44 protein-coding genes and 1 tRNA gene (1 of these 45 running past the window's edge) are annotated in these 57,671 nt (G+C 68.1%); 32 read left to right on the top strand and 13 right to left on the bottom strand.

Annotation, left to right across the window (positions count from 1 at the left end):
* Positions 1–1,323: 1,323 nt before the first annotated feature.
* From rpsB to lpxB, 14 genes are all read left to right on the top strand, one after another.
* Positions 1,324–2,121 (top strand): 30S ribosomal protein S2, encoded by a 798-nt coding sequence (rpsB, locus tag TSB10GB4_RS07010; RefSeq protein ID WP_186395144.1) that lies wholly within the window; start codon positions 1,324–1,326, stop codon positions 2,119–2,121.
* A 156-nt stretch (positions 2,122–2,277) separates the two neighbouring features.
* Entirely contained in the window at positions 2,278–3,201 is a 924-nt protein-coding gene (tsf, locus tag TSB10GB4_RS07015; protein ID WP_186395145.1) for a translation elongation factor Ts, read from the top strand.
* A 120-nt stretch (positions 3,202–3,321) separates the two neighbouring features.
* Complete coding sequence (gene pyrH, locus TSB10GB4_RS07020; protein ID WP_186395146.1) at positions 3,322–4,041, top strand: UMP kinase; 720 nt, start codon at positions 3,322–3,324, stop codon at positions 4,039–4,041.
* 140 nt (positions 4,042–4,181) lie between these two features.
* Positions 4,182–4,745 carry a ribosome recycling factor gene (gene frr, locus TSB10GB4_RS07025; protein ID WP_186387969.1) on the top strand — a complete coding sequence of 188 codons (564 nt, stop codon included), beginning with the start codon at positions 4,182–4,184 and terminating at the stop codon, positions 4,743–4,745.
* A gap of 41 nt (positions 4,746–4,786) precedes the next feature.
* Positions 4,787–5,557 (top strand): isoprenyl transferase, encoded by a 771-nt coding sequence (locus TSB10GB4_RS07030; RefSeq protein WP_186395147.1) that lies wholly within the window; start codon positions 4,787–4,789, stop codon positions 5,555–5,557.
* Between the two features lie 41 nt (positions 5,558–5,598).
* On the top strand, positions 5,599–6,417 hold the full coding sequence (locus TSB10GB4_RS07035; RefSeq protein WP_244570840.1) for a phosphatidate cytidylyltransferase: 819 nt from the start codon (positions 5,599–5,601) through the stop codon (positions 6,415–6,417).
* Positions 6,418–6,442: 25 nt separating this feature from the next.
* On the top strand, positions 6,443–7,723 hold the full coding sequence (gene dxr, locus TSB10GB4_RS07040; RefSeq protein ID WP_208984544.1) for a 1-deoxy-D-xylulose-5-phosphate reductoisomerase: 1,281 nt from the start codon (positions 6,443–6,445) through the stop codon (positions 7,721–7,723).
* A 1-nt stretch (position 7,724) separates the two neighbouring features.
* A complete protein-coding gene (rseP, locus tag TSB10GB4_RS07045) occupies positions 7,725–8,861 on the top strand; it encodes an RIP metalloprotease RseP (RefSeq protein ID WP_186395149.1) in 1,137 nt (378 codons plus the stop codon).
* 193 nt (positions 8,862–9,054) lie between these two features.
* Positions 9,055–11,415, top strand: coding sequence for an outer membrane protein assembly factor BamA (gene bamA, locus TSB10GB4_RS07050; RefSeq protein WP_186395150.1), 2,361 nt, complete (start codon positions 9,055–9,057; stop codon positions 11,413–11,415).
* Positions 11,416–11,498: 83 nt separating this feature from the next.
* A complete protein-coding gene (gene lpxD, locus TSB10GB4_RS07055; RefSeq protein WP_186395151.1) occupies positions 11,499–12,557 on the top strand; it encodes a UDP-3-O-(3-hydroxymyristoyl)glucosamine N-acyltransferase in 1,059 nt (352 codons plus the stop codon).
* A 37-nt stretch (positions 12,558–12,594) separates the two neighbouring features.
* Positions 12,595–13,059 (top strand): 3-hydroxyacyl-ACP dehydratase FabZ, encoded by a 465-nt coding sequence (gene fabZ / locus TSB10GB4_RS07060; protein ID WP_186387975.1) that lies wholly within the window; start codon positions 12,595–12,597, stop codon positions 13,057–13,059.
* 7 nt (positions 13,060–13,066) lie between these two features.
* Entirely contained in the window at positions 13,067–13,876 is an 810-nt protein-coding gene (gene lpxA / locus TSB10GB4_RS07065; protein ID WP_186395152.1) for an acyl-ACP--UDP-N-acetylglucosamine O-acyltransferase, read from the top strand.
* A 24-nt stretch (positions 13,877–13,900) separates the two neighbouring features.
* Positions 13,901–14,782: an LpxI family protein gene (locus TSB10GB4_RS07070; RefSeq protein ID WP_186395153.1), complete on the top strand. Its 882-nt coding sequence runs from the start codon at positions 13,901–13,903 to the stop codon at positions 14,780–14,782.
* Positions 14,779–15,981: a lipid-A-disaccharide synthase gene (gene lpxB, locus TSB10GB4_RS07075; RefSeq protein WP_186395154.1), complete on the top strand. Its 1,203-nt coding sequence runs from the start codon at positions 14,779–14,781 to the stop codon at positions 15,979–15,981. The genes TSB10GB4_RS07070 and lpxB overlap by 4 nt, the downstream gene beginning before the upstream one ends.
* Before the next feature lie 793 nt (positions 15,982–16,774).
* Here the strand turns inward: lpxB and gltA are convergent.
* Both gltA and gltX read right to left on the bottom strand, forming a co-directional pair.
* Positions 16,775–18,067, bottom strand: coding sequence for a citrate synthase (gene gltA, locus TSB10GB4_RS07080; protein ID WP_186387979.1), 1,293 nt, complete (start codon positions 18,065–18,067; stop codon positions 16,775–16,777).
* A 253-nt stretch (positions 18,068–18,320) separates the two neighbouring features.
* The gene (gltX, locus tag TSB10GB4_RS07085) at positions 18,321–19,751 is read right to left on the bottom strand and encodes a glutamate--tRNA ligase (RefSeq protein WP_186395155.1); all 1,431 of its coding nucleotides are present in this window, start codon (positions 19,749–19,751) and stop codon (positions 18,321–18,323) included.
* Between the two features lie 210 nt (positions 19,752–19,961).
* Between gltX and TSB10GB4_RS07090 the strand changes: the two genes are divergently transcribed.
* On the top strand, positions 19,962–22,856 hold the full coding sequence (locus TSB10GB4_RS07090) for a ComEC/Rec2 family competence protein (RefSeq protein ID WP_186395156.1): 2,895 nt from the start codon (positions 19,962–19,964) through the stop codon (positions 22,854–22,856).
* Between the two features lie 154 nt (positions 22,857–23,010).
* Here TSB10GB4_RS07090 and lexA read toward each other — a convergent pair whose 3' ends face one another.
* The 6 genes from lexA to TSB10GB4_RS07120 form a co-directional block, all read right to left on the bottom strand.
* A complete protein-coding gene (gene lexA, locus TSB10GB4_RS07095) occupies positions 23,011–23,727 on the bottom strand; it encodes a transcriptional repressor LexA (protein ID WP_186395157.1) in 717 nt (238 codons plus the stop codon).
* Positions 23,728–24,167: 440 nt separating this feature from the next.
* Entirely contained in the window at positions 24,168–25,382 is a 1,215-nt protein-coding gene (gene glp, locus TSB10GB4_RS07100; protein ID WP_186395196.1) for a gephyrin-like molybdotransferase Glp, read from the bottom strand.
* A gap of 33 nt (positions 25,383–25,415) precedes the next feature.
* Positions 25,416–25,949 (bottom strand): cyclic pyranopterin monophosphate synthase MoaC, encoded by a 534-nt coding sequence (gene moaC / locus TSB10GB4_RS07105; RefSeq protein WP_186395158.1) that lies wholly within the window; start codon positions 25,947–25,949, stop codon positions 25,416–25,418.
* 3 nt (positions 25,950–25,952) lie between these two features.
* The gene (gene trpC, locus TSB10GB4_RS07110; RefSeq protein ID WP_186395159.1) at positions 25,953–26,762 is read right to left on the bottom strand and encodes an indole-3-glycerol phosphate synthase TrpC; all 810 of its coding nucleotides are present in this window, start codon (positions 26,760–26,762) and stop codon (positions 25,953–25,955) included.
* Entirely contained in the window at positions 26,755–27,783 is a 1,029-nt protein-coding gene (gene trpD, locus TSB10GB4_RS07115; RefSeq protein WP_186395160.1) for an anthranilate phosphoribosyltransferase, read from the bottom strand. Before trpD ends, trpC begins: the two co-directional genes overlap by 8 nt.
* A 58-nt stretch (positions 27,784–27,841) precedes the next feature.
* On the bottom strand, positions 27,842–29,731 hold the full coding sequence (locus TSB10GB4_RS07120; protein WP_186395161.1) for a peptidylprolyl isomerase: 1,890 nt from the start codon (positions 29,729–29,731) through the stop codon (positions 27,842–27,844).
* A gap of 245 nt (positions 29,732–29,976) precedes the next feature.
* On the opposite strand from TSB10GB4_RS07120, the gene tpiA reads away from it, so the two are divergent.
* The 9 genes from tpiA (at position 29,977) to TSB10GB4_RS07165 (ending at position 40,316) form a co-directional block, all read left to right on the top strand.
* Positions 29,977–30,735 (top strand): triose-phosphate isomerase, encoded by a 759-nt coding sequence (tpiA, locus tag TSB10GB4_RS07125; protein ID WP_186395162.1) that lies wholly within the window; start codon positions 29,977–29,979, stop codon positions 30,733–30,735.
* A gap of 121 nt (positions 30,736–30,856) precedes the next feature.
* A complete protein-coding gene (gene secG / locus TSB10GB4_RS07130) occupies positions 30,857–31,225 on the top strand; it encodes a preprotein translocase subunit SecG (RefSeq protein ID WP_186387988.1) in 369 nt (122 codons plus the stop codon).
* A gap of 120 nt (positions 31,226–31,345) precedes the next feature.
* The gene (locus tag TSB10GB4_RS07135) at positions 31,346–32,974 is read left to right on the top strand and encodes a CTP synthase (RefSeq protein ID WP_186395163.1); all 1,629 of its coding nucleotides are present in this window, start codon (positions 31,346–31,348) and stop codon (positions 32,972–32,974) included.
* A gap of 64 nt (positions 32,975–33,038) precedes the next feature.
* Positions 33,039–33,905 carry a VOC family protein gene (locus TSB10GB4_RS07140; protein ID WP_186395164.1) on the top strand — a complete coding sequence of 289 codons (867 nt, stop codon included), beginning with the start codon at positions 33,039–33,041 and terminating at the stop codon, positions 33,903–33,905.
* A 329-nt stretch (positions 33,906–34,234) separates the two neighbouring features.
* Positions 34,235–35,236: an efflux RND transporter periplasmic adaptor subunit gene (locus tag TSB10GB4_RS07145; protein WP_186395165.1), complete on the top strand. Its 1,002-nt coding sequence runs from the start codon at positions 34,235–34,237 to the stop codon at positions 35,234–35,236.
* A gap of 4 nt (positions 35,237–35,240) precedes the next feature.
* Positions 35,241–38,390 carry an efflux RND transporter permease subunit gene (locus tag TSB10GB4_RS07150; RefSeq protein WP_186395166.1) on the top strand — a complete coding sequence of 1,050 codons (3,150 nt, stop codon included), beginning with the start codon at positions 35,241–35,243 and terminating at the stop codon, positions 38,388–38,390.
* A gap of 107 nt (positions 38,391–38,497) precedes the next feature.
* Positions 38,498–38,573, top strand: a tRNA-Lys gene (locus TSB10GB4_RS07155).
* Positions 38,574–38,939: 366 nt separating this feature from the next.
* On the top strand, positions 38,940–39,236 hold the full coding sequence (locus TSB10GB4_RS07160; RefSeq protein WP_186387993.1) for a hypothetical protein: 297 nt from the start codon (positions 38,940–38,942) through the stop codon (positions 39,234–39,236).
* Positions 39,237–39,578: 342 nt separating this feature from the next.
* Positions 39,579–40,316, top strand: coding sequence for a cytochrome c biogenesis CcdA family protein (locus TSB10GB4_RS07165; RefSeq protein WP_186395167.1), 738 nt, complete (start codon positions 39,579–39,581; stop codon positions 40,314–40,316).
* 55 nt (positions 40,317–40,371) lie between these two features.
* Here the strand turns inward: TSB10GB4_RS07165 and TSB10GB4_RS07170 are convergent, their stop codons facing one another.
* Both TSB10GB4_RS07170 and TSB10GB4_RS07175 read right to left on the bottom strand, forming a co-directional pair.
* Positions 40,372–41,352 carry a DMT family transporter gene (locus tag TSB10GB4_RS07170; protein ID WP_186395168.1) on the bottom strand — a complete coding sequence of 327 codons (981 nt, stop codon included), beginning with the start codon at positions 41,350–41,352 and terminating at the stop codon, positions 40,372–40,374.
* A gap of 58 nt (positions 41,353–41,410) precedes the next feature.
* On the bottom strand, positions 41,411–42,457 hold the full coding sequence (locus TSB10GB4_RS07175) for an SPOR domain-containing protein (RefSeq protein ID WP_186395169.1): 1,047 nt from the start codon (positions 42,455–42,457) through the stop codon (positions 41,411–41,413).
* Positions 42,458–42,725: 268 nt separating this feature from the next.
* On the opposite strand from TSB10GB4_RS07175, the gene glmS reads away from it, so the two are divergent.
* A complete protein-coding gene (gene glmS, locus TSB10GB4_RS07180) occupies positions 42,726–44,552 on the top strand; it encodes a glutamine--fructose-6-phosphate transaminase (isomerizing) (protein ID WP_186395170.1) in 1,827 nt (608 codons plus the stop codon).
* Positions 44,553–44,645: 93 nt separating this feature from the next.
* Here glmS and TSB10GB4_RS07185 read toward each other — a convergent pair whose 3' ends face one another.
* Positions 44,646–46,226 (bottom strand): peptidoglycan-binding protein, encoded by a 1,581-nt coding sequence (locus TSB10GB4_RS07185; protein ID WP_186395171.1) that lies wholly within the window; start codon positions 46,224–46,226, stop codon positions 44,646–44,648.
* A 204-nt stretch (positions 46,227–46,430) separates the two neighbouring features.
* Positions 46,431–46,874 carry a YbaN family protein gene (locus tag TSB10GB4_RS07190; protein WP_371328869.1) on the bottom strand — a complete coding sequence of 148 codons (444 nt, stop codon included), beginning with the start codon at positions 46,872–46,874 and terminating at the stop codon, positions 46,431–46,433.
* Positions 46,875–46,992: 118 nt separating this feature from the next.
* Between TSB10GB4_RS07190 and TSB10GB4_RS07195 the strand changes: the two genes are divergently transcribed.
* Positions 46,993–47,736 (top strand): DUF502 domain-containing protein, encoded by a 744-nt coding sequence (locus tag TSB10GB4_RS07195; RefSeq protein WP_371328870.1) that lies wholly within the window; start codon positions 46,993–46,995, stop codon positions 47,734–47,736.
* Between the two features lie 20 nt (positions 47,737–47,756).
* Here TSB10GB4_RS07195 and recG read toward each other — a convergent pair whose 3' ends face one another.
* Complete coding sequence (gene recG, locus TSB10GB4_RS07200; RefSeq protein ID WP_186395172.1) at positions 47,757–49,865, bottom strand: ATP-dependent DNA helicase RecG; 2,109 nt, start codon at positions 49,863–49,865, stop codon at positions 47,757–47,759.
* A 200-nt stretch (positions 49,866–50,065) separates the two neighbouring features.
* Here recG and TSB10GB4_RS07205 point away from each other — a divergent pair, with 200 nt between their 5' ends.
* The 6 genes from TSB10GB4_RS07205 to TSB10GB4_RS07230 all read left to right on the top strand — a co-directional run.
* Positions 50,066–50,362, top strand: coding sequence for a succinate dehydrogenase assembly factor 2 (locus tag TSB10GB4_RS07205; protein WP_186388000.1), 297 nt, complete (start codon positions 50,066–50,068; stop codon positions 50,360–50,362).
* 16 nt (positions 50,363–50,378) lie between these two features.
* Positions 50,379–53,912, top strand: a complete 3,534-nt coding sequence (gene mfd, locus TSB10GB4_RS07210; protein ID WP_186395173.1) for a transcription-repair coupling factor — start codon at positions 50,379–50,381, stop codon at positions 53,910–53,912.
* A gap of 86 nt (positions 53,913–53,998) precedes the next feature.
* Positions 53,999–54,337 (top strand): septum formation initiator family protein, encoded by a 339-nt coding sequence (locus TSB10GB4_RS07215; RefSeq protein WP_244293078.1) that lies wholly within the window; start codon positions 53,999–54,001, stop codon positions 54,335–54,337.
* Positions 54,338–54,532: 195 nt separating this feature from the next.
* Entirely contained in the window at positions 54,533–55,585 is a 1,053-nt protein-coding gene (gene pdhA / locus TSB10GB4_RS07220) for a pyruvate dehydrogenase (acetyl-transferring) E1 component subunit alpha (RefSeq protein ID WP_186388002.1), read from the top strand.
* A 15-nt stretch (positions 55,586–55,600) separates the two neighbouring features.
* Positions 55,601–56,986, top strand: a complete 1,386-nt coding sequence (locus TSB10GB4_RS07225; protein WP_186388003.1) for a pyruvate dehydrogenase complex E1 component subunit beta — start codon at positions 55,601–55,603, stop codon at positions 56,984–56,986.
* Between the two features lie 15 nt (positions 56,987–57,001).
* A protein-coding gene (locus TSB10GB4_RS07230) for a pyruvate dehydrogenase complex dihydrolipoamide acetyltransferase (protein WP_186395174.1) crosses the window boundary here: on the top strand, positions 57,002–57,671 show its start. 704 nt of this gene lie beyond the right edge of the window; the window shows 670 of its 1,374 coding nt (coding positions 1–670); its start codon is at positions 57,002–57,004; its stop codon lies off the right edge, out of view.

Here is a 57,671-nt window from a genome sequence, read left to right on the forward strand (position 1 = left end):
AAGGGTCAGCTTCGACACGTCGATGCCGACGACGTGGGACGGGGCATGTTCCAGAAAGGCCATGGCAGTGGTATCCTGATCGTGCTTCGGATTGTTCGCGGGCGTGGTGTCGGCCAGAGGCCCCATCAACTCTCCAAGCGGGAAAAGGAAGCGGCAGGGACCCTGATGACGACGGGCGAAAGCCCAACCCCGGTCCGGTCGCCTGCCACTGGTCTCCCGGCGGTTCAGGCCGGGAGACCGCCCAAACTCTACCACCTCTTCAGACGAACAACCCCGGACGAGCATCGCGAGATCCGGTGCCCATTGGCTGCCAGAGCGGCGGCGGGATCCGTCAACTCCTCCCCGCGTCATCCCGCACGCAAGCCCCTCCTTCGTCATCCCGCACGAAGCGCAGCGGAGATGCGGGATCGGCGAGCCGAGGGCGTATGAGGTGCGCTCCGGAAAAATGCCACGACCGTCGTGGCTCGCCGGTCCCGGCTCGGCGCTTCGCGCCGTCCGGGAAGACGCCGAGGAGGGGAGGGAGCCATCGTCGGTCCACAGCCGGGAGGAGGCTCCCCGCCCGCCTCATGCCTGCCGGGGTTGCCAATGGATCCCGGCTCTGCGCTGACGCGCGGCCGGGATTGACTCCTGAGAGGGAGGCGCCACCTCGCCCCACCCTCGGGGGCGGCCCTACAGTGTCCCCTGCCGTCATCCCACCCACCGCCGTCACACCGGGCAAGGCGCAGCCGCGACCCGGTGCCCATTGGCTGCCAGAGCGGTTGCGGGAGCCCGTCAACTCCTCCCCGCGTCATCCCGCACGAAGCGCAGCCGGAGATCCGGGATCGGCGAGCCGAGAGCTTCTCGGCCGCGCTCCCGAACGACACCACAAGCGCCCTGCCTCCCCGGTCCCGGCTCGGCGCTCACGCGCCGTCCGGGAAGACGCCGAGGAGGGGAGGGAGCCATCGTCGGTCCACAGCCGGGAGGGGGCTACCCGCCCGCCTCATGCCTGCCGGGGGTGCCAATGGATCCCGGCTCTGCGCTGACGCGCGGCCGGGATGACGCCTGAGAAAGGGTCACGCCCACCCATCCTCTCCCGACCCCACCCGGCGCGACTCACCTGCCTCCGGAACAGGGCAACAGCCTCCCGCCAACCGCATCTTCCCGCCGCACGCGAGGCAAAAGGCCGGCCGGCGGGGCTTGTGTTGCGGCGCGCGGGCCAGTATAAGGCGCGCATTCCACACGCAGGGTCGGTTTTCGTCACGGACGGGGTCCATCCGGTGTCGGTGCGTGAGCACTGTCACACCCTGCGGAGGTACAACCGGAAAATCAAGGAGTTGCACGGCCATGGCCCTGCCCGATTTCACGATGCGCCAGCTTTTGGAAGCCGGTGTCCACTTCGGCCACCAGAAGCACCGCTGGAACCCCAAGATGGGGAACTACATTTTCGGCGTGCGCAACAACATCCACATCCTGGATCTCGCCCAGACCGTGCCGCTGCTGCACCAGGCGCTGAAGACCGTGTCCGACACGGTTGCCGCCGGTGGCCGCGTGCTGCTGGTCGGCACCAAGCGCCAGGCGCAGGAGTCGGTCGCCGACGCTGCCCGCCGCTCGGCCCAGTACCATGTCAACGCCCGCTGGCTCGGCGGCATGCTGACCAACTGGAAGACCATCTCCCAGTCGATCCAGCGCCTGCGCAAGCTTGAGGAGACCCTCGGCAATCCGAGCGGCCTGACCAAGAAGGAGCGGCTGTTCATGGACCGCGAGCGCGAGAAGCTCGAGCGGAACCTGGGTGGCATCAAGGACATGGGCGGCCTGCCGGACCTGCTGTTCGTCATCGACACCAATCGCGAGGCGATTGCCATCCAGGAGGCCAAGCGCCTCGGCATTCCGGTCGCCGCGATCATCGACAGCAACTGCGATCCGGAGGGCATCGACTTCCCGGTTCCGGGCAATGACGACGCCGGCCGCGCCATCACCCTCTATTGCGACCTGATCGCGCGCGCTGCCATCGACGGCATCTCCCGCGCCCAGGGTGGCATGGGCATTGATGTCGGCGCCGCCGAGGAAGCTCCGGTCGAGCCGGTCCTCGAGGCTGTCGAGGCCGCCGCGCCCGCCGAGGCGGTCGAGGAAGCCCAGGCCTGACAGAGGTTGCGCGCCGGCGGCGATTGACCGCCGGCCGTCACGGTGCCCGGCGGGGCCGTCCCGCCGGCTGCCGCCCTTTCGGCGGCATCTGTCATCATTCTTAAGCATGGCCTCGGCTACAGGTGCCGGGGTGACAACCCGTCAACGAGGCAATCTATGAGCATTTCCGCTGCGATGGTGAAGGAGCTCCGCGAAAAGACCGGCGCGGGCATGATGGACTGCAAGGCAGCCCTCACCGAGACCAACGGCGACATGGAAGCGGCCATCGACTGGCTGCGGACCAAGGGCCTGGCGAAGGCCGCCAAGAAGGCCGGGCGCGTTGCCGCCGAAGGCCTGGTCGGCGTCGCCGCCGAGGGCACCAAGGCCGCCGTCGTCGAGCTGAATTCCGAGACCGATTTCGTCGCCCGCAACGATGCGTTCCAGGCGCTGGTTTCCGGCACCGCCAAGGCGGCGCTGGCGGTCGGCGGCGATGTCGAGGCGCTCGGCAGCGCGACCTTCCCGGGGACGTCGGTATCCGTGTCCGATTCGATCAAGGACGCCATCGCGACCATCGGCGAGAACATGTCGCTGCGCCGCGTCGCCGTGCTGTCGGTGCCGGCCGGCGTCGTCGCCACCTATGTCCACAGCGCGATTGCCGACAGCCTCGGCAAGATCGGCGTGCTGGTGGCGCTTGAGTCCGAGGCCGATGCCGCCGAGCTCAACGCCTTCGGCCGCAAGATCGCGATGCATGTGGCGGCGACCAATCCGCTGTCGCTGAGCGTCGAGGATCTCGATCCGGAGGTCGTGGAGCGCGAGCGCCAGATCTTTGCCGAGCAGGCGCGCGAGTCGGGCAAGCCGGAGAACATCATCGAGAAGATGGTCGAGGGCCGCCTGCGCAAGTTCTACGAGGAAGTCACCCTCGTGAAGCAGGCCTTCGTGATCGATCCGGACAAGACCGTCGAGCAGGCCGTCGAGGCCTGCGCCAAGGAGCTGGGCAAGCCGGTGAAGCTGGTCGGCTTCGTGCGCTATGCGCTCGGCGAGGGCATCGAGAAAGAAGAGACCGATTTCGCCGCGGAAGTCGCGGCGGCCGTCGGCAGCTAAGTTCAAGGGGCGCCGGTCATTCCGGCGCCCTTCCTCTATGCGCGCAAGCCGGTCCGTCCGATCGGCTTGCGTTTTCGTGTGCAGTCAAGACACACTGCCCAGATCACGGCGAGACGAACAATGACGGGAAAACTCCGCTGGCGGCGCGTGCTGGTCAAGCTTTCGGGCGAGGCGCTGATGGGCTCGCAGGACTTCGGCATCGATCCTGAGACGGTCGGCCGGGTGGCGAAGGAAATCGCCGAGGCGGTGTCGCTCGGCGCCCAGGTCGGCGTCGTCGTCGGCGGTGGCAATATCTTCCGCGGCGTCGCCATCGCCGCCAAGGGCGGCAACCGGGTCACCGGCGACCACATGGGCATGCTGGCGACGGTGATGAACTCGCTGACGCTGGCCGACGCGCTCAGGCGTCTCGGCGTTCCCGCGCGCGTCCTGTCCGCCGTGCCGGTGCCCTCGATCTGCGAGACCTTCACCCAGCGCGGCGCCGAGCGCTACATGGAGGACGGCGACGTCATCGTCTTTGCCGGCGGCACGGGCAATCCGTTCTTCACCACCGACAGCGGCGCGGCCTTGCGCGCGGCGGAGATGCGCTGCGATGCCTTCCTGAAGGGCACCAGCGTCGACGGCGTCTATTCCGACGACCCGAAGAAGGTGCCGGATGCCGAGCGTTACGACACGCTCACCCCCGGCGAGGTGCTGGGCCGCGACCTCAAGGTGATGGACGCGACCGCCATCGCGCTGGCGCGCGACAATGCCATTCCGGTCATCGTCTTCTCGATTCGCACCCCCGGCGCCCTGGTCGAGGTGATGAACGGCTCCGGCCGCTATACGGTGATCTCCGACTAGGAGAGCCGCCGGACGGCGCGGCGTCCCTGCAAAAGCGGCTGTAAGGCCTTGCCTTTGCGGCCACCGTCATGGAAATAAGACGCGACGGTTTCGCGCCCTGAGGATCCTTCCGGGGCGCCGCTTCAATAAGTGAGGACAAGATGGCGGACCAGGGTATCGATTTTGGCGACCTCGAGCGGCGGATGAGCGGCGCGCTTGGCGTGCTGAAGACGGATCTCGCCGGCCTTCGCACCGGCCGCGCCTCGTCCAGCATGATGGATCCGATCACGGTGAACGCCTACGGCTCCGAAATGCCGATCAACCAGGTGGCGACGGTGAGCGTGCCCGAGCCGCGCATGATTTCCGTGCAGGTGTGGGACAAGTCGATGGTCGGCGCCGTGGAGCGCGCCATCCGCGAATCCAATCTCGGCCTCAACCCGGTGGTCGACGGCACGACGCTGCGCCTGCCGATCCCGGAGCTCAACGAGGAGCGCCGCAAGGATCTCATCAAGATCGCCCACAAATACGCCGAGCAGTCCAAGGTCGCCGTGCGCCATGTGCGCCGCGACGGCATGGACACGCTGAAGAAGCTGGAGAAGGACGGCGCGATCAGCGAGGACGACAGCCGCGTCCACGCCGACAAGGTGCAGAAGATGACCGACGAGATGATCGCCGAGATCGACTCGATGCTGGCCAAGAAGGAACAAGAAATCTCCCAGATCTGATCCGAAGATCGCGGCCCGATCGAAGAGGCGGGGAGCAGGACATGACGGTGACGGCGGGCCTTGACATGGCCGCCCCGGCCGAGCCCGGGGACGGCAGCGCTGTGCCTCGGCATGTCGCCGTGATCATGGACGGCAACGGCCGCTGGGCGGTGGCGCGCGGCCTGCCGCGCACCGAGGGGCACCGGGCCGGTGTCTCCGCCCTGCGGCGGATCGTCCGCCATGCCGCCGCGCGCGGCGTCGAGGTGCTGACGATCTTTTCCTTTTCTTCGGAGAACTGGAGCCGTCCGGCGGCCGAGGTCGGCTTCCTGATGTCGCTGCTGGAGCGCTTCGTGCGGCGCGACCTTGCCGAGATCCACCGCCAGAACGTGCGGGTGCGGATGATCGGCGAGCGCAGCGGTCTGGAGCCCTCGATCCTGTCGCTGATCGAGGAGGGCGAGGCGCTGACCCGCGACAACACCGGCATGGTCCTCGTCGTCGCCTTCAATTACGGCGCCCGCAACGAGATGGTGCGCGCCATGCGCGCCCTTGCCGAGGACGTCGCTGCCGGCCGTATCGCGCCGCAGGCCATCGACGAGGCGGCAATCGCCGCGCGGCTCGACACGGCGGATCTGCCGGACCCGGACCTTCTCATCCGCACCAGCGGCGAGCAGCGGCTCTCCAACTTCCTGCTGTGGCAGTGCGCCTATAGCGAGTTCTACTTCCCCGACCTGCATTGGCCGGACTTCGACGAGGCGGCCTTCGACCGCGCGATCGAGGCCTATGCCGCCCGCGACCGCCGGTTCGGCGGTCTCTCGGCGAAAGTCGCCAGATGACCAAGGGGGCCGCGGGGGGAGGCAGGCCCAGGCCGACGGAATTGAAGCTGCGGGTCGTCTCGGCCCTGCTGCTGGCCCCGGCGGTGCTGGTGGTCACCTGGTTCGGCGGCTGGGCCTTTGCCGCCGGCGCGGCGCTGTGTTCGGCGATCCTCCTGCAGGAATGGACGGTGATCGTCGGCGCCACCCGGCTGCGCGCCACCGTCGCGCTGGCAGCGCTCGGCACCGGCGCCATGCTGCTGGCGGCGGCGCTCGGTCTTGTGCCGCTGGCCGTCGGCCTTGCCTTCGCGGTTGCCGCGCTGCTCTGGGTCTGGGGGCAGGTGTCGGGCATCGCTGCGATCGGCTGGATGGGGACCGGCGTCCTCTATGCCGGGCTGACCGGCGTCGTGCTGATCGCCTTCCGGCTCGGCACGGACGGGGTGATCATGATCCTCTTCCTGTTCGCCGTCGTATGGTCGACCGATATCGCCGCCTATTTCGCCGGACGGCGGATCGGCGGGCCGAAGCTCTGGGTGCGGGTGTCGCCGAAGAAGACCTGGAGCGGGGCGCTCGGCGGGCTTGCCGCCGCCCTCGTGGTGGGGGCGCTGACGGCGGCGCTGGTCGGGCGGGCGCCGGCGGCGCTGTGGATCGTCTCGGCCGGCATCCTTTCGGTGTTCTCGCAAGCCGGCGACCTCTTGGAATCCGCCCTGAAGCGGCATTTCGGCGTGAAGGATTCCGGCCATCTCATTCCCGGCCATGGCGGGGTGATGGACCGGGTCGACGGCCTGACCGGGGCCGGGGTGCTCGGCTATCTGGTGGCGGCGGCGGTGGCCGGCTCGCTGGCCGATCCGGTCGGCGCGGTGATCGCGCTGCAGGGGTATTGATGTCTTGAAGACAGGCGCGGATAGCATCGCGACGACCGGGGCCGGGCCGCAGGCGGGTTTGCCGCCCCTGCGCCTCACCGTGCTCGGCGCGACCGGCTCCATCGGCGGCTCGACGCTCGACCTCGTCTCGCGCAATCGCGAGCGCTTCCATGTCGTCGCGCTCACCGCCAACGACCGGGCCGAGGATCTGGCGCGCGCCGCCATCGCGGTCGGTGCCGAGCATGCGGTGGTTGCCGATCCCGCCGCCTATCAGCGGCTGAAGGACGCACTCGCCGGCAGCGGCATCACCGCGGCGGCCGGGCCGCAGGCGGTGCGCGAGGCGGCGGCGCGGCCGGCCGACATGGTGATCGCGGCCATTGTCGGGGCGGCGGGGCTGGAGCCGACGATTGCGGCGGCGGCTCGCGGCACCACCATCGCCCTTGCCAACAAGGAGTGCCTGGTCTGCGCCGGCGATCTGTTCATGGCGGTCGCGCGCGGGGCCTCCGCCACCATCCTGCCGGTCGATTCCGAGCACAATGCCGTGTTCCAGGTGCTGGAGCGCGGCAATCTCGACCAGGTCGAGAAGCTGACGCTGACCGCCTCCGGCGGGCCGTTCCGCACCCTGTCGCTGGAGGCGATGCGCGGCGTCACGCCGGAGGCGGCGCTGCGCCATCCCAACTGGAGCATGGGCGCGCGCATTTCCATCGACAGCGCCACGATGATGAACAAGGGCTTCGAGATCATCGAGGCGTCGCACCTGTTTCCGCTCGGGCCGGAGCAGCTCGAGGTCCTGGTGCATCCGCAGTCCGTGGTGCATGGCATGGTGCAGTATCGCGACGGCTCGCTGCTCGCCCAGCTCGGCGCGCCGGACATGCGCACGCCCATCGCCCATTGTCTCGCCTGGCCGCGCCGCATGGCGACGCCGGCGCAGCGCCTTGATCTTGCCGCATTGGCAACGCTCAGCTTCGAGGCGCCGGATCCGCTGCGGTTTCCGGCCCTGCGGATCGCCCGCGAGGCGATGGTCGCGGGGACGGCCGCGACGGCCGCTCTCAACGCCGCCGACGAAATCGCCGTCAGGGCCTTCCTGGATCGCGGGATCGGGTTCCTCGACATCGCGGCGACGGTCGAGGCCGTGCTGGAGCGCATGGCGGCCGCCGGCGACCTCGTCGAGCCGGCCTGCGTCGACGACGTACTTGGGATCGACGGGATCGCCCGCGGCCGGGCGCTCGAGGCGATTGCGGCAAGGACCGGTCAACCGTCATGGACGGCGGCCGGGAACGGGTTGTTAACACGCAGGGACGACACTGCCGACCCGGCAAGGAGATGACATGGAACTGATCGGATCGCTGTTCGGGTCTTTCGCGGGCTACGCGCTGCCGTTCCTGTTCGTGCTGACCGTGGTGGTGTTCTTCCACGAGCTCGGCCACTTTCTGGTGGCGCGCTGGTGCGGGGTGCGGGTGCAGGCGTTCTCGGTCGGCTTCGGCCCGGAACTGTTCGGCCGCACCGACCGGCACGGCACCCGCTGGAAGCTCTCGGTCATCCCGCTCGGCGGCTATGTCAAGTTCGCGGGCGATGAGAACGAGGCGAGCGTGCCCGACCAGGAGGCGCTTGGCCGCATGAGCGCGGAAGAGCGCGCCGGCGCCTTCCAGACCAAGCCGGTGTCGCGCCGCGCGGCCATCGTCGCTGCCGGTCCGATCGCCAATTTCCTTCTCGCCATCGCCATTTTCGCCCTGCTGTTCGGTCTGTTCGGCCGGCCGGAGATCTCGCCGCGCGTCGATGCCGTCCAGCCGGACAGCGCCGCGCAGGAGGCCGGCCTTGCCGAGGGCGACCTGGTCCTGGCCATCGACGGGCAGCCGATCCAGACCTTCGCCGAGATGCAGCGCATCGTCAGCGTCAGCGCCGGCGAGCAGCTCACCATGCTGGTGGATCGCGGCGGCCTGCAGGTCGCCATCGAGGTGACGCCGCAGCGGCGCGAGATCACCGACCGTTTCGGCAATGTCCAGTCGATCGGCCTGCTCGGCGTCAGCCGCAGCGCCAGCCAGGAGGATGTGGTGGTGCGCCGCTTCGGCCCGGTGGAGGCCGTCGTCGAGGGCAGCCGCGAGACCTGGTTCGTGGTGACGCGCACCGCCGGCTATCTCGCCGGCATCGTCACGGGGCGCGAATCCGCCGACCAGCTCGGCGGGCCGATCCGCGTCGCGCAGATTTCCGGGCAGGTGGCGACGCTCGGCTTCGCCGCGCTGCTCAATCTGACGGCGGTGCTGTCGGTCAGCATCGGCCTGCTCAATCTCCTGCCGATCCCCATGCTCGACGGCGGCCATCTGCTGTTCTACGCGGCCGAGGCGCTGCGCGGAAAGCCGCTCAGCGAGCGGGCGCAGGAATACGGTTTCCGCATCGGTATCGCGATCGTGCTGTTCCTGATGGTGTTCGCGACATGGAACGACGTGCTCCATCTCAGTTCCCTCTAGGCGGGGACAGATACGGGAGCGTGTCGCAGGTGCAACGATCCGGCGGGAAACGGGATTTGCGGACTCTGGGCGGTTGCGTCCGGTCCAAAAGCCTGTAAAACGACTGACGGATATAGAGAATCTCGACCGCCTTGCCTGTCGCCTCCGGCGACATATCAAGGGCTTGGCGGAAAAGCGAAGGCGAAGCGTCCTTATGCAGCGTGTGCAGAACCTGACCAGAACGATCCTGGTGGCGGCCGTGATGAGCGGTGTGGCCCCGATCCTGCCGTGGAACTTTGCCGGCCTCGGGGTCGATGAAGCCGCCGCGGCGGTGGTCAATCGGATCGTCGTTCGCGGCAACACCCGTATCGAGGCCTCGACCGTCGAGAGCTACCTGACGATCCGGCCCGGCCGCGCCTTCGGGCCGGCGGAGGTGGACGAGTCGCTGAAGACGCTCTACGCGACCGGCCTGTTCGAGGATGTGTCGATCAACCAGCAGGGCGGCTCGCTGGTGGTGACGGTGACCGAGAACCCGATGGTCAACCGCATCTCCTTCGAGGGCAATCGCCGTCTCGACGACAAGACGCTGAGCGGCGTGGTGCGGACCGAGGAGCGGTCGATGCTGACCCGCGCCAAGGTGCAGTCCGACGTCCAGAACGTGCTGGAGGCCTATCGGCGCTCCGGTCGCTACCGCGCGACCGTCGAGCCCAAGATCATCAGCCGCTCCAACAACCGCGTCGACCTCGTCTTCGAGATCAACGAGGGCGACCGCACCGGCATCGAGCGCATCACCTTCATCGGCAACAGCAAGTTCAGCGACGGCCGCCTGCGCGACGTGATCCGCACCCGCGAAAGCGGGCTGCTGAGCTTCCTGCGCACCACCGATTCCTTCGATCCCGACCGTCTGGACGCGGATCAGGAGATGCTGCGCCAGTTCTACTATCGCCATGGCTATGCGGACTTCCGCATCATCTCGGCGGTCGCCGACCTCGACCGCGAGGAGAACGTCTTCTACGTCACCTTCACGGTGGAAGAGGGCGAGCAGTATACCTATGGCGAGATCGACCTGCAGACCACGCTGAGCGATGTCGATCCGGACGGCCTGCGCCGCAAGATCCGCACCTCGGAAGGGCGCACCTATTCCTCGCTCGAGGTCGAGAAGACGCTCGAGGACATGACCCTCGACGTGTCGCGCCAGGGCTATGCCTTCGCGCAGATCCGTCCTCGCGCCACCCGCGACTACGAGAACCGCAAGATCTCGCTGACCTATTTCGTCGAGGAAGGGCCGCGCGTCTATATCGAGCGGATCAACATCCGCGGCAACGACCGGACCCGCGAATATGTCATCCGCCGCGAGTTCGACCTCGCCGAGGGCGATGCCTTCAACCGCGTGCTGCTCGACAAGGCCGAGCGCCGGCTGAAGGACCTGCAGTTCTTCAAGGACGTGCGCATTTCCACCTCGCGCGGCAGCTCGCCGGATCGCATCGTCGTCAATGTCGATGTCGAGGAGCAGGCGACCGGCGAGATCGGCTTCGGCGTCGGCTATTCCACCTCGGACGGCGTCATCGGCGACATCACGCTGCAGGAGCGCAATTTCCTCGGCCGCGGCCAGTTCGTGCGCGCCAAGGTCGGCGCCGGCTCGTCCACCCGCGCCTATGAGTTCGCCTTCACCGAGCCGTATTTCCTCGGCCGGCGCATCTCGCTGTCGCTCGACGTCTATCGCCGCGACTACAAGCGCAACGACTATCGCGCCTATGACAGCAAGACCACCGGCGGCTCGGTCGCCTTCGGTCTGCCGCTGCGCGACGACGAGCTGCGGCTGAACCTGATCTACCGCGTCTTCGACGAGAAGCTGACCTGGAAGACCCCGACCTCGCTGTCCGGCGGTCTGCAGTCCTCGCTCGGCCGCAACCTGACCTCGTCGATCGGCTACTCGCTGGTCTATGACACCCGCGACAGCAAGCGCGATCCGCGCGACGGCTTCTACGTCGCCTTCGCGCAGGACTTCGCCGGCGTCGGCGGCAATTCGCGCTACCTGTCGACCACCGTCGACGCCCGCGCCTACAAGGAGATCCTGCCCGAGTGGGGCGTGATCGGCATCCTGCGCACCGGCGGTGGCTATCTCAACGGCCTCGGCAAGGACCTGCGCTCGTCCGAGCAGTTCCAGCACAACGATAGCTGGCTGCGCGGCTTCGAGATGCAGGGCATCGGCCCGCGCGACTCGCACACCGGCAACTCGCTGGGCGGCCGCTGGTATGTCCATGCCAACGCGGAAGCCGAGTTCCCGATCCTCGGCCTGCCGCGCGAGCTCGGCCTGTCGGGCGCCGTGTTCACCGATTTCGGCGCCCTGTGGGATGCCGACCGGGCGATCACCAATTGCGTCGTCGCCGGGTGCGGCGGGGCGACCCCGGCCACGGTTCAGTCCAACGGCTTCGCGCCGCGCGTGTCGGCCGGTTTCGGTATCAAGTGGGCCTCGCCCTTCGGTCCGATCCGGGCGGACTTCGCCTGGCCGATCATCAAGGAAACGGGCGACCGGACGCAGTTCTTCCGCATCGGCGGCGGCACGCGCTTCTGATCGCGCCGACGGTCTCGTGTTGAAAGCCGGCCGCCGACATTCGGCGGCCGGATTCATTGTGGGACCCAAGCATTGGAAAGACGATGAGCGATCCCAGTTTCTTTGCCCCCTTCGATCCGGTCGATCTCGCGACGGTGGCCGAATGGGTGAGGGGAGACCTGCCGCGCGGCGGCGGGGAGGTGCGGGTGTCCGGCGTCGCGCCGCTTGAGGATGCCTCGGCCGGCGACATCGTCTTCTTCGACAATCCCAAATATCTGCCGATGCTGGCGCAGACCGTGGCTGCCGCCTGCATCGTCGCGCGTAAACATGCGGACAAGGTGCCGGACGGCGTCGTGCCGCTGGTTGCCGACCAGCCCTACAAGGCCTGGGGCCTGCTGCTCGCGCGCCTCTATCCCGCTGCCATGCGTCCCGTCGCGCTCGACGGCACGGGGGCCGGCGTCTCGCCGCATGCGCGCATCGACGCTTCTGCGCGGCTCGAAGACGGCGTCACCGTCGAGGCCGGCGCGGTGGTGGGGCCGGGGGCCGAGATCGGCTCGGGCACCCGCGTGCAGGCGAATGCGGTGATCGGCGCCGGCGTGCGCATCGGCCGCGACTGCAGCATCGGCGCCAATGCGGTGCTGCAGCACACGCTGCTCGGCGACCGGGTGATCCTGCATCCGGGCGTGTGCACCGGGCAGGACGGCTTCGGCTTCGCGATGGGGCCGGGCGGCCACCTCAAGGTGCCGCAGATCGGCCGCGTCATCATCCAGAACGACGTCGAGATCGGCGCCAACACCACGGTCGATCGCGGCGCCAATCGCGACACCATCGTCGGCGAGGGAACGAAGATCGACAATCAGGTCCAGATCGGCCACAACGTGGTGATCGGCCGCCATTGCGTCATCGTCTCGCAGGTCGGCATTTCCGGCAGCGCGACGCTGGAGGACTATGTGGCGATCGGCGGGCAGACCGGCGTGCGCGGCCATGTCACCATCGGCATGGGCGCGCAGATCGCCGCCGTCAGCGTGGTCGAGGACGATGTGCCGGCCGGGGCGCGCTATGGCGGCGTGCCGGCCAAGCCGGTAAAGGTCTGGTTCCGCGAGATGATGACGCTGGCGCGGCTTGCCGAGCGGGGCGGCGCGCCGGCGCGGGACAAGGGCTGAAGACTTTGGACAGAAAGAATTGCCTGGGGACGGACGAATGAGCGAAGGCGAAACAAAAGAACTGGCAAGCGCCGATATCATGCGGATCCTGGAGCTGCTGCCCCACCGCTATCCCTTCCTGATGGTCGACCGGATCGTCGAGATGGACGGGGACAATTCCGCCGTCGGCATCAAGAACGTGACCGCCAACGAGCCGCATTTCCTCGGGCATTTCCCGAACCAGCCGGTGATGCCGGGCGTGCTGATCATCGAGGGCATGGCCCAGACCGCCGGCGCGCTCTGCGTGCATTCGCGCGGGCCCTCGAACACGCCGAAGCTGGTCTATTTCATGACCATCGACAAGGTGAAGTTCCGCAAGCCGGTGCTGCCGGGCGACCAGCTTCGCTACCGGATGACGAAGATCCGCAACCGCACCAACATCTGGAAGTTCGAGGGCATTGCGACGGTCGACGGCGTCAAGGTCGCCGAGGCCGAGATCAGCGCCATGCTGGTCGACCACTGAGGTGGACATGATGGCAGCTCACTCCGCAATCCACCCCTCGGCGGTCGTCGAGGACGGCGCCCGGCTCGGCGAGGGCGTGTCCATCGGGCCGTTCTGCCATGTCGGGCCGCAGGTGGTGCTTGGCGACGGCGTGGTGCTGAAGTCGCATGTGGCGGTCGCCGGGCGGACCACGGTCGGGGCGCGGACGCAGGTCTTTCCCTTCGCCTCGGTTGGCCACCAGGCGCAGGACCTCAAGTATCGCGGCGAGACGGCGAGCCTGACCATCGGCACCGACTGCATTATCCGCGAGGGCGTCACCCTCAATCCGGGAACCGAGGGCGGCGGGCTGGAGACGGTGATCGGCAACCGCTGCGCCTTTCTCGCCAATTCCCATGTCGGCCACGATTCCCGCCTCGGCGACGGGGTGATCCTGTCCAACAACGTGATGATCGCCGGCCATGTCACGGTCGGCAACCACGTCATCTTCGGCGGCGGCGCGGCGGTGATCCAGTTCACCCGCGTTGGCGACCATGCCTTTGTCGGCGGCCTTGCGGGGCTGGAAAACGACCTCATTCCCTTCGGCATGGTGATGGGCAACCGCGCCCGGCTCAACGGCCTCAACCTGGTCGGCCTGAAGCGGCACGGCTTTGCCCGCGAGGACATCCATGCCCTGCGCAGTGCCTACAAGGACCTGTTCGAGAGCTCCGAAGGCACGCTGCGCCAGCGCGCCGAGGCCGTCGCCGCCGCCTATGAGGGCGTTGCCCTCGTGCGCCGGGTGACCGATTTCATCCTGGTCGAGACCGACCGCCGCTTCTGCACGCCGGCCCTGGAGGGGTAAGCTCCAGCCAGACGGGACCGGACCATGACAGAGCCGAGCCTGAACGAGGAGGGGGCCGTTGCCGTCATCTGCGGCGGCGGGCGGTTGCCGGTGGAGGTGATCCGCGCGGTGCGCGAGCGTGGCCGCCGGGTCGTTGCCATCGCCATTCGCGGCGAGGCGGATCCGGCCGTCGACACCTTCTCTCCGCTGCATCTCGGCTGGGGCCAGATCGGCAAGTTGGCGAGCCATCTGCAGAGCGAGGGCGTGCGCGAGCTGGTGATGATCGGCAGCGTCACCCGCCGGCCGGAGCTGCGCGAGATCCTCAGTGATTTCGGCACCATGCGCCGGCTGCCGAAAATTCTCGCCTCGCTCGCCGGCGGCGACGATTCCCTGCTGAAAAAGGTCATCCGCCTGTTCGAGGACGAGGGCTTCCGCGTCGTCGGGGCGCATGAGGTCGCTCCGCAGCTTCTGGCGACGCCGGGCTGCATGGCCGGGCCCGAGCCGCGCGGCGATCTGCTCGCCGACCTTCGCCTTGGCGCGGCCGCTGTCGCCGAACTCGGCCGTCTCGACATCGGCCAGGCCGCCGTCTGCCTCAACGGGCGGATCATCGCCGTCGAGGGGGCGGAGGGCACCGACGCCATGCTCGAGCGCTGCCGCGACCTGCGGGCGCGCGGCCGGGTGCGCGGCAAGGGCGGCGTGCTGGTGAAATGCGCCAAGCCGGGGCAGGACCTGCGCGTCGATCTTCCCACCATCGGCCCCGGCACCGTGGAAAAGGTGGTGGAGGCGGGCCTTGCCGGCATCGCCGTCGAGGCCGGTCGCGTGCTGATCGCCGAGCGGGGCGAGGCGCTGGCGCTGGCGGCGCGCCAGGGCGTGTTCGTCTTCGGCATTTCCGGCCAGGTGACGGGATCTTCGGAGGATCGGGCATGAGCGAGGGCGCATCGCGGCCGCTGCGGATCTGCATCGTTGCGGGCGAGGAGTCCGGCGACCAACTCGCCGCGCCGATGATGGCGGCGATCGCCGCGCGGGCCGGCGGGCCGGTGGAATTCTTCGGCGTCGGCGGCGAGCGGATGGAAGCGCAGGGGCTCAGGAGCCTGTTTCCCATCGAGGACATTGCCGTCATGGGTCTTTCCGCCGTGCTGGCGCGGCTGCCGACAATCGTCCGCCGGGTCTACCAGACCGTCGACGATGTGGTGGCGAAGGCCCCCGACGCGCTGGTCATCGTCGACAGTCCCGATTTCACCCACAATGTCGCCAAGCGGGTGCGCAAGCGCGCGCCGGCCATTCCCATCGTCGGCTATGTCTCGCCCTCGGTCTGGGCCTGGCGGCCGGGCCGGGCGCGGCGGATGGCCGCCTATGTCGACCATCTGCTGGCGATCCTCCCTTTCGAGCCGGCGGTGCATGCAAGGCTCGGTGGGCCGCCGACCAGCTATGTCGGCCATTCCTTGATCGAGCGGGCGAGCGCCTTCCGGCCCGACATCGGCGAAAGGACCGCGCTCGGCGAGGGGCCGCCGGTGCTGTTGATGCTGCCGGGCAGCCGGCGCAGCGAGGTCACCCGGCTGCTGCGGGATTTTCGCGGCGCCGTCGACATCCTGCGCCAGGCGCAGCCGGATCTTGAGGTGGTGCTGCCGGCGGTGGCGCGGCTGCGGCCGCTGATCGAGGAACAGCTCGCCGACTGGCCGAACCCGCCGCTTCTGGTCACCGGCGAGGCGGAGAAGCTTGCCACCTTCCGCCGCGCCCATGCGGCGCTCGCCGCCTCCGGCACCGTGTCGCTGGAGCTGGCGATTGCCGGCGTGCCGATGGTCATCGCCTACAAGCTCGACTGGTTCTTCCGCCGCATCAAGGATCTCAACCGGGTGCTGCCGATCGCCAGCGTCACCTCCATGGTGCTGCCCAACATCATCCTTGGCGACAATGTCGTGCCGGAGTTCCTCGACGACGACGCCAATCCGCGCGCGCTGGCCGGCGCGGTCGCCCCGCTGCTGATCGACAGCCCGGCCCGCCGGCGGCAGGTCGAGGCCTTCGCCCGGCTCGACACGGTCATGCGGCTTGCCGGCGACGAGAGCCAGGCAGGCGCCGCCGCGCGCATCGTTCTGGAGGCAGCCCGGCGCCGTCCGATAGACGCGTGACGGGTGCGCGAGGGGTACGCCACCGGCTCGCGATGGGGCTGGTGACGTGCCGGTGAGATGCTGGTGGCGGGCGCCGCCCCGCGCCGTGGCCGATGGGCCGGATTTGGCGCGATTGAGACGGCCGTCGCAATTTTGCGCTGAAATTTTGCAAAATCCGTCTCAATAATTTTTAATATATATCAATGGTTTGGCAAAATATTGAGTTTTGCCTCGCAATTTTTCCGGCCCGTCTCCGGCCACTTGTCCCCGCTGTGATGACAGGGACGGTGCTTTCTATCCCCGTTTGCCGCACCGGCGTTGAGAAGCCGCGTCCCAGCCCCGCGCTCTCCTGGTCGTCGCTCACTCCCGCGTTCGTTCCTCTCCCTTCGTCCTCCCGGGCAAGGCGCAGCCGCGACCCGGGACCGGCGAGCCGAGGGCCTGTCGACGGCACTCCCGGCCCCCCTCGAACGCTTGTGCCTCCCCGGTCCCGGATCGTCGGCCTTCGGCCTCGTCCGGGACGACGCCTGGAGAGGGTGGAGCGAAGAGCACAGCCGCAGGGTGCAACAAGCCCCTTGCGCCTCACTCCTGCCGGGATTGCCAATGGTTCCTGGCTCGGCGCGTCCTTCCGCGCACGCGCCTCTCCCTTCGTCCTCCCGGGCAAGGCGCAGCCGCGGCCCGGGACCGGAGAGCCGAGGGCCTGTCGACGGCCCACTAGGGGCACCCCCGCAACCGCTTCGGTGCACCCCACCTGTCGTCCCCAACGCAAAAAGGCCGCCCGGAGGCGGCCTTCTCGAACCTGGTCTTGTCGATCCGCTCAGCGGCGCTGGGAGACCGGCAGATAGTCGCGCAGCGCCGCGCCGGTGTAGAGCTGGCGCGGGCGGCCGATCTTCTGGGACGGATCCTCGACCATTTCCTTCCACTGGGCGATCCAGCCGACGGTCCGCGCCAGCGCGAACAGCACGGTGAACATGGTGGTCGGGAAGCCGAGCGCCCGCAGGGTGATGCCGGAGTAAAAGTCGATATTCGGGTAGAGCTTCTTCTCGATGAAGTAGTCGTCGTTGAGCGCGATCCGCTCCAGTTCCATGGCGACGTCGAGAAGCGGATCGTCCCGGATGCCGAGCTCGGCCAGAACTTCATGCGTGGTCTTCTGCATGATGCGGGCGCGCGGGTCGTAATTCTTGTAGACCCGGTGGCCGAAGCCCATCAGACGGAACGGATCGTTCTTGTCCTTGGCGCGGGCGATGTATTCCGGGATGCGGTCGACCGAGCCGATTTCCGACAGCATGTTGAGCGCCGCCTCATTGGCGCCGCCATGCGCCGGGCCCCACAGGCAGGCGATGCCGGCCGCGATGCAGGCGAAGGGGTTGGCGCCCGAAGACCCGGCAAGACGCACGGTCGAGGTCGAGGCGTTCTGCTCGTGATCGGCATGGAGGATGAAGATCCGGTCCATGGCACGGGCGAGAACCGGGTTGACCTTGTATTCCTCGCAAGGCACCGCGAAGCACATATGCAGGAAGTTCGAGGCGTAGTCGAGGTCGTTGCGCGGATACACGAAGGGCTGGCCGACATGATACTTGTAGGCCATCGCCGCCAGCGTCGGCATCTTGGCGATCATCCGCAGGCTCGCCACCATGCGCTGGTGCGGGTCGGAGATGTCGGTCGAGTCGTGGTAGAAGGCCGAGAGCGCGCCGACGGTGCCGACCATGATCGCCATCGGGTGGGCGTCGCGGCGGAAGCCGGTGAAGAAGCGGCTCATCTGCTCGTGGATCATCGTGTGATAGGTCACGCGATGCACGAAGTCGTCCTTCTGGGCCTTGGTCGGAAGCTCGCCGTAGAGCAGCAGGTAGCAGCTCTCCAGGAAGTCGCCGTGCTCGGCCAGTTGCTCGATCGGATAGCCGCGATACAGCAGCGTGCCTTCGTCGCCGTCGATATAGGTGATGGCGGATTCGCACGAGGCCGTCGAGGTGAAGCCGGGATCGTAGGTGAAACAGCCGGTCTGTCCGTAGAGAGAGGCGATGTCGACCACGTCGGGGCCGATGGAGCCGGGCCGAACCTTCAGGTCCCAGGACCTGTCACCGATCGTCAGCTTGGCAGTGTTCTCGCTCATTCAGGCTACCCCCTTGTATGAAGCGCGCCGCGGGAAGGTCCGGGCCGGCCTCCAGGAGAGGCTGGAGTGTGCCGGACGCACGGCGGGAGGAAAGGTCGAATGTTGCGTATCCCATTTGTCCGCTCCCCGCAAGCGCGCCTCCCTAACGCTTTCGTCACAGGGTGACGCCGGGTTCAGGTGAAGCTGCGGGCGACGTCGGGGAACCGTCATCGCTCGCGGGGAACGGCGCCCGGCCGGTGGCCGGGCACCTGGTTCAGGCGGCGGCCTGGTCGGCGATGCGGGCGAGCGAGTCCTCGCGGCCGAGCACGGCCAGCACATCGAAGATGCCGGGCGAGGTGCCGCGGCCGGTCAGCGCCGCGCGCAGCGGCTGCGCCGCCTTGCCGAGCTTCAGGCCGGTCTCCTCGGCATAGGCGCGCACGGCCGCCTCGGTGGTCTCCGCGTCCCAGCTATCGAGCGCGGACAGGCGGGCGTGCAGGTCGGCGAGCACCTTGCGCGCCTCGTCCGCCTCCAGCAGCGCGGCCGCCTTCTCGTCCATGGCGAGCGGGCGCTGCACCCACAGGTATTCGGCGCTGTCGGCGAGTTCGACCAAGGTCTTGGCGCGCTCCTTCAGCCCCGGCAGGGCGGCGCGGAACATCTCGACATGCGCCGGGTCCTGCAGCCAGTCGCGCAGGCCTTGCGCGTTTTCCGCATGCGGCAGGAAGCTGGTGAAGTCGGCGAGCAGCTCGTCCGTGCCGGCGGCGCGCATGTAGTGGCCGTTGAGGTTCTCCAGCTTCTTGAAGTCGAAGCGCGAGGGCGACTTGCCGATGGCGTCGAGATCGAACCAGCCGGTCATCTCGTCCGTCGAGAAGATCTCGGCATCGCCATGGCTCCAGCCGAGGCGGGCGAGATAGTTGCGCATGGCGGCCGGCAGGTAGCCCATGGCGCGATAGGCCTCGACGCCGAGGGCGCCGTGGCGCTTGGAGAGCTTGGCCCCGTCCGGTCCGTGGATCAGCGGGATATGCGCCATCACCGGCACGTCCCAGCCGAGCGCCTGGTAGATCAGCGTCTGGCGGGCGGCGTTGGTCAGGTGGTCATCGCCGCGGATGATATGGGTGACGCCCATGTCGTGATCGTCGACGACGACGGCCAGCATGTAGGTCGGCGTGCCGTCGGAGCGCAGCAGCACCAGGTCGTCGAGGTCCTTGTTCGGGAAGACGACGCGGCCCTGCACCTTGTCCTCGATCACCGTCTCGCCGTCGACCGGCGCCTTGAGGCGGATCGCCGGCTTGATGCCGGCCGGGGCCTCGGAGGGATCGCGGTCGCGCCAGCGCCCGTCATAGCGCGGCGGCAGGCCGTTGGCGCGCTGCTCCTCGCGCATCGCCGTCAGCTCGTCCGGCGTTGCGTAGCAGCGATAGGCGAGGCCCTTCTCGACGAGGCTCTCGGCCGCCTCGCGGTGGCGGGCGGCGCGGGCGAACTGCGAGATCGCCTCGCCCTGCCAGTCGAGACCGAGCCAGGTCAGCCCGTCGAGGATCGCGGTGATCGCCGCGTCGGTGCTGCGCTCGCGGTCGGTGTCCTCGATCCGCAGCAGCATCTGGCCGCCGAAGCGGCGGGCATAGAGCCAGTTGAACAGCGCCGTACGGGCGCCGCCGATATGCAGATAGCCGGTCGGGGAGGGCGCAAAGCGCGTGACGACGGGAGAGTTCATTCAACAAGGCCTCGTGATCGGTGGCGGAGCCGGCGCGGTGCGTCCGGACAGCCTTCGGAATTATCGGTGCCGTTTCGCGTCTTGCGCGAAGGTCGGTTGCAATGCAACGCTTCGGTCCTGGCACGGTCGGCGACCGTGTAGCACAGCGGCGGCGCGCCACCAATGCCCGAGAGATCGGCAGCGCGCGGCCAGGGCGGAGGGGCGGCTGGGGTGTCCCGGGAACGCGAGGGCGACGAGGACAGGCAGGTGCCGCCGGGCGGGCTCCCGGAGGCACTGCCGGACGCCCTGCCGGAGCGGCAGGGCAGCCGAGGCGGCGGCCGGGGAGACCCGCGCCGCTGGCCTGCGCTTGCCCCGCCGCCGCTCGCGGCCCTGCTCGCCCGTCGCCGGGCGGCTCGCGCAGGATGGCACGAGGAAGAGGGGGCGGGGACAAGATTTGCCGCCGCCTGCCGCGAAAGCCTGGCGCAGGGGCGGGGGCTTGCCTTCGCCGCGCTCGCCTTCAGCCTCGGCATTGCCGCCTATTTCCGCCTGCCGGCGGAGCCGCAGGTGCTGGTCGTCGCGCCGGCGACGCTGCTGGCCTGGGCGGGCTGGCGGCTCGCCGGGCGGCGGGGGGCGGGGGCGCTGCCGCTCTTGGTGCTGGCCCTCGTGCTGTCGGGGCTGCTGGCGGGGACAGCGCGCACCGCGCTGGTCGCAGCGCCGGTGATCGACCGGGCGCGCAGCCTCACCGTCAGCGGTTTCGTCGAGGAGGTCGAGCGCACCGGGCGCGGCGTGCGGCTGGTGCTGCAAGTGGTGAGTGCCGAGCGGCTGGCGGCCGAGGCGACGCCCCGCCGCGTCCGGGTGTCGCTGCGCGGCGCCGCGCCGCCCGACCTGCCGCGGGTGGGCGAGGCGGTGACGCTGCGCGCAAGGCTGGCGCCGCCGGCGCCGGCGGTGATGCCCGGCGGCTATGATTTCGCCTTCCGGGCGTTTTTCGACGGGATCGGCGCCAGCGGCTTTGCCTTCGGCGCGCCGCGCCGCATCGATCTGGGACCGGCGCCGCTCGCCTTGCGGGCGAAGGCCGAGGTCGCCGGCCTGCGCCAGGCGATTGCCGCGCGCATCCTCGCCGCGCTCGGCGAGACGCCGGCGGCGGCGCTCGCCATCGCGCTGATCACGGGCGACCGCTCGCTGATCCCCGAGCCGGTGACGGAGGCGCTGAGGACCGCCGGCCTCGCCCATATCCTGGCGATTTCCGGCCTGCACATGGCGCTGTTCGCCGGTTCCGTCTTCTTTGTCGTGCGCGCCGCGCTGGCGCTGTCGCCCCGCCTTGTCCACGGCGCCCGGATCGAGGCCGTCGCGGCACTGGCCGCGCTGCTGGCGGCGGCCTTCTATCTGACGATTTCCGGCGGCTCGATCGCGACGCAGCGGGCGTTTCTGATGATCGCGCTGGTCCTGGCGGGGCGGATCTTCGCCCGGCGGGCCTTGACCCTCAGGAACGTGGCGATCGCCGTCTTCGTGATCCTCGCGGTCATGCCCGAGGCGCTGCTCGATCCCGGCTTCCAGATGTCCTTTGCTGCCGTCATCGCGCTGGTCGCGGCCTATGAGGAGCTGACCCGGCGGCGGCTGGCGCGCGAGCAGCACGAGGTGCCGCGCCGGGGCCTGCTGCCGCGGGCGACGGCGGGCGCGATGGGGTGGATCTGGGGCCTGCTGCTGACCTCGCTGATCGCCGGTGTGGCGACCGGGGCGATCGGCGCCTATCACTTCCACCGGATCGCGCCGCTGGGACCGCTCGGCAACCTGCTGGCGATGCCGGTGGTGACGCTGGTGGTGATGCCCTTCGCGGCGCTGTCGCTGCTGCTTCTGCCCTTCGGGCTGGAGCTCCTGCCACTGCTGGCGATGGGGGCCGGCGTCGACCAGGTCGTCGCCATGGCACAATGGGTGAAGGAGCTGACGCCGGAGGACGGGGTGATCGGAGCGCCCTCGCTCGCCGGCACGCTGGCGGTGGTGGCGGCCGGGCTCACTGCCTGCCTTGCGCCGCGCGGCTATCGCCGCGCCGCGCTGGTCCCGCTCGCCGCTTCCGTGCTGTTCTATACGGTGCACCGGCAGCCGGACATGCTGGTCTCGGCGAATGGCGGGACGCTTGCCCTGCGCGATGCCGCTGGAGTGCTGCGGGTGTCGGGACGGACGAGCGGCTTCCTGCCGGAGGTCTGGCTGCGGGCGGAAGGGGTCGGCGCGCGCCATCACCGCGAGCGGCGGATCGCGCGCGCGGACATGCGCTGCGACGACATGGCCTGCCTGCTGCGGGCGCATGGTCCGCCGGGACTGGGCCCGCCCGCCGCCCTTGCTCCGCCGATACAGGGATGGCCCATACAGGGCCCGCCCGCCCATGCTCCGCCCATACAGACCCCGCGCGCGCAGGGTCTGCCCAAACGGGATCGGCCAGGACAGGCTCCACCCTTGCAGGGCCCGCACGCACAGGGGCAACCGGAGCCGTCGCCCGCCGCACAGGTGCCCGGCGCACGGCCTGCACCCGCAGACGGGCCAACGGAGGCGGGCGGAAGGCCCAGTCCCGCCGCGCAGGGTCCGCCGGCGCTGCTGGTATCGCTGGTGCGGGACAGCGCCGCCTTCGAGGAGGACTGCCGCAAGGTCGATATCATCGTCTCGGCGCTCAACGCCCCGCCCGGGTGCCGGGCGCGGGTGGTGATCGACGGGGCACGGCTTGCCCGGGAGGGCGCCGTCGCGCTTTACTTCAGCCTGCGGTCACCGCCTTTCAGCATGCATCCACCGTCCCGCGCGTCGGCAACGATATCGACAACGACACCGAGATCGACCTCGAAAGTGACCTCGACTGGCGCGGCAGCGGGATCCGCGGCCTCCGGCAGTGTCGCTCCAGCCCGTGCGGCAACCGCCAGAGCGACCGGCGCCGCAACCGGGGCCGGCCTCGCGTCAGCGGCGGTCCCAGTTTCAGTTTCAGTTCCAGTCCAAGTCCCAGCCCCAGTTTCCGTCCCGACCTCGATTCCCGTCTCGATCCCGGCTTCTCCGGACCACCGGGGGTCTCCCGTCGACGTCGCCGCTGACCTCGAGATCACGCTGCGTCCGAGCTACGGCCAACGCCGGCCCTGGACGCCGAAATGACGCCCAACTGCCGCCCAACTGCCGCCGGACTCACGCCCAACGGGCGATGATCCGCCTCCGCAACGCGCACGCCGACCCGGCGCCGAAGGGCTCTCTCAACGTGGGCCCCAGCCTCGGCCCGTTCAGCCGTGGCCCGCCCACCCTGGGTCCGCCCTCAGTAGCGGCGGAACAGCGACACCAGCTTGCCCTGGATGCGCACCCGTCCGGGCCCGAAAATGCGGGTCTCATAGGCCGGATTGGCCGCCTCCAGCGCCACGGAGGCGCCCTTCTTGCGCAGGCGCTTCAAGGTCGCCTCCTCGTCGTCGATCAGGGCGACGACGATGTCGCCGCTGTCGGCGCTGTCGGAGCGGCGGATCACCACCGTGTCGCCGTCGAGAATGCCGGCCTCGATCATCGAATCGCCGCGCACTTCCAGCGCATAGTGATCGCCAGTGCCGAGCAGGTCGGCCGGCATGGCGATGGTGTGGCTGTGCGTCTGGATCGCCTCGATCGGCACGCCGGCGGCGATGCGGCCCATCACCGGGATCTCGACGCTGTCATTGGCCGGCATCGGCGGCGCGGGGGCGGCCTCGACCGGCGGCAGCTTGCCGCGCGAGCCCTCGATGACGGAGGGTGAGAAGCCCTGGCCGCGCGCCGAGGCAAGGCCGGGGGAGACGGATTCGGGCAGCTTGATGATCTCCAGCGCCCTGGCGCGGTTCGGCAGGCGGCGGATGAAGCCGCGCTCCTCCAGCGCCGTGATCAGCCGGTGGATGCCCGACTTGGAGCGCAGGTCGAGCGCGTCCTTCATCTCGTCGAAGGAGGGCGGAACGCCGGTCTCCTTCAGCCGCTCATGGATGAACAGGAGCAATTCGTGCTGCTTGCGCGTCAACATGCGCGTGGGTCCCCCCGTTCCGGTTCAGACGTCTCGGCGCAAGCGCCGCCAAGTTCCAAAACCCATGACGTCCTGCGTCGTGTGGTCGAGCGCCGTCGGCTCGCGCCTTCGGATCATGCCGTCGGAGCGAGCGTTTCCGCCGCCATCGTCGGGCGCACCCCTTATTGGTGGCCGTGCAAGGGCATGGAGCACCACCAAGGGAGCCGCCCATCGCGACTCAAGCCCATGTACAAATCATGAACGCAGTCTAACCGTTCCCGCCTTGTTCCACAAGCGATTCCGCCCGCCAAGGCCGCGCCAGGTCGAGATGTCCTGCGTCCGGCGAGAGACGACCGGCGCGAACCTCACCCTCGATGCGGCGCAGGCGCGCAGGAAACCCTACTCTTTTCAATGGTTTACGAGATCGGCTCGGGCCAGGTTCGGGCGCCGTGTCGGCCGCGTCAGCCCTGCGGCAGGCGCAGAACCGGCACCGGCGTGCCGGCGGGCGCGGGGGCGGCGTGGGGCGGGCGCACCACCAGCGCATCGGCGCGGGCGAGCGTTGCCAGCATCGAGGAATCCTGCCGTTCGAACGGGGCGACGCGCTCCGCGCCGTCGTCCGCGCGCAGGATGCAGGCCCTCAGATAGTCCTCGCGCTGGTCGTTGCCGCCGATATCGGCGGCCAGCGGCAGCAGCTCGGCGTCGCGCCGGCGCGGCGGGCGGCCGAGCAGGGCCTCGATCAGCGGCCGCAGGAAGAGAACGCCGCAGACGAGGCTGGAGACGGGATTGCCGGGCAGGCCGAGCACGCGCATGTCCTCGATCCGGCCGGCCATCAGCGGCTTGCCCGGCCGCATGGCGATGCGCCAGAAGCCGAGGTCCATGCCGGCGGCGGCGAGGACCTCCTGCACCAGGTCGTGGTCGCCGACGGAGGCCCCGCCGAGGGTGACGAGAATGTCGGCCCGGGCCGCGCGCGCCTCGGCGATCTTGCCGGCGATGTGCTCGCGCCGGTCGGCGGCGATGCCGAGCTGCAGCGGCTCGCCGCCGCAATCCTCGACGAGCGCGGCAATGCCGGCATGGTTGGAGGCGATGATCTGGTCCGGCCCCGGCTGCTCGCCCGGCTCGACCAGTTCGTCGCCGGTGGCGAGGATCGCGACCTTCGGCCGGCGGCGCAGCTCCAGAGCGGGATGGTTCATCGCCGCGGCCAGCGCCAGGCGCCGATAGTCGAGCCGCGTTCCGGCGGCGAGCAGCACCTCGCCCTTGGTGAAATCGAGCCCGGCGGGGCGCACGAAACGGCCGAGCGGCGCGCTTTCCAGCGCCGTGACGGTGTCGCCGGCGCGATTCGTGTTCTCCTGGATCAGCACCGTGTCGCTGCCTTCGGGAAGCGGCGCGCCGGTGAAGATGCGCACCGTCTCGCCCGGCCCGATGGCACCCGCAAAGGCGCGCCCCGCCGGGGCCTCGCCGATCAGCCTGAGCGTCGCCGGAACGGCGGCGATGTCGGCCGCGCGCACCGCGTAGCCGTCCATGGCGGAGGCGGGAAAGGGCGGCTGGGTGCGGGTCGCGGCAAGGTCGGCGGTGAGCACGCGGCCGTTGGCCCGCGCAAGCGGCACGGTCTCTGCTCCGAGCGGTTTGACGTCGGCGAGTAACCGCGACAGGGCCTCGTCGACCGAGATCAGCGCCATGTCAGCCATGCCCCATTCTAGCCGGGCCTCATATCAGCCTGGTTGCGTCTCGCTCGCTGCCGTCCAGTCGCCGGACTTGCCGCCGGACTTGGCGACAACGCGGATGCCGCCGATGGTCATGCCCCGGTCGACGGCCTTGGCCATGTCGTAGATCGTCAGACACGCGAGCGAACAGGCGGTCAGCGCCTCCATCTCGACGCCGGTCTGGCCCGAAACGCGGGCCATCGCGGTGACGCGCAGGCCCGGAAGCGCCTCGTCCGGCACGATGTCGACGGCGACCTTGGACAGCAGCAAGGGATGGCAGAGCGGCACCAGTTCGTGGGTGCGCTTGGCGGCCATGATGCCGGCGATGCGGGCGGTGGCGATGACGTCGCCCTTCTTCGCCGAGCCGGAGAGGATCAGCGCCAGCGTCTCCGGCTTCATGCGCACATGGCCCTCGGCCCGCGCCTCGCGGGAGGTCACGTCCTTGGCCGAGACGTCGACCATGTTGGCCGCGCCGCTCTCGTCCAGATGGGTCAAGCGCGGGGAAGCGTCTCCGGAAGGGTCGCCAGAAGGGTTGTCGGCCATGGCCTACTCCGCCGCAAGGCCGGGCCGCGCCAGCAGCGCGCGGGTCGCGCCGGCGACATCGTCCTGGCGCATCAGGCTTTCGCCGATCAGGAAGGTGGTGATGCCGCAGCGCTCCATCCGCGCAAGGTCCTGCGGGGTGAAGAGGCCCGATTCGCCGACGACGAGACGGTCGTCCGGGATCATCCCGGCCAGTGCCTCGCTGGTCTCCAGCCGCGTCTCGAAGGTCTTCAGGTTGCGGTTGTTGATACCGATCATCGGTGAGGTAAGGCGCAGCGCGCGCTCCAGCTCGGCCGCGTCATGCACCTCGATGAGCACATCCATGCCGAGGCCGAGGGCGGTGGCCTCAAGGTCGGCGGCGAGCGCGTCGTCGACGGCGGCCATGATGATCAGGATGCAGTCGGCGCCCCAGGCGCGGGCCTCGAACACCTGATAGGTATCGTAGAGGAAATCCTTGCGCAGGGCCGGCAGCGCCGTGGCGGCGCGGGCCGCGACCAGGAACTCCGGCGCGCCCTGGAAGGACGGGGTGTCGGTCAGCACGGAAAGGCACGCCGCCCCGCCGGCCTGATAGGCGCGGGCGAGCGCCGGCGGGTCGAAATCGGCGCGGATCAGGCCCTTGGACGGGCTTGCCTTCTTGATCTCGGCGATCAGGCCGAACGCGCCGGCCGCCTTGCGGGCGCGCAGGGCCTTGAGAAAGCCGCGCGGGGCATCGGCCTCGGCAGCGCGCCGCTCGATCTCCGCCTGCGGCACGGCGGTCTTGGCGGCAGTGATCTCCTCGCGCTTGTAGGCGCCGATCTTTTCCAGGATGTCAGTCATCGGCGCCGGCCTCGTTCGACACGTCGACGAGCCGGGCAAGGCGCGCCCGCGCGCTGCCGCTGTCGATGGAGCTCGCGGCCATCGCGACGCCTTCGGCAAGGGAGGCGGCGCGCCCGGCAACCACCAGCGTCGCGCCGGCATTCATCAGCACGGTGTCGCGATAGGCGGATTTTTCGCCCTCCAGCACCGCCCGCAGGGCCACGGCGTTTTCCGGCGCCTCGCCGCCTTTCAGTTCGGCGGGATCGTGGAACGCCAGGCCGACATCCCGCGGCGAGATCTCGAACAGGCGGATCTCGCCGTTTTCCAGCGCGGCGACGCTGGTCGGGCCGGTGGTGGTGATCTCGTCGAGACCGTCGGAGCCGTGCACCACCCAGGCCGCTTGCGAGCCGAGGGCGGCGAGCACATGGGCGATCGGCTCGACCCATTGCCGGGCGAAGACGCCGACCATCTGCCGCTTGACGCCGGCCGGGTTGGACAGCGGGCCGAGCAGGTTGAAGATCGTGCGGGTGCCCAGTTCCGCGCGGGCCGGGCCGACATGCTTCATCGCCGAATGGTGGTTCGGCGCGAACATGAAGCCAAGGCCCGCCTCGCGGATGCAGCGGGAGATCCGCCCGGGGGTGATGTCGATGTTGACGCCGAGCGCGGCGAGCACGTCGGCGGCGCCCGATTTCGACGACAGCGAGCGGTTGCCGTGCTTGGCGACGGGGACGCCGCAGCCGGCGACCACGAAGGCCGAGCAGGTGGAGATGTTGTAGCTGCCCGAGGCGTCGCCCCCGGTGCCGACCACGTCCACCGCATCGGCGGGGGCGACGACCGGGGTCATCTTGGCGCGCATCGTCGCGACGGCGCCGGCGATCTCGTCGACGGTCTCGCCGCGCACCCGCAAGGCCATCAGGAAGCCGCCGATCTGCGAGGGGGTCGCGGCGCCCGACATGATGATGTCGAAGGCCGCCTCCGCCTCTTTGCGCGACAGGCTGTGTCCGTCGGCGGCCTTGGCGATCAGGGTCTTGAGGTTGCTCACGGCGTCGTCCTTGCAAGCGATCCGGCGAAAGGGGCCGGCCAAACGGGTTGGGGAGACCTTAGCTGCCGCCCTGGCCGATCACCCGGTTGATGTTGGTCTGGTTGATGCGGACGCCGAGCCTTGCCTCGCGCTCGCCGATATACTGGCCGACGATCGAGTTCTGCAGCGCGTCGGCGAGGTGCTGGTCCAGGGCCGCGATCTCACTCGCCTCGCGGAAGAAGGCGGGGGCGGTCGCTCCGGTAACGCGATAGACGACGCGCCGGTCGCCGTCGCCGGCCGCCGTGCCCGTCGTGCCGACGGGACCGGCGAACACGCCGGTGACCGCCTGGGCGGGCAGCGGCAGATCGTTGCCGTTGCGCTTGATGCCGGAGGCGGAGGCGACCGTCAGGCCGCGCGCTTCGGCAATGTCGGCCAAGGACTTGCCTCCCTTGACCTCTTCGAGGATCTCGGCGGCGAGCGCGTCGAGACGCTCGCGGCGCTGCTGGGCCGTCCAGGCGTCCGCGACCTGCTGGCGAACTTCCTCAAGCGCGCGGTCGCGGGCCGGAATGACCTCGCGCACCTCGAACCACAGGAAGCCGTTGCGGCCGAGCTGCAGCATGTCGGCCTCGATGCCGACATCGCTCTCAAACACTTCGGAGACGAGGTCGTTAACGTCCGGCAGCGGCACCGCCTTGCCGGCCTCGTCCTTGCCGGTGCTGTCGAAGGCGGCCGGCGTGTCGAGCGACAGGGAGAATCGCTCCGCGATCTCCTGCAGCGTCGCGCCGCCGGCGCGGGCGTCCTCGATCTCGTCATGCAGGTCGAGCACCTCGCGCTCGGCAAGGCGCAGGGCGATCTCGCGGCGCAGTTGCGGGGCGACCTCCTCCAGCGGCGACTGGTGCGCCTCGGTGACCTCGGCGATCTTGAGCAGGACCGAGGTGAACCGTCCCTCGACGACCTCGGAGGTCTCGCCTTGCGCCAGCGAGAAGGCGGCTTCCGCGATCGCCGGGTCCAGCAGGTCGCCGCGCGCCATGTTGCCGAGTTCCACCTGCGCTTCCGTCAGGCCGCGCTCGGCGAGAATGTCCTCGAAAGTCCGGCCTTCCGAAAGGGCGGTGCGCGCCGCCTCGACCGCGGCCGCGTCGGGCAACGGAATCTGCAGGATGCGGCGGCGCTCCGGCTCGCCGAAGCGGCCGCCGGAGGCCTGGTATTCGCGGCGCAGCTCGTCCTCGCCAACCGCGTCCGGGCGGGCGATGCGCTCCGGCGTCAGCGCCAGAAGCGCGACCTTGCGATATTCGGGGGCGCGGAACCGGGCGCGGTTGTCCTCGAAATAGGCGGAGAGCTCGCTGTCGGTCGGGGCGGCGATCTCGCCGGCCTGACCCGCGCCGAACTCCAGATAGTCGATGCTGCGCTCCTCGTTGGCGTGCTGGTTGAACGCCTCGAGCATGGCCGCAGGCGTCGCAAGGCCGCCGCTGATCGCATCGGCGATCTGGCGGCGCTGCTCCAGCAGGCGGCGCTCGGCGACGAAGGCGTCCTCGGTCAGGCCGTTCGCCTGCAGCACGCGGGCGAGCAGGGCGCGGTCGAAGCCGCCGCCCGGCGCCTGGAAGGCGGGAGCCTCCTGGATCAGACGGACCAGTTCCTGGTCGGAAACGCCGAGATTGTAGTCCTTCGCGGTCTCGTTCAGCGCGGCCTCGGCGATGAGGCGGCCGAGGACCTGCGCGGGAATGCCGAAGGCGGCGCCCTCGACGGTCGACAGCGGACGGCCGATGTTGCGGCCGATCGAGTCGAGCTCGCGCCGATAGGCATTGTCGAACTCGACGATGGAGATCTTGCGCTCGCCCACGGTCGCGACCTGATCGCCCCCGACATTGAGGAGATCGCCCGAGATGCCCCAGATCGCGAAGCTGATCACGAGAAGACCGATCAGGAGTTTGGAAATCCAGGACTTTGCGCCGGCGCGCAGAGTGTCGAGCATTGCAGGTTCCGTCGTTACTGGGGCGTTACCGGGACGTTGCCGGGCAACAGGATATGGCCCGGACTTTGGGTAAAAGCCGAGCTAGAGCGGGCGGATCATAGAGATGCGGGCCCGCAGGGGCAAGGCGCTGGCAAAGGCTTCGTTCGTATCGTCTTGAACGAGGCGGAAATTCTGCTAGCACCGGCGTTGAACGGGCCGCCGCGCGCGGCCCATCGCCGCCTGCCATGCCAGCCGAGGATGCCGAAATGACCGACAGGAACACGCCGCTGATCGCCGGAAACTGGAAGATGAACGGCCTTGCCACGGCGCTCGGCGAACTGCGGTCGATGGCCGAGGCGGCGGCCGGGGGCCTTGCCGGCTCCGTCGATCTCGCCATCTGCCCGCCGGCGACGCTGCTGGCGGCGGCCGCGGCGGCGGCCGGCGACAGCGGCCTCAGCGTTGGCGGCCAGGACTGCCACACCGCGGCGGGCGGCGCCCATACCGGCGACCTCTCGGCGGAAATGCTCGCCGATGCCGGCGCGCGCTGGGTCATCGTCGGCCATTCCGAGCGCCGCGCCGATCACGGCGAGAGCGACGCGCTGGTGCGGGCCAAGGCGGAGGCCGCTTGGCGCGCCGGGCTCGTCGCCATCGTCTGCGTCGGCGAGACGGAGGCCGAGCGCAAGGCCGGCAAGGCGCTGGAGGTGGTCGGCGCGCAGCTTGCCGGCTCGGTGCCGGAGGGAGCGGACGGGGCGCGGCTGGTCGTCGCCTACGAGCCGGTCTGGGCTATCGGCACCGGCCTGACGCCGACGGTGGATGACGTCGCCGAGATGCATGCCTATATGAGAGGGGAACTGCAGGGACGGTTCGGGCCCTCGGCCGCGCCGATCCGGCTGCTGTACGGCGGGTCGGTGAAGCCGGCCAATGCCGCCGAGCTGCTGTCGGTCGACAATGTCGACGGCGCGCTGGTCGGCGGCGCCAGCCTGACGGCCTCGGACTTCCTTGCGATCGCGCGAGCCGCCGGCTGATCCGCGCCATGCGGGCAGCAGGTGGCAGCCATGAGCGCAGCCGGGATCGATCAAGGGTGGAAACCCCGTCGGCATTGGTGTAGAACCCGCTGCAAATCCGAACACTAAAGACTGGTTGTCGATGGAAACCGTTATCATCGTTATCCACCTGATGGTCGTGCTCGCGCTCGTCCTCGTGGTTCTCCTGCAGCGGTCCGAGGGCGGCGCGCTCGGTATCGGCGGCGGAGGCGGCGGCATGATGTCCAGCCGCGGAAGCGCCAATGTGCTGACCCGCACAACGGCGATCCTGGCTGCGGTCTTCTTCGCAACGTCGCTGGCCCTTGCCCTGGTCGCCAAGAGCGGCGACCGTCCGGCCTCGATCCTCGATGCCGTCCCCGGCACCCAGACCGCGCCGGTCGGCGAGGGAACCTCCGGGTCCGGCAGCGGCATTCTCGACCAGTTGCGTCCGCCCGAGACGCCCTCCGGACCGCAGGTTCCGGCGGCGCAGTAAGCCCAGGGCGGCAAGCGTCTTCACCCTTTGCCCCGCGATCCGCGTCGCGGGGCATTTTCTTGTGTGTTAACTCCGTGCCGGGCGTTCGAATCAGCGCCCGCGGCGATATGGTATTGGTCCATGGCGCGATACATCTTCATCACTGGCGGCGTGGTTTCCTCCCTTGGCAAGGGACTGGCCTCGGCGGCTCTCGGGGCTCTTCTGCAGGCGCGCGGATACAAGGTGCGGCTGCGCAAGCTCGACCCCTATCTCAACGTCGATCCGGGGACGATGAGCCCCTATCAGCACGGCGAGTGCTTCGTCACGGACGACGGTGCCGAGACAGATCTCGACCTCGGCCACTACGAACGGTTCACCGGCCGGCCGGCCAACAAGATGGACAACATCACCACCGGCCGGATCTACCAGGACATCATCGCCAAGGAGCGCCGGGGCGACTATCTCGGCGGGACGGTGCAGGTGATCCCGCACGTCACCGACGCGATCAAGGCCTTCGTGCTCGACGGCAATGACGACTACGATTTCGTGCTGTGCGAGATCGGCGGTACCGTCGGCGATATCGAGGGCCTGCCGTTCTTCGAGGCGATCCGCCAGCTCGGCAACGAGCTGCCGCGCGGCCATGCGGTCTATATCCACCTGACCCTGATGCCGTTCATCGCCTCGGCCGGCGAGCTGAAGACCAAGCCGACCCAGCACTCGGTCAAGGAGCTGCGCTCCATCGGCATCCAGCCGGACATCCTGATGGTGCGCTGCGACCGCAAGATCCCGGACAGCGAGCGGCGCAAGCTGTCGCTGTTCTGCAACGTGCGCGAGGGGGCGGTCATTCCGGCCTATGACGTCAAGTCGATCTACGACGTGCCGATCGCCTATCACAAGGAAGGTCTCGACGAGGAGGTGCTGGCCGCCTTCGGCATCACTGGCGCGCCGGCGCTCGACCTGTCCCGCTGGACCGGCATTTCCGAGACGCTCGCCAATCCGGAAGGCGAGGTGACTATCGCCATTATCGGCAAGTACACGGTCCTGAAGGACGCCTACAAGTCGCTGATCGAGGCCTTGGTACATGGCGGCATCGCCAACAATGTGCGCGTCAACATCGAGTGGATCGAGTCGGAGATCTTCGAGAAGGAAGACCCGACCCCCTGGCTGGAAAGCGTCCACGGCATCCTCGTGCCGGGTGGCTTCGGCGAGCGCGGCGCGGAAGGCAAGATCGCCGCGGCCCGCTTCGCGCGGCTGCACAAGGTGCCGTATTTCGGCATCTGCTTCGGCATGCAGATGGCGGTGATCGAGGCGGCGCGCAATCTCGCCGGCATCACTGAGGCGAACTCCACGGAATTCGGCGAGGCGGCCGAGCCGGTCGTCGGCCTGATGACCGAATGGTCGAAGGGCAACCAGATCGAGGTCCGGCGCGTCGATGGCGAGCTCGGCGGCACGATGCGCCTCGGCGCCTATCCCGCGCGGCTGCAGAAGGGCTCGCGGATCGCCGACATCTACGGTGCGGAGATGATCTCCGAGCGTCATCGCCACCGCTACGAGGTGAACATCGCCTATCGCGAGCGGCTGGAGCAGGCGGGCCTGCGCTTTGCCGGCACCTCGCCGGACGGGCTGCTGCCGGAGACGGTGGAGATCGACGACCATCCCTGGTTCATCGGCGTGCAGTACCATCCGGAGCTGAAGTCGCGGCCGTTCGAGCCGCATCCGCTCTTCGCCTCCTTCGTGGCCGCCGCCATCGAGCAGAGCCGCTTGGTCTGAGGACGGCGGGGTCGGCCGTTCCGCCGAGGAGCGGCCGGACGCAAAGGGGCAGGGGGAGAGGAAGATGACCGCACGCGGTTTCGATCACGTGGTCTGGACGGTGCGCGATCTGGCGACCGCCGCCCGGTTCCTGGAGCGAGCGGGATTTCGCATGACGCCGCGCGCCCGTCACCCCTGGGGCACGGAAAACCATCTCGTCCAGCTCGACGGCTTCTTCATTGAATTGTTGGGGATCGGCGACGCGGCGCTGATTCCCGAAGCCGTGGGCAATACCTTCTCCTTCGGCGCGTTCAACCGCGATTTCCTGAAAGCGCGCGAAGGCGCGTCGATGCTGGTGATGGAAAGCCGCGACCCTGCGGCCGACCGTCACGACTTCGAGCGGGCGGGCCTGCATGTCTATGCGCCGTTCTCCTTCGGCCGCGAGGCGAGGCTGCCGGACGGCGAAATCCGCAAGGTCGGCTTCGACCTCACCTTCGTGCGCAACGACAGCGATCCGGCGCATGGCTTCTTCACCTGCCGCAACCGCTATCCGGAGAACTTCTGGTCGGCGGAATACCAGACCCACCCCAATGGGGTGACGGGGCTCGAATCGGTGGTGATCGTCTGCGACGAGCCGGCCGAGCAGCACATCTTCTACGCGGCCCTGACGGGGCAGCGGGAGATGCGGGCGACCAGCCTCGGCATCACCATCGAGACGCCGCGCGGCCGGCTGCACCTGATGCCTCCGTCAGCCTTCTCCGCGCTCTACGGGAGCGAGGCGCCGGCGATCGCGCCGGGCGGCTCGGCGATTGCCGCGCTCGGCCTGCGGACCCGTGACCGCGCGCGGGTCGCCCGGATGCTTGGGGAGGCTTCGCTCGATTTCGTCGAGGCGCCGGAAGGGTTGGTTATGCCTGCCGGAGATCATTTCGGATTGGCGCTTGTCTTTGTTTGAAGCCCCTGTGTAACCTTGCAAAAGTTGCGGGGCACTCAAGGGCCGGCGAGCGCGGACGGCGTTATCGCGGCTTCTCATTCACGCAATACACAAGCGCACACGACAGGTTGCGCTTTATATGAGCGCACGTTGCACGGACGTGGTTTGAACGGGGCCGATATCCGTGCCCCGCGGGAGGTGGGTTTCATGCCAGAGTTGCGTCTCATCCTGCGTCGGGGACTGATTCCGGGGGTTGCCCTGTTGCTGGCCGGCTGCAATCCGTCCGATGCACGTCTTCCCAGTCGGCTCCTCCGCCCTCCGTCACGGTTGCCGCCGCCGTCTCCAAGGAAGTGCGCCAGTCGGCCCGCTTCGTCGGGCGCGTCCAGGCGGTCGACGATGTCAACCTGATCGCCCGGGTGTCCGGTTTCCTCGCCTCCAAGAATGTCGAGGACGGCGCGACGGTCGAGAGCGGCCAGCTCCTGTTCACCATCGAGCGCGCGCCTTACGAGGCGACCCTTGCCTCGGCCAAGGCGGATGCCGCCCGTGCCCAGGCGGATGCTGCCCTGAAGGCCGCCGATCTGGAGCGCGACAAGGACCTGTTCGACAAGGGGCATGTCTCGCAGGCGAAGTATCAGGCGACGCTGGCGGCCAGGGAACAGGCGGACGCCGTCGTCGCCGCCGCCAATGCGGCGATCACCCAGGCCGAGCTCAATCTTGGCTATACCGATGTCGCCGCGCCTTTCGCCGGTCAGATCGGCAAGACCAATTTCAGCGTCGGCGATGTGGTGGGGCCGAGCGCCGGGCCGATCGCCCGGCTGGTGCGCACCGATCCGATGTATGTGAACTTCGCGATCAGCGAGAAGGACTATCTCGACGCGGTGCGCGGCGAGCGTCCGGCGGAAGCGGTCGGCGACAAGGCCGACCTGCCGGGCATCCACATCATCCTGCCGAACGGCAAGCGCTACGAGCAGGACGGCGAAATCGTCTTCATCGACAATGTGGTCGACCCGAAGACGGGCACGATCTCGGTGCGCGGGCGCTTCGCCAATCCCGATCGCCTGCTGGTCGCCGGCACCTTTGTCGAAGTGGTGGTCGAAGCCCCCGTGGCGATGAAGGAGATCGTCATTCCGCAGTCGGCGGTGCAGCGCGACCAGCGCGGCGCCTTCGTGCTGGTGGTGGGCAGCAACGAGACCGTCGAGCAGCGCTATGTCGAGCTCGGCCAGCAGGTCGAAACGGACTTCGCCGTGACGAGCGGGCTGCAGGAAGGCGAGCGGGTGATCACGCTCGGCCTGCAGAAGGTGAGGCCCGGCGTGCCGGTGAACGCCGCGCTCGCCGCCGGCGCGGCGGAGTAGGCCGATGTTCTCGCGGATCTTCATCAACCGGCCGAAATTCGCGCTGGTCATCTCGATCGTCATCACCATCGCCGGCGCGCTGGGATACCTGTCGCTGCCGGTCGAGCAGTTTCCCAACATCACCCCGCCGGTGGTGAACGTTTCCGCCAGCTACACAGGCGCCAGCGCGCAGGTGCTGGAGGAGACGGTGGCCGCGCCGATCGAGGCGGAGGTGAACGGCGTCGACAACATGATCTACATGTCGTCGAACAGTTCCGACAATGGCAGCTATTCGCTCAACATCGTCTTCGAGGTCGGGACCGATCCGGACATCGCCGCGGTCAACGTGCAGAACCGCGTCTCCCAGGCGACCAGCGTGCTGCCGGCCGAGGTGACGCGCAGCGGCGTCACCGTGCAGAAGGCCAGCACCAACATGCTGCTGGTGGTGACGCTGTTCTCGCCCAACCGCACCTATGACGAGCTGTTTCTCGCCAACTACGCATCGATCAACCTCAAGGACGCCCTGGCGCGGGTGAAGGGCGTCGGCAAGGCCGACGTGCTCACCGACTTCGCCTATGGCATGCGGGTCTGGCTCGATCCGGACCGGATGGCCAGCCTGTCGATGACGCCGGGCGATTTCATCGCGGCGATCCAGGACCAGAACCTGCAGGTGGCGGCGGGGCAGATCGGCGCGCCGCCGGCGCCCGAGGGCCAGCAGTTCCAGTATACGGTGCGGGCGCAGGGGCGGCTTTCGACGGCCGAGGAATTCCGCAACATTGTGCTGCGCACCGGCGAGGACGGGGCGCTGGTGCGCGTCGGCGACGTGGCGCGCGTCGAGCTCGGCTCCCAGTTCTACGGCGCCAACGGCCGTTTCGACGGCAAGCCGGCGACCGTCCTGGCGATCTATCAGGCGCCGGGCGCCAATGCGCTGGCAGTGGCCGACGGCGTCCGGGCGCGGCTCGAGGAGTTGTCGCGCTCCTTTCCGGAGGATGTTGTCTACGACATTCCCTTCGACACGACGGAGTTCGTCGAGCGCTCGCTGGATGATGTGCTGATAACCTTGATGATGACCTTCGCGCTCGTCGTGGCGGTCGTCTTCGTGTTCCTGGGCAACTGGCGGGCGACGGTCATTCCGACCATCGCGATTCCCGTGTCGCTGATCGGCACCTTCGCCGTGCTGCTGCTGGCGGGCATGTCGCTGAACACGATCAGCCTGTTCGCCCTGGTTCTGGCCATCGGCATCGTCGTCGACGATGCCATCATCGTGGTCGAGAACGTCGAGCGCATCATGGCGGAGGAGGGGCTTCCGGCCAGGGAAGCGACCGAGAAGGCGATGGGGCAGATCACCACGCCGGTGATCGCGACAACGCTGGTGCTGCTGGCGGTCTTCGTGCCGACGATCTTCATGCCGGGCATCACCGGAAAGCTCTACTCGCAGTTCGCCGTCACCATCTCGGTGGCGGTGGTCATCTCCTCGATCAACGCCCTGACGCTGTCGCCGGCCCTGTGCGGGCTGGTGTTGAAAGCCCGCTCCGGGCCGCCGCGCGGTGTCATGGCGATGTTCGAGCGGGGCATCGGCCATGCCCGCGACGGCTATGTCGGCATCGTCTCGCGCCTGCTGCCGCGCTCGTTCCTCGGCCTTGCCGGTATCGGCGCGGCGGTGGCGCTGATCGTGGTGATGAGCGGCCGCCTGCCGCAGGGCTTCCTGCCGCTGGAGGACCAGGGCTACCTGATGGTCGACGTGCAGTTGCCGGACGGCGCCGCCCTGCCGCGCACCAGCGAGGTGACCGACCGGATGGAGGAGATGCTTGAGGCGATGGACGGCATCCAGCATGTCATCATCGTCAATGGCTTCTCGATCCTCAACTCCGGCCTGTCGCCGAACGCGGGCATGGTCATCGTCAAGCTGACGCCCTGGGGCGAGCGCACGACGCCGCAGCTCAGCGCCGACGGTATCCTCGCCCAGCTCTGGGCGACCTTCTCGACAATCCCCGGCGCCAACATCATCGCCTTCAACGCCCCCCCGATCCCCGGCCTCGGCACCACCGCCGGCGTCGAGATGAAGGTGCAGCAGACCGGCGGCGGAACGCCTCAGGACCTCGCCTCCGCTGTCGGCTCGCTTGTCTATACGGCCAATCAGCAGCCTTCCATCGCCCAGGCCTATTCGACCTTCCGGGCAAATGTGCCGCAGCTTTTCGTCGATCTCGATCGCGAGCGCGCGCAATTGCTGGGCGTGCGGGTCAGCGACGTGTTCCAGACGCTGCAGGCCTTTCTCGGCGGCTACTATGTCAACGACTTCAACCTGTTCGGCCGCGTCTACCGGGTGATGATCCAGGCGGAGGGGGCGTTCCGCGACCGGGCCGACGACATTGCCCGGCTGCATGTGCGCAACAGCGATGGAGAGATGGTGCCGTTGCGCTCCATCGTCAATGTGGAGAATGTGCTCGGGCCGCAGCTTCTCAACCGCTACAACATGTTCCGTGCCGCTTCGGTCAACGCGGCGCCCAAGGTCGGAATGTCGACGGGCGACGCGATCGCGGAAATGGAGAAGGGGGCGGCCGAGGCCTTGCCGGCCGGATATGCCTTCGAGTGGACCGGCACCGCGCAGCAGCAGCAAGGCGCCGGCGCGATCGTCGTCATCGTCTTGATGCTGTCGATCCTCTTCGCCTATCTGTTCCTCGTCGCCCAGTACGAGAGCTGGTCGATGCCGCTGGCGATCCTGATGTCGGTGACGGTGGCGCTGCTCGGCGCCTTCGTGTCGGTGGCGGTGACGGGCAGCGACGTCAACCTCTACACGCAGATCGGCATGATCATGCTTGTCGGCCTCGGGGCGAAGAACGCGATCCTGATCGTCGAGTTCGCGATGGAGGAGCGGGACAAGGGCAAGTCGATCATCGCGGCGGCGCGCGAGGCGGCGCATCTGCGCTTCCGGGCGGTGATGATGACCGCGCTCGCCTTCCTGCTCGGCGTCGTGCCGCTGATGACCGCGAGCGGGGCGGGTGCTGCGAGCCAGCAGGCCATCGGCTTCGCCGTGTTCGGAGGTATGCTGTTCGCCACCTCGCTCGGCGTTATCCTCGTGCCGGTGCTCTATGTGGTCATGCAGATCATCCGCGAGCGCCTCAAAGGCATCTATGCCGGCGCGGATGTCCCCAGCGCACGCACGGAGAGCGCGTAAGAGGCAGCCGGCGGGCGCGGGCAGGGCATCGGTCCGGGGGCGGTTTTCCACCCCCGGCCAATTCGCCTCTTGTCACGCCGCGCCCACATTGTTACAGGAACCCGCGTGAGCCTGTAGCTCAGTTGGTAGAGCAACTGACTTTTAATCAGTAGGTCCAGGGTTCGAGCCCCTGCGGGCTCACCATCAAGATCGCAGCGCTGTCGCAGTGTCCTGCGGTCGGTGAGCGAAGCGCACTCCACCGTGTCGCCTCGGCCTGCTGCGCCGGCTATCGCTCCAAGACACCGCTCCATTCGTCCAGAGCAATGATGGATCATGGTTTTTTCGCCCGCCGAGAGGCTGCGCCTATCGTTTGATCGTCAGGCCAAGTGGAAAACGCTCTGTTCATGATATAGAGTCATGATCACAACCGGTCGGCGCGATCGGCGGGAAGGGACTGCAACGGCGCAGTTCTTGACGAGCGGATCGTGTCTCGACCAGTTCACCAATGCTGTGTACAACTACCGGCAGAGACAGGTGAACCCCACAACGACGGGACGGGCGCACGAGAAGATGTCTGACACCTCCGGCGGCAACACGACAGGAACGGCAGAATACGAGTTCCTCAGGGGGCATATCGCTGCGACGATGGCGCTGATCCACGGCCTGATCGCGCAAGGGGCCCTCGACCGCCAGGCTCTCGACGACTATTTCACCGACTATCTCAGCCGGCTGCCGCATACCCGCGAGACGCTGGCCCTGCGCCTCGTCATCGATCAGTGGCGTCAGGGCCTGCGCGACGGACAGGACGAGGCGCAATTGCGCCGAAATTTCCTGGAAGTCATCTATGGCGGCAAGGGGCGGGACTGACCTCTCGCCCGCCCGGTGGTCCGTTCCGTTGGAACAGATTGATTTCCGTCATGTTTTTCGTTCGCCGCCCTGCGGAAAGCTGCGACCCGTCCTGAGCGAAGACATCGCGGACCGCCTCCTGCGCCGCTCGCACCCTCCGTCTTCCCGCTCGCCAAAAGGTGAGGCGACTTCTCCGCCTCCGGGGCCTATATCGGGACGGGCCGACCACACGCAAAAGCCGAATACGTAGTTGAGGCAAGGGGTCACATTGCCCTGCAGCGTGTATCCGCTAAGCCGAACGGTATCAGGTTCGGCGGCGCAAGAGGCGGCCGGCCGGTCTTCCGCCTGCAAGCAGGAATGCTCATGTTTCAGGACGTCACACTCATCGGTGCCTTCTTCGCGGGGCTGCTCTCCTTCGTTTCTCCCTGCGTGCTGCCGCTGGTCCCGCCCTATCTGGGGTTCCTCGCCGGCGTCTCCCTCGACGAGTTGACGGGAGAGGGGGAGGAAAAGGCCGACCCTTACCGGGTCTTCTTTGCCTCCCTTGCCTTCGTCCTGGGCTTTTCGACGGTCTTTGTCGCCCTCGGCGCCAGCGCCTCCTTGATCGGGCAGGTCGTCACCCAGCATATCCAGGTGCTCGGCTACATCGCCGGGGCGGCCATCATCGTCATGGGACTGCATTTCCTCGGCGTGTTCCGGATCGGCCTGCTCTACCGCGAGGCTCGGGTGCATGTGGAGCGCAAGCCGGCCGGCCTCGTCGGGGCCTATGTGATCGGCCTTGCCTTCGCCTTCGGCTGGACGCCGTGCGTCGGACCGATCCTTGCCGCGATCCTCTTCGTCGCCGGCAGCGAGGACTCCGTGTCCCAGGGCGCGATCCTGCTCGGCGCCTATGCGCTGGGGATCGGCGTGCCGTTCCTGGTCGCGGGCCTGTTCGCCGGCCCGTTCATGCGGTTCATGAGCCGTTTCCGCAGGCACATGGTCACGGTCGAGAGGGCGATGGGTGTCTTTCTCATCGTGACCGGCGTTGCGTTCATGACCGGGCAGATGGCGCGCCTGTCCTTCTGGCTGCTCGAGACCTTTCCCGCGCTGGCCGTCATCGGCTGACGGTCCAAAGGGGCGGCGCCGAACTTCGGATCGCTGCCGCCCGGCAGGTCCACCGTCACTCGGCGCCCTGCGCCGGAGCGCGCAAGGGCAGCTTGAGGAGGCCGAGCGGTAGCAGGTCCGCCGCCTTGCGCCAGAGCGACACCGGCGCTGTCGCCATCACCAGGCCGGACATGATCAGCAGGAATCCGGCAAAGTGATAGGCGTGCAGCTCCTCGCCGAGAAACACCACGGCCATGATCACCCCGTAGGGCGGCAGCAGATACATGAAAAGCCCGGCGGTTGACGGTCCCACCACCGCGATGCCGTGCTGGAAGCAGTAGAAGGCGAGGACCGAGGCGATCAGCGCCAGCCCGAAGATCGACAGCCAGGCATCCAGCGACGCGGGGAAGTGCCCGGTTTCGACGATTTCAACGAGGGTGAAGGGGGCGAGCGTGACGACGCCGGCAAAGGCCAGCGCGGCGAACAGCGAGATGGTCGGCACCGCGGCGAGGGTCTTGCGCTTCAACAGCACAGAATAGACCGCCCAACTGAGGGCGGCGATCGCGAAGATCACATCGCCGGCGTTGAAGCGCAGGGCGAGGAGCTGTCCAAGCGATCCCTTCACAACGATCGCCACGACACCCAGGATCGCCAGAACGATCCCGATGGCTTCGCGGCGGCCGATGGCGCGGCCGCGGAACAGCCATTCCAACATCAGGATCAGCACCGGAGAGGAGGTGTAGATCAGGGTGCCATTGGTCGCGGAGGTGTATCTGAGGGCAAAATAGACGCCCGCGCCGCAGAACCACATTCCGAGCAGGCCCATGATGGTGATCAGGCGCCAGTTTCTCAGGATCTCGTCACGGTGCTGCTTCAGACCGGGCAGGGCGAAGGGCAGCAGGATCAGGAAGGCGACGAGCCACCGCAGAAAGGCGAGCGTCCACGGCTCCACCGTCGCGGCGGCGGCACGGCCGATGACGATGTTGGACGCGAAAAACAGCGGCATGACGAGAAGCAGGGCATAGGCCCGCTGCCGGACATTGGTTGGATCGAACATATAAGGCCTGACTTGGGGGCGAAGGCTGTTGCGTCGGCCAGTCGCTCTGATCTCTAGCCTACGGTTCTAAGGCACGGACCTGAGGAAAGGGAACGGGTCGGCACCTGATACCTTCGTCGGAGATGTGGACGCAAGTCATCGCAGCATCCGCGGCATTCGGATAGGGGCCGGCATAGAGGGTCACGCCGTCGCCTGTCTCTGCTGCCAGAATGTGGCTTTGCAGTTGTTCGGGCAGGTCCTTGCGCGCGCTCCGCAGCTTCGACCATGCGGCCTCGGCATCGGCCTGGGAGGCGTAGCTGCCGAGATCGACGGCGAAATCGGTTCTCTGGATCCGCTCCGCGCTGCCCGGAGCGATATGGCCTGCCGCCTGCGTCACGGCGAGGGAGGGCAGTGCGGGCGTCGGGTGGGTGTCCTGTCCGGCCGACGCGGGAATCGATGCCGTGCTGCCGGGCGGTTCGCTTCCCGGCAGTGCGACGATCCGCACCGGCTGACGGAGATTGTCCGGCAAGGCCGCACCGATCAGGTCGGCGACCTCCTTGTCGGGCGCAGCGGCGGTCGACGCCGGAACGGTCTTGTCAGGCGCCTTGCGGACGTTCGGAGCGGGCAATGTCTCGACGGCGGTCGCACTTCCGGCACGGGCATCGACGGCGGCATCCACATCCTGCTGAAACCCGCTGGCGGCCTGCGCAGCCTGAACGGAGTTTGCATTCTCGGGGCCGACGGTGCGCTCGGCGAGCATCCTGTTGCGCTCGTTCAAAACGCTGGTGATGCGGCGCAATTCCGCGACCTCGCGGCGGAGCGTATCCAGTTCGGCCTGCATAATGCGTCGGGCCTGAGCCCCTTCGGTGCCGCCCTCGGACGGGTAGACCTCGATTCCACCGGCCGTGCGGGAGGTCACCGACGCCGTGGTGCGGACTTCTCCCGGCGGGGGAAGCGGGCCGCTGTCGATCTGCCGGCTGTGAAGGGGGAACTGGGGCGCAAGGAAGACGGACGCCGATCCGACGATGGCAAACAGCATCGCCCCGCCGCCCCAAAGTGCGACGGACCGGGTGTCGCCGGAAACCCGTACCGGCTGCTTCCTCTTGCTCGATTCCAGCGGTTTCACGCCGCGTATCCCGCGCTTGTCTCGTCTGCGTCCAGAAAACGCCCGACATGGTTAACAAGGCTTGAAGTTTCTGTCGATACAAGGGGTTTTAGTCACTTTTGCCGAGACTGGCCGATTGGCGTTTCGGCTTTGTTTGCAAATCCATGTCACGAACTGAAACAGGTTTTGATTGTGCGCGGACGGGGCGCGTTCGCTAAGGGTGTGGCCACACACGAGGCGAGACGTCGGCGCGTCGGCTGCCTCCGCCGAGCTTTGGAGACACTCACATATGTGCGGAATTGTCGGGATCTTGGGGAAGCAGCCGGTTGCCGGCCTGCTCGTCGATGCGCTGAAGCGCCTGGAATACCGAGGCTACGATTCGGCCGGGGTGGCAACGCTCGACGGTGGCAGGCTGCTCCGCTGCCGGGCGCCCGGCAAGCTCCGCAACCTTCAGGAGAAGCTGGAGCGGGCGCCGATCGCCGGCCTTGCCGGGATCGGTCACACCCGATGGGCGACCCATGGCGCGGCGACGGAAGCCAATGCGCATCCGCACTCCGCGCCGGGCGTGGCGGTCGTCCACAACGGCATCATCGAGAACTATCTCGAGCTGCGCGGCGAGTTGCAGGCGGAGGGTGCGAAACTCTCCAGCGATACCGACACGGAAGTCGTCGCGCATATGGTCTCGCGGGAGCTTGCCCGCGGCGCCAGCCCGCGCGAGGCGGTGGCCGCGACGCTGCCGAAGCTCAAGGGCGCCTTCGCGCTGGCCTTCCTCTTCGAGGGTGAGGACGACCTGCTGATCGGCGCAAGACGGGGTTCGCCGCTCGCCGTCGGCTATGGCGAGGGCGAGATGTTTCTCGGCTCCGATGCCATCGCGCTGTCGCCGTTCACCGACCGCATCTCCTATCTGGAGGAGGGCGACTGGGTGGTGCTCAACCGCGCGGGCTGCGAGATCATGGATGTGTCCAACGCGCCGGTCGAGCGGCCGGTGATCGCCTCGCAGGCCGTCTCGCTGACCATCGACAAGGGAAATTACCGGCACTTCATGGCCAAGGAGATCCATGAACAGCCCGAAGTGATCGGCCATACCCTGTCGCGCTATCTCGATCTCTCCAAGATGCGGACGGTCTTCGCCAATGGCACGTCGATCGACTTCGCGCCGCTCGACCGGCTGATCATCTCGGCCTGCGGCACGGCCTATTATGCGGGTCTCGTCGCGAAATACTGGTTCGAGCGCTATGCGCGGCTGCCGGTCGACATCGATGTCGCCTCCGAGTTCCGCTACCGCGAAATGCCGATCCGCAAGGGTGACATGGCGCTGTTCATCTCCCAGTCCGGCGAGACGGCCGACACGCTGGCGGGCCTGCGCTACTGCAAGGCACAGGGCATCACGGTCGCGGCCGTGGTCAACGTGCCGGAATCGACCATCGCCCGGGAGGCCGATCTCGTGTTCCCGACGATTGCCGGTCGCGAGATCGGCGTCGCCTCGACCAAGGCCTTCACCTGTCAGCTTGCCGTGCTTGCCTCGCTGGCGGTCCATGCCGGCGTGCAGCGCGGGCATCTGTCGGCCGAGGAGGCGGCCGCCCTGGTGCGGGCCTTGGCGGAGGTGCCGGGCACGGTCAACCGCGCGCTCTCGCTGGAAGCGGAGGTCGAGGCGCTGGCCCAGCCGCTGTCGCGGGCGCGCGACGTGCTCTATCTCGGCCGTGGCACCAGCTTTCCGCTGGCCATGGAGGGGGCGCTGAAGCTGAAGGAAATCTCCTATATCCACGCGGAAGGCTACCCGGCGGGCGAACTCAAGCACGGCCCGATCGCCCTGATCGACGAGGATGTCCCCGTCATCGTCATCGCGCCGTTCGACCCGGTCTTCGAGAAGACGGTGTCGAACATGGAGGAAGTGGCCGCGCGCGGGGGCAAGGTGGTGCTGATCACCGACGAGAAGGGGGCCGCTGCCTGCGGCGCCCCGACCTGGCGCACCGTGGTCGTGCCGGATGTGCCGGAGTTCATCGCCCCGATCGTCTTCGCGCTGCCGGTGCAACTGCTCGCCTATCACACGGCGGTCTTCATGGGCACGGACGTGGACCAGCCGCGCAACCTGGCGAAGTCGGTGACGGTGGAATAGTCCCGCGCACCGCGACAGACAACGGATCGAACACGATGCGGCCGCCCGGAGAGTTCCGGGCGGCCGCATGCGTTTTTGTTGGTCGCCATCGGCTCAGTTGGCGCTGTCCTGTTCGGCGGCCTCCGCGTCCTCGACCAGCGCCGGGCACAGCATGCCGAGCGATCCGACCGCGACGCAGGACCGGCACCAGGTGATGCCCTGGCGTTCCTGCTGCTGCAGCAGGTCTTCCTCGCTCATGCCTTCCGGCGCGGGGATGCAACTGCGGCCGCAAGGCTCCAGCTCCTCCTGTTCGCCGCGCAGCAGGCTGTAGAGCCGGCCGGTGGCGCACAGGGCCGGGGCCGCCGTGAAAGCTCCGGCAAGCGGCGGCGCCGCGTCCGTCGGCGGGATCTGCGACCCGGCGTCTGCCGTTGCCGCGTCCCCGTCATCGGAGGCGGAAGCGCCACTTTCGCTCTCTTCCGCCGGATTGCAGGCGGTAAACAGCTTGGCGAGCGTCTCCGGATCGGTATACGGCGCCTCGCCGCCGCCCAGCCCGCTGTCCTGACGGAAGCTGGTCCAGGCGTCCCGTGTCCGCCGTCCGGTCAAGCCGTCGACCGGCCCGGCATCGTAACCGGCGGCATTCAGACAGGCCTGGATCCAGGAGATGTTCTCCTGCGGGGTCGGGGTGGGGCGTTCCGGCGCGCAGCCTGCTCCGAACGGCCGGTATCCTTGCGCGCAGACACAGCGGTTCTGGCTGGAGGAATAGACGAACGGGAAGGTGCAGGCCTGGGTGTCGCGCCGCACGCATTCGCCCCGATCGACCACATAGCCGCTGGGGCAGATGCAGCCGCCCGCAGCCCGCGAATACTGCCAGGGGGCGATGCAGGCCGGCGGGGTGACGATCGGCGGCACCGGTACCGGCAGGATGCAGCGGCGCTCGCGGGCGGAATAGATGTAGGGCAGGTGGCAGACCGGAGGACGGTCCGGCAGCACGCAGCGGTCGCCGCGACGCACTTCCGGCGGGCGGCACACAATCGGGCGCTCGGGCATGACGCAGCGGTCACCGCGACGTACCTGCGGCGGCGGGCAGACGATCGGGGCCGGCATGACGCAGCGGCCGCCCTGCATGACGCGCGGCGGCAGGCACACGACCGGTAGTTCGGGCATGACGCAGCGGTCACCGCGGCGTACCTGCGGCGGCGGGCAGACGATCGGAGCCGGCATGACGCAGCGGCCGCCCTGCATGACGCGCGGCGGCAGGCACACGACCGGTAGCTCGGGCATGACGCAGCGGTCGCCGCGGCGCACCTGCGGCGGCGGGCAGACGATCGGGGCCGGCATGATGCAACGGCCCTCCCGCATGACGCGCGGCGGCAGGCAGACCGCCGGACGCTCCGGCATCTCGCAGCGTCCGTTTCGCATGACGCGCGGCGGTGCGCAGAGAACCGGAATGTCGGGCATCACGCAGCGGCCGTTGCGCATCACTCTTGGAGGAGAGCAGAGAATGGGCCGATCCGGCAGGATGATCGGCCGGTCGCGATTGAGCTCTATCGGCTGGGCACTGGCCGGCGCCAGCAGGAAGGTCATGGCGGCAAGCGCCATGAGCAAGGGCAGCATGATGGCTGTCCAGAACCGGGCTGGTGCGGCGGGCGGGTCGGCGCAGGCAGCGCCGTTGGCGGCATATGCTCTGTTGGTCATTGCCAAATCCTCGCATTCACTGGTTTGACCGCCGGCCTGTCCTTGCGGGATCGGATGACGGGAGGAGGCCAGTTTGAGCCTGCCCGGGGTCGAGTGCCGTGACCGGCGTCACACGCCGCGACCCGGTGCCGCACCATGGTAAACCAGCCGTGAGCAAACGGCATCCAGCGAGTGGCGGTTGCGAGGAGGCCGCCTCCGCCGCATTCAGGCGTCGGGTTCTGTCCCCGAGGGGCGGGAGGCGACATAGGTCGCGCAGGCCATGAGGACGACTGACACGACGACGGCCAGTCGCAGCGAGGGGCTGGCAGAAATCAGAAAGACCGCATACCCGAACGCCATTCCGCTCAGCGCGGCGATCTTGGCGCGGGGGCGGATGGCCTTTTCGTCACGCCAGGCCCGGATGCCGGGGCCGAAGCGCGGATGTTCGAGCAGCCAGGCTTCCAGGCTGGGCGAGGAGCGGGCGAAACAGGCTGTCGCACCGATGAAGAAGATGGTCGAGGGGAGCAGCGGCAGAAACGCTCCGATCACGCCGATGGCGACGAGAAGCCCGCCCAGCACACGGTAGCCCAGACGCACGGCCCATGCCGCCTTGGGTTCAGATCCCTTCTGGTCCATGAAACCGTTTTGTCTCCATGGCAGCTTGCTCATTCGCACAGGCTGACTATCAAATGTTCGGGCAGGGGGCTAGTTCGGCGCCGCAGCAATGCGGCGGATGCAGCACACCGACGGCCGGTTGGCCCATCAGATGGCAGGATATGACGCGACGATGAGCGGAAACACGAACCCGGACGATCTTGAACATATCGCGGCGATCGCGCGGCCCAGCGCGATGACGCGGTTGCGGAACTATTTCCTGACCGGACTGATCATCGCCGGCCCGCTCGGGATCACGGCCTATCTGACCTGGTCGATCATCCAGTGGGTCGACGGCTGGATGAAGCCGCTGATCCCGCGCGTCTACAATCCGGACACCTACCTGCCGTTTCCGGTGCCGGGCGTGGGTCTGATCGTCGCGTTTCTCGCGCTCGTCCTGATCGGCTTCCTGACTGCCAATATCGCCGGCAAGACGCTCGTCTCCTATGGCGAACTCCTGCTCGGGCGCATGCCCGTGGTGCGCAACCTCTATAGCGGACTGAAGCAGATCTTCGAGACCGTGCTGGCGGAGCGCTCCAACAGCTTCAAAAAGGCGGCCATCATCCCCTATCCACGACCGGGACTGTGGGCCATCGTCTTCATCGCCACGGATGCGCGCGGCGAGGTGGCGCATCACCTGGCCAGCAGTGGCAACGACGTCACCGCGGTGTTCCTGCCGACGACGCCGAACCCGACATCCGGCTTCCTGCTCTTTGTCCCGAAGAACGAGATCATCGAACTCGACATGTCGGTGGAGGATGCCGCCAAGCTGGTCATATCGGCCGGGCTCGTCAGTCCCGAATACGACAAGCTGGCGCGACTGGAGGAAGAGGGCCAAAAGGGGAAGCAAGGGGAGGCAAAGGCGTCCCGCGCGTAGCCCTTTTTCATCCGTTCCCGTCAACCGGCCCGCAGCAATCGCACGGCCTCATCCCGGCCGAACAGATAGAGCAGCAGGCGCAGCGCAGGGCCGCGCCTGCCGTCGAGGGCGGGTTCGGTCTCCAGCACTAGACGGGCATCGTCGCGCGCGGTCTCCAGCAGGTCTCCTTGCGTCCCGGCGTCGGCGATGCGGAAGCCGGGCGTGCCCGACTGGCGTGTTCCCAGGATCTCGCCTTCGCCGCGCAGGCGCAGGTCTTCCTCGGCGATGAGGAACCCGTCATTGGTCTCGCGCATGATCGATAGACGCGCACGGGCGGTTTCGCCGATCGGGGTCTTGTAGAGCAGCAGGCAGGTCGAGGCCTCGCTGCCGCGCCCGACGCGCCCGCGCAACTGATGCAGTTGCGACAGGCCGAACCGCTCCGCATGCTCGATGACGATGATCGAGGCCTCCGGTACGTCGACGCCGACCTCGATCACCGTCGTTGCGACGAGGAGCTGGACGGGGCCGTCCTTGAAGGCGCGCATGGCGGCCTCCTTCTCCTCGCTGCCCTGGCGTCCATGCACCAGGGCGACCCGGGGCCCGAGAAGCTGGGTGAGGACCGCATGGCGCTCTTCCGCAGCCGCCAGATCGGTTTTCTCCGACTCCTCAACCAGCGGGCAGACCCAGTACGCCTTTTTTCCCTCGCCGAGCGCGGCCCGCAGGCGTCCAACCACATCGTCGATCCGGTCGAGCGGCACGGCAACCGTGGTGATCGGCTGGCGGCCCGCCGGCTTCTCCGTCAGGCGGGAGACCTCCATGTCGCCGAAATAGGTCAGCACCAGCGTGCGTGGAATGGGGGTTGCGGTCATCACCAGCATGTCGACGCCCTGGCCCTTCGAGGCGAGCATCAGGCGCTGGTGAACGCCGAACCGGTGCTGCTCGTCGACGATGGCAAGGCCGAGATTGTGAAAGACGATGTCAGACTGGAACAGGGCATGGGTGCCGACCAGGAGGTCGATCTCGCCAGCTTCGAGTGCGGCACGGGTCTCGCGCTTGTGCTTCGCTCCGTCCCGCCCGGTCAGGATGGCAAGACGGAGTCCGGCCGCCTCGCAGAGCGGGGCGAGGGAGGCGTGGTGCTGGCGGGCCAGGATCTCGGTCGGGGCCATCAGCACGGCCTGGGCGCCCGACTCGATGGCAGCGGCTGCCGCGAGCAGTCCGACAACGGTCTTGCCGGCGCCGACATCGCCCTGCAGCAGCCGCAGCATGCGGACCGGCGAGGCGAGGTCCTCCTCGATCTCCCGGACCGCCTGCGCCTGGCCCTCCGTGAGGGAATAGGGCAGGGCAGCGAGGATCTTCGCCTTCAGCGTGCCGGCGAAGGTCCGGGCGATGCCGCGGGTCTGGCGCAATGAGCGGCGCACCAGGGCAAGGGCGAGCTGGTTGGCGAGAAACTCGTCATAGCTCAGTCTTGCCAGCGCGGCACTGTCGTCTCCGTGTTCGGCCAGCCGCGTTTCGTCCGGTTGGTGGAGCGCGAACAGCGCGTCGCGGAAGGAGGGCCAGTTTCGGCTCTTGCCGTAGGCCGGATCAAGCCAGTCGGGCAGATCGGGTATCCGTTCGAGCCCGGCGGCGATGGCCTTTTGCAGCACCTTGCCGGACAGGCCCTGGGTCAGCGGATAGACGGGTTCGACCAGCGGCAGGCTGTCCGCCTCCTCGGCCGGGACCACGTGATCCGGATGCACCATCTGCGGCCGGCCATTGAACCACTCCACGCGGCCCGAGACGACAAGGTCGGCGCCGACGGGCATCAGCTTCTCCAGCCAGCCGGCATTGGCATGGAAGAAGACGAAGGCGATTTCTCCGGTCTCGTCATGACCGAAGACGCGATAGGGGGCACGGCTGGCGCGGGGCGGCGCCTGGTGCCGGTCGACGCGCACCTCCAGCGTGACGATGGCGCCCTCCGGCGAGCGCGCGATACCGGGCCGAAGCCGGCGGTCGATCACTCCGCTCGGCATGTGCATCAGGAGATCGACGACATGGGGCTCGCGGTCCGGGTCCGTCCCGAGCAGGCCGGCAAGCCGCATCGCCAGCCTGGAGCCGACGCCGGGCAGGGAGGAAACGGGGGCAAACAGCGGATCGAGGAGCGAGGGACGCATGGACAGACGGCAGACCGATTGTTCTGGCTGGTTGACATGCTGCCGCGGGCGCGGTTGCTGGAACCGGTGGCAGCCCCGCGCATTGAGTTTCACGCAAGGACCGCTATAACCCGCGCACGATCAGGGTTCTGTCAAGGCCGTGCCCGCGCGGCCAGGCAGATGCCGCCCGGACGGGAATAGGCACAGGCAAAGGAAATCGCATGTCAGACCGCAGGGCCACGACGGGCAGCGCGCGCGATGACGACAGCGCGCGGCGCAAGCGCATACTCTACCGCTGCCAGCATCGCGGCATGAAGGAAATGGACATTCTCCTTGGCGGCTATGTGGGGGAACACATCGCGACGATGAGCGAGGCGGACCTTGCCACGCTGGAAGTGCTGATGGACGTTTCCGATCAGGAGTTGTTCTCCTGGATGATCGGGAGCAAGCCGGTGCCGGCGGAACACGACACCGCGCTGTATCGCGCCGTCGCCGCCTATCGCAGCAAGAGCAGCTAAACTCTCCGCCAGCCGCATGGGCGTGGCTGGCCGGGCCGGGAATCGAATCGTGGTCGACAAACTCTCCCTCAAGGCAGGCAATGCCGTCGTCACCGGCGTGCCGGACGGCGCCGAAGCCTATGTGCTGGCCAGACTGCTTCAGGAGGCCGGTGCGGGCGTTTCTTGCGTCTTCGTAGCACGAGATGCCAGCCATGCCCGCAGCGTGCAGGACGCGCTGGCCTATTTCGCGCCCGACTGCGACGTGCTCGACCTGCCGGCCTGGGATTGCCTTCCCTACGACCGCGTCTCACCAACATCCGCGCTGGTCGCCCGGCGCCTGACCACGCTCAGCCGGCTCGCCGGCGCCGGAGGGGCGTTCGAGCGCCCGACGGTCCTGCTGACCACGGCCAACGCCGCCCTGCAACGGCTGCCGGTGCCGGACTTTGCCCGCAGCCAGAGCTGGAGCGCGCGTCCGGGAAACCGGGTCGATCTCGGCGGACTGATCTCCTGGCTTGAGACCAACGGCTTCGTGCGCTCCTCCACCGTGCAGGATACCGGCGAATATGCCGTGCGCGGCGGCATCATCGATGTCTTCGCCCCCGGCATGGCCGCGCCCGTGCGGCTCGACTTCTTCGGCGACACGCTGGAATCGCTGCGCACCTTCGACACCGAAACCCAGCGCACGACACGGCAGATCAAGCATCTCGATCTCGTCGCGATGAGCGAGGTGGTGCTGACGGAGGAGGCCGTCTCCCGCTTCCGCAAGGGCTATGTCGCCCGTTTCGGCGCGGCCGACCGCGATGACATTCTCTATCAGTCGATCAGCGAGGGCCGGCGCTACGCCGGCATGGAGCACTGGCTGCCGTTGTTCCACGAGCGGCTCGCGACCCTCTTCGACTATTGTCCCGGCGTGCCCTTCGTGCTGTCGGCCTCGATCGACGACGTGCTGCGCGAACGGCAGGAGCAGATCGCCGAGCATCACCAAGCCCGTATGGAAGCACTGGGGAAGGCGTCCGGGTCCGGCGCCGTTCCCTACAAGCCGCTGGCCCCGGACGCGCTCTATCTGACGGGCGAGGAATGGACGACGTCCCTTGCCGACGGAGCGAGCCTGCGCCTGTCGCCCTTCGATGTGCCGCCGGGTACCGGACAGCAGGTGGTGGCGCTGGGCGGCCGTCAGGGACGCAGTTTCGCGGCGGAGCGCTCCGCCGGCGACGTCAATGTCTTCGATGCGCTGGCGACGCATGCGGCGGCCCGGCGCAAGGCCGGCGACCGCATCGTCATCGCCTGCTGGAGCGAGGGCTCGCGCGAACGCCTGTCGCATGTGCTTGCCGACCATGGCCTCGACCGGGCCGCGCCGGTGGCGGCGGACCGCGACGCGCTGGCCCTGCCGAAGGGCATGGCGGCGCTTGCGGTGCTCGGCATCGAACAGGGCTTCGAGATCGACGGCCTCACGGTCATCTGCGAACAGGACATTCTCGGCGACCGCTTGGTGCGCCAGCGCCGGCGCAAGGCCTCCGGCGCCAACGTTCTGACCGAGGCGGCAAGCCTCGCGCAGAACGACCTTGTGGTCCATGTCGATCACGGCATCGGCCGCTTCATCGGGTTGCGGACCATCGAGGCGGCGGGCGCTCCGCATGACTGCCTGGAGCTGCAATATGCCGGCGGCGACAAGCTGTTCCTGCCGGTCGAGAACATCGAGCTGCTGACCCGCTACGGCTCGGAAGACATGGAGGCGCAGCTCGACAAGCTGGGCGGCGGCGCCTGGCAGGCCCGCAAGGCCCGGATGAAGCGGCGGATCCTGGAGATCGCCGACGGGTTGATCAAGACCGCGGCCGCCCGGGCCCTGCGCACCGCGCCGCCGATCATGCCGCCGGAAGGTGTCTATGACGAGTTCGCGACGCGCTTTCCCTATGACGAGACCGAGGACCAGCTCAACGCCATCGACGCGGTTTTCGAGGATCTCGCGTCGGGCCGGCCGATGGACCGGCTGGTCTGCGGCGATGTCGGCTTCGGCAAGACCGAGGTGGCCTTGCGGGCGGCCTTCATCGCCGCGATGACCGGCCGCCAGGTCGCCCTGGTGGTGCCAACGACGCTGCTCGCCCGCCAGCACTTCAAGACGTTCTCCGAGCGGTTCCAGGGGCTGCCGATCAATGTCGCCCATGCCTCGCGGCTGGTGCCGGCGAAGGACCTTTCCGCCACCAAGAAGGGGCTGGCCGACGGCTCCGTCGACATCGTCGTCGGCACGCACGCCTTGCTCGGCAAGGGCGTCACGTTCCGCGATCTCGGCCTGCTGATCATCGATGAGGAGCAGCATTTCGGCGTCAAGCACAAGGAGAAGCTCAAGGAGCTGAAGTCCGAGGTGCATGTGCTGACGCTGTCGGCGACGCCGATCCCGCGCACGCTGCAACTTGCGCTGACCGGCGTGCGCGAATTGTCGCTGATCGCGACGCCGCCCGTCGACCGGCTGGCGGTCAGGACCTTCATTTCGCCCTTCGATCCGGTCGTGGTGCGCGAGGCGCTGCTGCGCGAGCGCTATCGCGGCGGACAGAGCTTCTATGTCTGTCCGCGCGTGTCGGACCTTGCCGAGCAGAAGTCCTTCCTCGAGGAGAGTGTGCCGGAGGTGAAGATCGCGGTGGCGCATGGCCAGATGGCGCCGAGCGAACTCGAGGACGTGATGAATGCCTTCTACGAGGGCAAATACGACGTGCTGCTGTCGACGACCATCGTCGAGTCCGGCCTCGACATCCCGACCGCAAACACGCTGATCGTTCACCGCGCCGACATGTTCGGCCTCGCCCAGCTCTATCAGTTGCGCGGCCGGGTCGGCCGTTCCAAGACGCGGGCCTATGCGCTGTTCACGGTGCCGGCCAACAAGACGCTGACGACGACCGCCGACCGGCGGCTCAAGGTGCTGCAGTCGCTCGACAGCCTGGGCGCCGGGTTCCAGCTTGCCAGCCACGATCTCGACATTCGCGGCGCCGGTAACCTGCTCGGCGAGGAGCAGTCGGGCCACATCAAGGAAGTCGGCTTCGAGCTCTACCAGCAGATGCTGGAGGAGGCGGTGGCGCAGTTGCGCACCGGCGATGAGGCCGAGACGGAGGACACCTGGTCGCCGCAGATCCAGGTCGGCACGCCGGTGCTCATTCCGGAGGACTATGTCGCCGACCTGCCGCTGCGCCTGTCGCTCTATCGCCGGCTGGCGGATCTCTCCACGCCGGAGGAGATCGACGCGTTCGGCGCCGAGTTGATCGACCGGTTCGGCTCCTTGCCGGAGGAGGTGGAGCACCTGCTGAAGATCGTCTTCATCAAGGCGCTGTGCCGCCGCGCCAATGTGGAGAAGATCGATGCCGGCCCGAAGGGCGTCGTCATCGCCTTCCGCAACAGCTCCTTCGCCAATCCGGCCGGCCTGGTCTCCTACATTGCCGAGCAGGGCGTTCTGGCGAAGATCCGGCCCGACCAGAAGGTTGTCCTGACGCGCGACTGGGACAGCGCCGAGCAGCGGCTCAAGGGCTGTGCCGCGGTCCTGCTCAAGCTGGTGCGGCTGGCGGAAGCGGAGAGCGCCGCCGCCTGATCCTGTGGTCAGGCGGCAACCATCCATTAAGGCTGTTGGCCGATAGTGATCCCATCGAACTGTTGGTATCGAGTCGGGTCGCTTCCGTGTCGTTCAATTCCACTCGCCATCGCCGCCGCACGCTCCGCCAGCGCTTCACCGTGCCGGCGATCGCTGTCGGGCTTGTCGCCTACTTCGCCTTTCATGCTCTGAACGGCGAACTCGGCCTCGTCGGCAAGGCCAAGATCGAGCACCGCTATGCCGAACTCGAAAAGGAGCTCGCCGTGGTGCGCGCGGAGCGGGAGGAGTTGCTGCGGCGGGTGATGCTGTTGCGGCCTGAAAGCCTCGATCCGGACATGGTCGACGAGCGCGCGCGTGCCAGCCTCAACCTGGTGCATCCGCAGGAGCTGGCGATCCTGCGACCGAGCCGCGCCTCGGCAGAGTAACCTGTTTCAGGTTCATATCGGAAATTTATCCGAAATTCAGTTAAATAATCTAAATCCTTTTATTTTCAGATATTTAAATCAATTCGATAGTCTCCATCTTCCGGCTTTCATTGACTTTTCCCCTCGGGTACCTTCCGCTAGATTGTTGAAGGGGAAACGCCGTCCCACAAGGGACGCAAAACCGAGACGAGGGATATGGCTGGAACGTCTGGCAAGGCTGCCGGTGTACGCTCGAAGAGCGCTGCCCGGTCGAAGGGAGGGGCGGCCAAATCGTCGCCCGCGATCGTTGACTTCACGAAAGAGCAGGAGCTGCACGCCTATCGGCAGATGCTGCTCATTCGCCGCTTCGAGGAAAAGGCCGGCCAGCTCTATGGCATGGGTCTGATCGGCGGCTTCTGTCACCTCTATATCGGCCAGGAAGCGGTCGTCGTCGGCATGCGCATGGCGTCGAAGGACGGCGACCAGATGATCACCGGCTATCGCGACCACGGCCACATGCTCGCCATGGACATGGACCCGAAGGGCGTCATGGCCGAGCTGACCGGGCGCCGGGGCGGCTATTCCAAGGGGAAGGGCGGCTCCATGCACATGTTCTCCAAGGAAAAGCAGTTCTATGGCGGCCACGGCATCGTCGGTGCCCAGGTCTCGCTCGGCACGGGTCTCGGCTTTGCCAACCGCTACCGGGAGAACGGGGCGGTCGCGATGACCTTCTTCGGCGACGGTGCCTCCAACCAGGGCCAGGTCTACGAGAGCTTCAACATGGCGCAGCTCTGGAAGCTGCCCGTGGTCTATGTCATCGAGAACAACAAGTACGGCATGGGCACCAGCGTCGAACGCGCCTCCGCGACGACGGATCTCTCGCAGCGCGGCGCCTCGTTCGGCATTCCCGGCGAGCAGGTCGACGGCATGGACGTGCGCGCTGTCATGGCGGCCAGCGAGAAGGCGCTGGAGCACTGCCGCTCCGGCAAGGGGCCGTACATTCTGGAAATGATCACCTATCGCTATCGCGGCCACTCCATGTCCGACCCGGCCAAGTACCGGTCGAAGGAGGAGGTCCAGAAGATGCGCACCGAGCACGATCCGATCGAGCAGGTCCGCAAGCGTCTGCTGGACAACGGATGGGCGAGCGAGGACGACCTCAAGGCCATCGACAAGGAGGTGCGCGAGATCGTGGCGGAGTCCGCCGAGTTCGCGCAGACGGATCCGGAGCCGGACGTTTCCGAGCTCTACACCGACATTCTTCTTTGAGCGCGGGAGCGTACGATGCCGATTGAGATTCTGATGCCGGCCCTCTCCCCGACGATGGAAGAGGGCACCCTGGCCAAGTGGGTGAAGAAGGAAGGCGATAGCGTCGCCGCCGGCGATGTCATCGCCGAGATCGAGACCGACAAGGCGACCATGGAGGTCGAGGCGGTCGACGAGGGCGTGCTCGGCAAGATCCTCGTTGCCGAAGGCACCGAGAACGTCAAGGTGAACACGCCGATCGCCGTGCTGCTCGGCGAGGGCGAGGACGCGTCGGCCCTCGACGCCGCGCCGAAGGCAGCGGCTGCGCCTGCGCCGCAGGCGTCCGAGGCGCCGGCCGAAAAGCCGGCGCCGGTTGCCGCAGCGCCTGTCGCGCCGGCCCCTGACGACGTCAGCGATCCGGACGTACCGGAGGGCACGCCGATGGTGAAGACCACCGTCCGCGAAGCGCTGCGCGATGCGATGGCGGAAGAGATGCGCCGCGACGGCGACGTCTTCCTGATGGGCGAGGAAGTCGCCGAATATCAGGGCGCCTACAAGATCTCGCAAGGCCTGCTCGAGGAGTTCGGGGCCAGGCGCGTCATCGACACGCCGATCACCGAGCACGGCTTCACCGGCCTTGGCGTCGGCGCGGCGATGGCCGGCCTCAAGCCGATCGTCGAGTTCATGACCTTCAACTTCGCCATGCAGGCGATCGACCAGATCATCAACTCCGCCGCCAAGACGCTCTACATGTCCGGCGGCCAGATGGGCGCGCCGATCGTGTTCCGCGGCGCCAATGGTGCGGCGGCCCGCGTCGCCGCGCAGCACAGCCAGGACTATGCGGCCTGGTATGCGCATGTTCCGGGCCTCAAGGTGGTGCAGCCGTGGTCGGCGGCCGATGCCAAGGGCCTGCTCAAGGCCGCGATCCGCGACCCGAACCCGGTCGTCTTCCTCGAGAACGAGATCCTCTACGGCCAGACCTTCGAGATCCCGGATGTCGAGGACTTCGTCCTGCCGATCGGCAAGGCCAAGGTCGAGCGCAAGGGCAGCGATGTCACCATCGTCTCCTGGGGTATCGGCATGACCTATGTGATGAAGGCGGTCGAGGAACTGGCGGCTGCCGGCATCTCCGCCGAGGTGGTCAACCTGCGCTCGATCCGTCCGCTCGACATCGACACGGTCATTGCCTCGGTCAAGAAGACCGGGCGCCTGGTCACGGTCGAGGAAGCCTACCCGATGTGCTCGGTCTCCTCGGAGATAGGCTATCAGGTCCAGGAGAAGGCGTTCGACTGGCTCGACGCGCCGATCCTGCGGGTCACCGGCAAGGATGTGCCGATGCCCTATGCGGCCAATCTCGAGAAGCTGGCGCTGCCGACGGTGAAGGAAGTCATCGACGCGGTCAAAGCCGTCACCTACACGGCCTGAGGCGGGGAAGAGACGATGCCAATCAAGATTTTGATGCCGGCCCTCTCGCCGACGATGGAAGAGGGCAATCTCGCCAGATGGCTGGTCAAGGAGGGTGACACTGTCTCCTCCGGCGATGTCATCGCGGAAATCGAGACCGACAAGGCGACCATGGAAGTCGAGGCGGTCGACGAGGGCAAGGTCGGCAAGATCCTCGTCGCGGAAGGCACCGAGGGCGTGAAGGTCAACGAGGTCATCGCGCTGCTGCTGGAAGAGGGGGAGGATGCCTCCTCGCTCGACGGCGCCGCGAAGACCGATGCTGCCCCTGCCAAGGCGGAAGCTTCGGCGAAAACCGAGGCTCCGGCCAAGTCGGAGCCGTCCGCTCCGGCGGCTGCCGAGCCGGCGGCTCCCGCCAAGGCGCCGCCGGCGCCGGCCGGCGACAAGGGCGAGCGCATCTTTGCCTCGCCGCTGGCCCGCCGGCTGGCCGCGCAGGATGGTCTCGACCTTGCCGCGATCTCCGGCTCCGGTCCGCATGGCCGCATCGTCAAGCGCGATGTGGACGAGGCGTTGAAATCCGGCACCGGCCGCAAGGCCGCCGAGGCCACCAAGGCGGCCGCGGCACCGGCCGCAGCTCCCGCACCGGCGCCGAAGGCCGCCGCGCCGTCCGGCATGGCGGACGCGCAGGTGCTCAAGCTCTTCGATGAGG

Origin of the sequence: Stappia sp. TSB10GB4, assembly GCF_900185745.1 — a bacterium.
In the GTDB taxonomy this organism is placed as follows: Bacteria; Pseudomonadota; Alphaproteobacteria; order Rhizobiales; family Stappiaceae; genus Stappia.

What these genes read in the sequence shown, in the direction of transcription:
- rpsB (WP_186395144.1), top strand. Translation starts at nt 1,324, where the DNA reads ATGGCCCTGCCCGATTTCACGATGCGCCAGCTTTTGGAAGCCGGTGTC.
- tsf (WP_186395145.1), top strand. Translation starts at nt 2,278, where the DNA reads ATGAGCATTTCCGCTGCGATGGTGAAGGAGCTCCGCGAAAAGACCGGC.
- pyrH (WP_186395146.1), top strand. Translation starts at nt 3,322, where the DNA reads ATGACGGGAAAACTCCGCTGGCGGCGCGTGCTGGTCAAGCTTTCGGGC.
- frr (WP_186387969.1), top strand. Translation starts at nt 4,182, where the DNA reads ATGGCGGACCAGGGTATCGATTTTGGCGACCTCGAGCGGCGGATGAGC.
- TSB10GB4_RS07030 (WP_186395147.1), top strand. Translation starts at nt 4,787, where the DNA reads ATGACGGTGACGGCGGGCCTTGACATGGCCGCCCCGGCCGAGCCCGGG.
- rseP (WP_186395149.1), top strand. Translation starts at nt 7,725, where the DNA reads ATGGAACTGATCGGATCGCTGTTCGGGTCTTTCGCGGGCTACGCGCTG.
- bamA (WP_186395150.1), top strand. Translation starts at nt 9,055, where the DNA reads ATGCAGCGTGTGCAGAACCTGACCAGAACGATCCTGGTGGCGGCCGTG.
- lpxD (WP_186395151.1), top strand. Translation starts at nt 11,499, where the DNA reads ATGAGCGATCCCAGTTTCTTTGCCCCCTTCGATCCGGTCGATCTCGCG.
- fabZ (WP_186387975.1), top strand. Translation starts at nt 12,595, where the DNA reads ATGAGCGAAGGCGAAACAAAAGAACTGGCAAGCGCCGATATCATGCGG.
- lpxA (WP_186395152.1), top strand. Translation starts at nt 13,067, where the DNA reads ATGATGGCAGCTCACTCCGCAATCCACCCCTCGGCGGTCGTCGAGGAC.
- TSB10GB4_RS07070 (WP_186395153.1), top strand. Translation starts at nt 13,901, where the DNA reads ATGACAGAGCCGAGCCTGAACGAGGAGGGGGCCGTTGCCGTCATCTGC.
- lpxB (WP_186395154.1), top strand. Translation starts at nt 14,779, where the DNA reads ATGAGCGAGGGCGCATCGCGGCCGCTGCGGATCTGCATCGTTGCGGGC.
- gltA (WP_186387979.1), bottom strand. Translation starts at nt 18,067, where the DNA reads ATGAGCGAGAACACTGCCAAGCTGACGATCGGTGACAGGTCCTGGGAC.
- gltX (WP_186395155.1), bottom strand. Translation starts at nt 19,751, where the DNA reads ATGAACTCTCCCGTCGTCACGCGCTTTGCGCCCTCCCCGACCGGCTAT.
- lexA (WP_186395157.1), bottom strand. Translation starts at nt 23,727, where the DNA reads ATGTTGACGCGCAAGCAGCACGAATTGCTCCTGTTCATCCATGAGCGG.
- glp (WP_186395196.1), bottom strand. Translation starts at nt 25,382, where the DNA reads ATGGCGCTGATCTCGGTCGACGAGGCCCTGTCGCGGTTACTCGCCGAC.
- moaC (WP_186395158.1), bottom strand. Translation starts at nt 25,949, where the DNA reads ATGGCCGACAACCCTTCTGGCGACCCTTCCGGAGACGCTTCCCCGCGC.
- trpC (WP_186395159.1), bottom strand. Translation starts at nt 26,762, where the DNA reads ATGACTGACATCCTGGAAAAGATCGGCGCCTACAAGCGCGAGGAGATC.
- TSB10GB4_RS07120 (WP_186395161.1), bottom strand. Translation starts at nt 29,731, where the DNA reads ATGCTCGACACTCTGCGCGCCGGCGCAAAGTCCTGGATTTCCAAACTC.
- tpiA (WP_186395162.1), top strand. Translation starts at nt 29,977, where the DNA reads ATGACCGACAGGAACACGCCGCTGATCGCCGGAAACTGGAAGATGAAC.
- secG (WP_186387988.1), top strand. Translation starts at nt 30,857, where the DNA reads ATGGAAACCGTTATCATCGTTATCCACCTGATGGTCGTGCTCGCGCTC.
- TSB10GB4_RS07135 (WP_186395163.1), top strand. Translation starts at nt 31,346, where the DNA reads ATGGCGCGATACATCTTCATCACTGGCGGCGTGGTTTCCTCCCTTGGC.
- TSB10GB4_RS07140 (WP_186395164.1), top strand. Translation starts at nt 33,039, where the DNA reads ATGACCGCACGCGGTTTCGATCACGTGGTCTGGACGGTGCGCGATCTG.
- TSB10GB4_RS07150 (WP_186395166.1), top strand. Translation starts at nt 35,241, where the DNA reads ATGTTCTCGCGGATCTTCATCAACCGGCCGAAATTCGCGCTGGTCATC.
- TSB10GB4_RS07160 (WP_186387993.1), top strand. Translation starts at nt 38,940, where the DNA reads ATGTCTGACACCTCCGGCGGCAACACGACAGGAACGGCAGAATACGAG.
- TSB10GB4_RS07165 (WP_186395167.1), top strand. Translation starts at nt 39,579, where the DNA reads ATGTTTCAGGACGTCACACTCATCGGTGCCTTCTTCGCGGGGCTGCTC.
- TSB10GB4_RS07170 (WP_186395168.1), bottom strand. Translation starts at nt 41,352, where the DNA reads ATGTTCGATCCAACCAATGTCCGGCAGCGGGCCTATGCCCTGCTTCTC.
- glmS (WP_186395170.1), top strand. Translation starts at nt 42,726, where the DNA reads ATGTGCGGAATTGTCGGGATCTTGGGGAAGCAGCCGGTTGCCGGCCTG.
- TSB10GB4_RS07185 (WP_186395171.1), bottom strand. Translation starts at nt 46,226, where the DNA reads ATGACCAACAGAGCATATGCCGCCAACGGCGCTGCCTGCGCCGACCCG.
- TSB10GB4_RS07190 (WP_371328869.1), bottom strand. Translation starts at nt 46,874, where the DNA reads ATGAGCAAGCTGCCATGGAGACAAAACGGTTTCATGGACCAGAAGGGA.
- TSB10GB4_RS07195 (WP_371328870.1), top strand. Translation starts at nt 46,993, where the DNA reads ATGAGCGGAAACACGAACCCGGACGATCTTGAACATATCGCGGCGATC.
- recG (WP_186395172.1), bottom strand. Translation starts at nt 49,865, where the DNA reads ATGCGTCCCTCGCTCCTCGATCCGCTGTTTGCCCCCGTTTCCTCCCTG.
- TSB10GB4_RS07205 (WP_186388000.1), top strand. Translation starts at nt 50,066, where the DNA reads ATGTCAGACCGCAGGGCCACGACGGGCAGCGCGCGCGATGACGACAGC.
- mfd (WP_186395173.1), top strand. Translation starts at nt 50,379, where the DNA reads ATGGGCGTGGCTGGCCGGGCCGGGAATCGAATCGTGGTCGACAAACTC.
- pdhA (WP_186388002.1), top strand. Translation starts at nt 54,533, where the DNA reads ATGGCTGGAACGTCTGGCAAGGCTGCCGGTGTACGCTCGAAGAGCGCT.
- TSB10GB4_RS07225 (WP_186388003.1), top strand. Translation starts at nt 55,601, where the DNA reads ATGCCGATTGAGATTCTGATGCCGGCCCTCTCCCCGACGATGGAAGAG.